This window comes from Shewanella ulleungensis (assembly GCF_014648315.1).
In the GTDB taxonomy this organism is placed as follows: domain Bacteria; phylum Pseudomonadota; class Gammaproteobacteria; order Enterobacterales; family Shewanellaceae; genus Shewanella; species Shewanella ulleungensis.
This window is the reverse complement of record NZ_BMQW01000001.1, coordinates 1-57671: the sequence shown is the minus strand read 5'-3', so window position 1 is coordinate 57671 and position 57671 is coordinate 1. Positions and strand designations below refer to the sequence as shown.

Sequence of the window (57671 nt, the reverse complement as noted above, 5' to 3'; positions counted from 1 at the left end):
GGTATGATCCGCTAAACTAAAATCGGCAATCAATTGGCTTGCTGGAAATGCATCCGATAATACCGTTAAACCGCCCACATGGTCGTTATCATCATGGCTAACAATAATGTAATCAATGTCAGTGATGCCTCTAGAAACTAAAAAAGGCAAAATCGCCCTTTTAGCATAACTAAACTCGCCAAATGCAGCGCCAGTATCGTAAATAATCCCATGATTGCTTTGTTGCACTACAATCGCCATTCCTTGAGCGACATCTAACACATGCATTTGCCACACATCGTTATATTGGTGATTGGGCTCATCACTCCGTTGTATCGCTCCTAATAAGTGAGCCCCGACGGGCAGACACAATATGACTAAGCAATAACGGATAATGCGTTTATCTACAGCCAAATGAGGCCGAAGATAAACTAATATCAGCGCAATCAACACAAACAACACAGCGGCAAGCGACGGTTCAGTAATAGGTAATAACGCCCAAGGCAAGTGATCACTTACATGTAATAGTTCAACAAAGGGCACTAAACTAACATCAGCCAAGGTGAGTATTGTTGTACCAATATTTTCAATTACCTGTTGTTCAATACCGATAATACTTAACAATGTTGAACTCAATAACCACAAACAAAAGCTCAACATGGTTAATGGGATAACTACCACACTAAACCAAGGTACAAACAATAAATTCAACCAAATACTGTGTGGCGTCAGCGTCCCAAACAAAATGGCCTGAAGTCCACCTAATCCCAGCGCCAAACGCCATTGAATAGACCAAAGCGTGTTAACAGCATTCAATAAGTAAGATGCCATTTCTCGACCCTTTATCAATAGCCGCTGCCTGATGTTGCTTACAGCAACCTCAGTATGCATTGAAGCTGATGGCGGTGTGAACGATTGTGGCTTTACGGCGAGTAAAATGATAGCGAGCGCTAAAAACGATAACCACAGACCAGCACTTAATATGGCAATAGGGTCAAGCAGTAACACAAAAAATAGCGCATACAATAGTCGATCCCAGCTGTGGCTAAATTGCTTAACTACACTAAATATAACTAACAATAGCATCATCAATAATGCACGTTGAGTCGCGATCCCAAATCCAGACAAATAGCCATAACCCAAGGTGATAAGCGCAGCTACAAGCATAATGACTTGTGCTTTTCGGCCATGTTGTTGCGCCGAAAATATACGTGAACATAACATCAGCACGCCATAAAACAGGCCAAATACTACAGACAAATGTAAGCCCGATATCGCCACCAAATGCCCAGCCCCTGTTTGCCTAAGCTGCTGCCATCGAGCGTCATCAAGCTCACGTTTATCACCAAATATTAATGCTTGTAAAATGTCACCTTGGGGTAAGCGATGTAAAATAGGCAACGTTCTATCCATAATATATTTTCTAACTGAGGTATTACTGCTGATTAATTCAGCCTGTTTAACCCGTCCCTTTGCCACAATATGCTGACTAATAAAGTACTTTTGTTGGTTAAACCCACCTTGATTTTGAATACTGCTAATCCCTTTCATCCGAGCACTAAATTGCCAAATTTGCCCAGATTCAATTTTCGCTGGCTTTTGCCAAGTTAATCGGTAATATCGCTGCACATTAGAGAGTGCTATGGCTTCAAATAACGATCGGTCTTGTCGCGGTGGCATAACCCGCACATCGAAACTTATCCAGTCGCTGTTTTGGCTTACAAGTGTTACTATCTGCGCCGTAAATTGAATTTGTTGGGGTTTTTCAGCATTTTGGGGCAAATAAAGACATTGAAAAAACGCACTGAGCCACAGAATCGCAAAAAAGCCCCCCGCTAAAAAGGGCGTTTTTTTAAGGCAGAACAACACCAATAAGCACAAGATAGGCAAACACCATATGGGTGCCAGCGATGGCCATAACATTGCTGATAAAGAACAGGCACAAAAGCCATAGATAAATCGATTCATAGTGAATGAGTTAAGACATTAATCGACGAATATGCCAAAAAAATTAATCCAAAGATTTATGCCAAAACCAGAAACACTCCGTGAACACAAGTATTTACGGATGTTTGGCACATTATTACACAAGCCAAATTTATGGGCTCTTAACCGAAAATCCGCCCCTGGCGCTTTTGCTGTAGGCTTATTTGTGGCCTGGATCCCCATGCCATTTCAAATGGTAGTGGCTGCGGGTTTTGCAATTTTATTTAACGTTAACTTGCCAGTCGCGGTGGCACTTGTGTGGATCACTAACCCATTCACTATGCCCATTATGTTTTATGGCGCTTATTTGTTAGGGACTAAAATCCTTGGTCATAAAGCACAAGCATTTCAATTTGAAGCCACTTGGGCGTGGATTGAAGCCTCAGTGTCGACTATCGGCCCACCTTTTTTGGTTGGCTGCTTAGCTTTAGCCATTATTTCTGCGCTGATCGGTTTTGTGGTGATAAAAAGTATGTGGCGTTATTCGATTTTGTTTAAATGGCAAAAACGTAAAGGCGAGTAATACTAATCTGTGACACAAGCTCAGTAGATCAAAAAAGGCCACAATGAATATTGTGGCCTTTTGTTTTCTATATTGATGAAGCGTGGTTGCAAAGCATTCAGTCTTGATGATTTAAATTATGCGCCATTTGTTTCGCTAACCGCACAAAATCAGCAATTTCTTGATCGGTAAGACCGCTCTTCATTATTTCGTTAACGCGCTCCTCGGCTACCGTTAACCGTTTAACCACTTCGATTCCACTTGGGCTTATGCCTAAGAAATAACTGCGTTTATCCGTCGGATTGTCTAGCTTAAACACATAATCTAAATTAATTAATTCTTTAATCAGCCGAGCCAATTGAGCTTTGTCGATTAAGGTTTTTTGAACAATATCGTTTGCTGTCACCTGCTTATCTTTAAACGATATTATTTTAAGAACCCGCATGTGCAGCATAGTAATGCCTAAATCATCACTATCCATCGCCTGGCGTAACGACCTTTTCATGCTGTGTAATAAATTAAACAGCGGCTCTTTTATATTCTCAGACACAAGACTTCCTCAGTGTTATCTTACTCATACAATGATAGAGAAAGGGTTATTCATTAATAGTAAAGTGGGCGAGTATTGTTAAAAATAATGATTCTCTTACTCATTGGCATTAATACGGCGATAAAGCCAAACCAATAAATGCAAAATCAACAACCCACTAAAACTAATGGCAAAAAACAATAATGCAATGGACTCAACCACTTTAGGGGTTGCTGCAAAGTAATACCACCAGATAGGCCAAGTCAGTAAACTCAATATCGTTAGTTGCAGCATACAACGCTTACAACGGCCAATTTTCTGTTTGAATATTGAGTCACTACATTGATTACAAGCCATATTGCTAGCCTAAGATACACTGAAAACAGTGCAAAACCTTAAAGAACATTAATCAAACTAAAATGATTCGAATAACTCTAATCGCACTATTTTACCTTATTCATAATCATCTACCCGCTAATGCCGTAGCAGGAGCTATTTGGGTGGCTTTCCACGCCGGATAAATCGTGGCGAGTAAACTCATCACCAACCCCATTACAATGACAACAACCACATCTTGGCTATGTAATTCAGACGGTAAAAAATCAATAAAATAGATATCGGACGCTAAAAGTTGAAAGCTAAAAAGCTGCTCTAGTCCCTGAGCAATAGCACTTAAGTTATACGCAAAAATAACCCCTAAAATCCCACCAATAGTACAACCCATGACACCATTTAATGCACCTTGAAGAATAAAAATTGTCATTATTGCACCACGGCTAATCCCCATGGTCATTAAAATTGCAATTTCAGAGGCCTTGTCGCGCACAGCCATTACCAGTGTCGAGACAATATTAAAACACGCCACCGCAATTACCAGCGCTAAAACGAGATACATTACCAAGCGCACCAATTGAATATCTTGATACACATGCCCTTGCGAACGAGACCAATCATTTATGTATAAGTATTGCTCTTGAGCAAAGCCTAAATCACGTGTGACCGAAGCAGCATTGAGCACGTTAGCGACCTGTATACGCACACCGCTTACACCTTGACCTAATCCTAAAACATCGGCTAAATATTCAATAGGCACATAGGCTTGGGTTGATTCAATTTCGCCGCCCACATTGTAAACACCTGATACCACAAAACGGTGACTTTTGGCCGACGTCAATTGACTATTATTGGCATCTGGGGTGAACATTGCGACGGTATCGCCTACTTTAAGCTGCAGCTTATCGATTAGACTACGACCTAAAACGATATTATTTTGATTCCCTTGCAAAGATTGCCACGCTGTAGCAGACATATATTGGTTAATAGTCGACACATCTGCTTCGTGATTAATATCAATCCCGCTAACCACAAGCCCTTGAAAGCCGCCCGGCTTTTGCACTAATCCTTGCAAGCGAATAAACGGTGCCACACCGGTAATTTGTTCTGAATGTTGAGCACTGTTTGCAATCACTTTCCAATCGGCTATCGGCTCATTAACACCGACGAGTTCACCATGAGATACCACGCCCAATAACCGCTGTTGTAACTCTTTTTCAAAGCCATTCATCGTTGACAGCAACAAAATCAACACGCCTACACCTAATGCGATACCCGCCGTTGAGGCAAACGAAATAAACCCAATAAAGCTATTGGATTGTTTAGCACGAAAAAAGCGCCAACCTATTGTTAACGGTAACCACTTACTCATTCGGCTTGTCCTACTGTGTTAGCCACGGTTTGTAACACGCCATCTTTCATGGTTAATTGACGGTCCATTTTAGCAGCGAGTTTATGGTCGTGTGTTACCACAACAAATGCAGTATCAAACTGATGAGCGAGTTCACGGATCATTGTATAAACATTATCTGCACTGCTAGCATCAAGGTTACCCGTAGGCTCATCTGCCAGTACCAATTTAGGTTTATTAATCAAAGCACGTGCAATTGCCACCCGTTGACGTTCTCCACCAGATAATTGCGCCGGAATATGATTTAAGCGGTGCCCGAGTCCGACTCGGTCCAGCAATTTCTGTGCATCAGCTAAGGTTTGTTTTTTATCTCTACCTTGAATAAATGCAGGCATTGCGACGTTTTCTAATGCGGTAAACTCTGGAAGTAAATGATGGAATTGGTAAATAAACCCTAAATCTTGATTACGCACCTGAGCTTGGCGCACGGCAGACATACCATAGAGATCTTCACCATCAAGTAATACTGAACCAGATGTCGGTGTGTCTAAGGTGCCCATTATGTGCAACAAGGTACTTTTACCTGAGCCAGAGCTACCAACAATGGCTAATTGCTCGCCTTTATAAACCGTTAAATCAACGCCAGACAATACATGAGTAGTGACTTCGCCATCATGATATTGCTTACTAACTTGGTTAACCTGTAATAACGCGGTTTGTGTTTGACTCATTATTCGTATCTCAAAGCAGAAGCGGGTTGAACCCTTGCAGCCGACAGCGCAGGGTAAAGAGTGGCAAGTAAAGTGATTAATAGCGAGCCAACAACGATAAAACTCAACTGGGTGATCGACAAGGCAACCGGTAAGGTTTGCCCTACCCCTAAAATAGCAATGCCAAGCGTCGATAATATACTGTTCAAATTCAAGGTTAAGCCAATGCCGACAATGGTACCCAGGACTAAGCCAAGTAACGCATTTAACAACCCTTGGACAATAAAGATGGCCATCACAGATGACGTGGTAACGCCCTGGGTTTTAAGCACTGCCACGTCAGTTGTTTTATCTACCACCATCATGACAAGTGCCGATACCATGTTAAATGCAGCAACAGCCACAATTAAACTCAACATCAACGACATCATGTTCTTTTCCATTTTAACAGCAGAAAATAGATGACCATAGTCTTGACGCCAATCACTGGTTTCAATTTCTACCCCTTGCATAGCAAAGGCATTAACCATTTTTGACGCTATTTGCGGTGCAGTAAATGGATCAGATAAATACACCCGTAACTCATTTATCTCTTGGCTGTTTTGACGCATCAACTTGCGGGCATCTTGGTAATGAACATAAGCAACACTGCCATCAACTTGAGAACCCATCTCAAATACACCCGCCACGGTAAATTTACGTTGGCTCGGCACAGGTCCCATTGGGGAATACACCACGCCATCGCCACTGAGCAATCGAATTCTATCGCCAGTATTGACATCGAGCTTGCGCGCTAACTCGCTGCCAAGGACGATATTGTAATCACCTGCAGTAAGTTGCTCAAAGGCGTTTGAATAGGTATGCGAGGCAATACTCGACAACATTTGCTCAAGTTGTGGATACACGCCATAGACTTGTACGGCACTGATATTTTTACTCGACTGGATCATCGCCTGAGTGGTTGTACTTGGCACCATTCCACGAACACTAGTTCCTAATCCACCCTCGGCTAACACACGCTGGCTAAGTGGTTGCCAATCAGTAAAGCCTTGCTCACTGATTAACGTTAATTGCGGCACTGCGCCCAAGATACGGTTTTTTAGCTGGCCTTCAAGGCCATTCATTACCGAACTGACCACAATTAATGCCGCGACCCCTAAAAATATACCTGAAACAGCAAAAAAGGTAATAAATGAGGCAAAAGCATTGGCTTTTCGGGCGCGCCAGTAACGGTAGCCGATAAAAAACGAAAATCCGTAATTCATAAAAAAATACTAATCCTATGCGCTAATCACAGCGTATTAGTCTGACAATCAAGCTAATTTTGAAGATGAAAACAACAAGCCATTGTGTATGACTTGCTAAATCATTAAGTTGGGCACGATAATAGGGCTATTAGTGCGATAAATAAAGAGGCAAACCTTGATACCTGACAGCAATTCTTATTTTAGTGTGCCTCATAACTTTAACGCTTACTTGTCGCCGTGGGATGCAAGCCAGGGTTTACCGAGTGAAGATGAGCTAAAAGACATGCAATCTGTGGGCTTAAGGTTATTGACTGAAGTCAAAAATCTCGAGGCCAGCTGTCTATTACAATTGCGTAATCTAGATAATGACGCCAAAGCGGTTGTGGATTTTTTAAAATTACAATCTCGCAAAGTCGATTTAGTATTACAACATGTACTCGAAAAAGAAGTTCAAGAAGGTCAGCAAGTTAAAGGCAATCAATTCGGCGGTAGCGGCATCAGCATTACCAGTACGTTTGCACTAAATGTCGGGGATTATCATAAAACCCATATTTATTTGCACACCGAAGTCGTCGCTTTATTGTGTCTTTGCCAGGTCACTCAATGCACGCCCATTGATAATGATGATCCTGACAGCGAACCGCAATGGCATTGTGAACTTGAGTTTAGCCAAATTCTTGAAGATGATATTGAACAACTTGTAAAAGCCAGTTTAGGCGTACAACAAAAAATGCTTAAAAAGCGTAAACAGAATATTGATAAGCAACGACGCTAACAACCGCGTAAACATAATGGCGTTTCAATACAAATTGACTGCAAACGGAACTGAAAAAGATTTTAATGAAACAATTTAGTGTACTCACGCCGCCGAGTGTAAAAAAAGGCCAACAAATACAAACTTTGGCAACTTTAGGTGGGGTATCTCAAGCCATCACCTTAGCCAAGTTAATTCAGCAACAACCTGGTACTAGCATTATTGTGACTCACGACACGCCAAGTGCATTGTCGCTTGAAGTCGAGATCAGTTATTTATTGCACAACAGCAATATAAACGTGTGCTTATTTCCAGACCGCGAAACCTTGCCTTATGACAATTTCTCTCCGCATCAGGATTTGATATCACAGCGACTCGAAACGCTCGCCAATATCAGTCAAAGTCAGCATAACGTTGTCATTGTGCCAGTGAACACCTTAATGGTACGTCTGCCACCTAAATCATTTATGACCGCCAATGTCATGGTGCTCAATAAAGGCGACATTTATAGCTTACAACAAGCAAGACAGCACCTTACCGACACGGGTTATCACTTAGTTGAACAAGTTTATGAGCATGGTGAGTTTGCCATTCGCGGTTCAATTATCGATATTTTCCCTACAGGCTCGCGCCAACCACTGCGTATTGAGCTGTTTGATGATGAAGTCGAATCGATCCGCTTTTTTGATGTCGACACACAACGTTCAGGCATGGCACGTGATGCCATCCGCATGTTACCAGCAAAAGAGTTTCCTACCGACAGCAATGCTATTGAAGGCTTTAGACAGCGCTACCGTCGCCGCTTTGAAGTAATATCAAAAGAGGCTGAATCAGTTTATCAATTAGTTAGCCGTAATTTGATGCCGGCTGGCATTGAAAACTACTTACCGCTGTTTTTTGATGAAACCGCTACACTATTTGACTATCTACCTAACGATAGCCAATTAATTACCCTTGGCGATATCGACAAGGCCAGTAAAAATCATTTACATGAAGTGGCAGTGCGTTATGAAGACAGGCGCATTGATCCATTAAGGCCGCTACTGGCACCGCAAGAATTGTATTTGTTGCATGACGAATTATTTGCCGCTTTTAAGCCGCTAACCCGCACACAAATAATTCAACAACATCATGTCAACGACACCGACAACGCTGGGCAGCCGTTAGCCCAAATTGAGTTACCCACTCATGCACTCGTCGCCAACGTTGAAAAACTGCCCGACATTAATGCCAATCACAAGCTCAAGCAGCCACTGATAGCCCTGCAAGAATACAGCGCTCAACACACACAATTATTGTTTAGTGCCGAATCAGAAGGTCGCCGTGAAGCCTTGCTTGAACTGTTTGCCAAAATAGGGATTAAACCTAAACAATTTGATCACTTAAATGACTATCTCGCAGCCAAAGATGCCATAGGCTTAATGGTGTCGCCGCTTAGCCGTGGTTGTGTCTTAACCGACACGCCAAAGGGTGTAGTGAGCATTATTTGTGAAACGGAACTATTTGGTCAGCGAATTTCACAGCAACGTCGTCGTGAAAAACAAAAACAAGTCAGTTCAGATGTATTGGTTAAAAACTTAGCTGAGTTAAAAGTTGGCCAACCTATTGTGCATTTAGAGCACGGTGTAGCACTTTATCAGGGGCTAGAAACACTTGATACCGGAGGCTTAGTTGCCGAATACTTAAAGCTAGAATATTCAGGTGGCGATAAACTCTATGTGCCAGTGTCTTCGCTGCACTTGATTAGCCGCTTTAATGCCAGTGGCGATGGTGACGCTCACCTTAATAAACTCGGCAATGAAACCTGGGCCAAAGCGAAGCGCAAAGCGATTGAACGTATTCGAGACGTTGCGGCAGAGTTATTAGATGTCTACGCCCGCCGTCAAGCTCGCCCAGGCGAAGCCATGACCATTGATGAGCAAGAATATGCTCAATTCAGCCAAGGCTTTCCATTTGAAGAAACCGTCGACCAAGAAACAGCAATTCATGCCGTATTAGAAGACTTGCAAGCCCCGCGGGCAATGGATCGTTTAGTGTGTGGAGACGTTGGTTTTGGTAAGACAGAAGTCGCCATGCGAGCGGCTTTTGTTGCCGTAAATTCTGGTAAGCAAGTTATCGTATTGGTGCCGACTACCCTACTTGCTCAACAACACTACGAAAACTTTAAAGACCGTTTTGCCGACTGGCCAATTGTCATTGAAGTGATGTCTCGCTTTAGAACCACCAAAGAGCAAAAAAGCGTCGTTGAACAACTGTCTGAAGGTAAAGTCGATATTGTTATTGGCACTCATAAGTTATTATCAGCAGAGGCCGACTTTAACAATTTAGGCTTATTGATTATCGATGAAGAGCATCGTTTTGGTGTACGTCAAAAAGAAAAGATTAAAGCATTGCGTGCCAATGTGGATATTTTAACCTTAACGGCCACGCCGATTCCGCGAACACTCAACATGGCCATGTCTGGCATGCGTGATTTATCGATTATCGCCACACCACCCGCTAAACGTTTAGCAGTAAAAACCTTTGTGCGCGAATACGACAAAGCCACAGTGCGCGAAGCCATCTTGCGTGAAATTCTCCGTGGTGGCCAAGTGTACTACCTACACAACAATGTCGAAACCATCGAAAAAACCGCACAAAATATTCGAGATTTATTACCTGAAGCTCGCGTTGTTACTGCTCACGGTCAAATGCGCGAACGCGATCTTGAAAAAGTCATGTCGGACTTTTATCACCAACGTTTTAACGTGTTGGTATGTACTACCATCATCGAAACCGGTATCGACGTACCAAGTGCTAACACCATTATTATCGACCGTGCCGATATGTTTGGTTTAGCCCAGTTACACCAGTTACGTGGCCGTGTTGGCCGCTCGCATCATCAAGCATATGCTTACATGATGACACCGCATCCAAAGAGAATGACACCCGATGCGCGTAAACGCCTTGAAGCTATTGATGCATTAGAAGATCTTGGCGCGGGCTTTATGCTCGCCACCCAAGATTTAGAAATTCGCGGCGCAGGTGAATTACTCGGTGATGAGCAAAGCGGTCATATTTCTAAAATTGGTTTTAGCTTGTACATGGAAATGCTCGAGTCTGCGGTAAAAGCCTTAAAAGAAGGTAAAGAGCCATCTCTTGCCTATATGATGAGTGCCAAAGCGGAAATTGATCTACGCATACCCGCATTGCTGCCTGAAGATTATGTTAGTGACGTCAATATGCGCTTGTCACTTTATAAACGTATCGCCAATTGCGAAAACGACAATATGCTTGATGAACTTAAAGTCGAATTTATTGACCGTTTTGGCATGTTACCAGACCCAACACGTAATTTAATGGCCATTACCTTGTTTAAACATCAAGCAACCTCGCTTGGAATCGTGAAAATTGAAATGCATGCTAAAGGCGGTAGCGTTGAATTTGGCCAGGAAAACTGCGTCGATCCGATGTTTATTATTGGTTTGTTGCAAAACCAGCCACAAATCTATCGAATGGACGGGCCAAATAAGTTAAAGTTCATCATTCCTGCTGAAACAAGCAAAGAGCGTCTTGAATTAGTCAACACCTTGCTTGAACAGTTCGCCAAACATCAAACTGGAGACAAATAGTGCTTCGTAAATTTGCGATATCTATCGCCGCTATCACAGCGCTATCCCACAGCTTTTCAGCCCATGCAGAATCATGGTTTGAAGTTGAAGTATTTGTATTTGAACGCCAACATCCGTCAGTTGAAAAATGGCTCGATGCATCACCCCCAAAATTAGCCAATAACACAGTCGATATTATCACTCCGGTGATCAGTACCGACATTACAGGGGTTGCAGTGGGGCTCAATGGCTGTTCATCTACAGACTGGGCCAGTGACACCAGCAACTGTAACGACCCAAAAGTCAGTAATAATATTGCGACTCATCCAAGCCAGGTTCCCTTTAATATTGGTGCAAACAGTCCGCAATCGGCTTACCTAGGTCAAGGACCGCTACTACTCGCGCAAAGCCAAGGACAATTTAGCGATATTATCCGCACCATTAGCCGCGAGCCCTATGTTAAAGGCTTAGTGCACTTAACATGGCAGCAAAATATGCAGTCCCGTCGTGCAGCAAAACCTGTGCGTATTTTTGGTGGCAAAGATTTCTCTAAAACCTTTGATTACCATGGGTTAAGCGTTAATAAACCTGCTGATACCAGTAATAGTGTACCTGTGGGAGAATACAGTGCATTAGGTGGGTTTTATGATGCACCGAAAATTAGCCCAGTATGGGAACTCGATGGCTCAATTAATATCTACTTAAGCCATTACTTGTATATCGAAAATAATTTGGCGTTGCGTAAACCAACCCAAAAAATGATTGAATCAACCCCAGCTGCATTTAATGAATACGCAGCATTAGATATTGATGGAAAAAAACAATTAGCCCCTTATCTGCAAAGTATTCCATTGATCCAAAACCGCCGAGTAAAAAGTGGCGAGTTACATTACTTTGACCACCCTCAATTGGGTATCGTGATGCAAATTCGTAAAATGGCGCAACCAACTAACGTGAAACCAATTGATTTAACAGGTTATAAACCACAAGCAGAGCCAATGCCTTACGCGGGTTAATATATTCAGTAATGACACACAAAAAAACCGGATCACTGAATCCGGTTTTTTATTGCATACTCGCTCTTTACTGCACGCTAATAAACGCAAACCCCTTAACCGTTAATGTGACTCACTAATTGCTGCGCGGCTTCAATGCGGGCTTGTTGCTCTAAAGCTTGGCACACTTGTTCAGATTTACCTTTGAGCGCTAATGCGGTGTGCAATGGCTCATCTGCTGGCCAAACAAAATCGCTCAATAATGAGTTAACGCCTGTTGGGTCGTTACATACTAAAATCATGTCACAACCTGCATCTAAAGCCGCTTTTGCTCGGCCAAGATAATCGCCTGCAAAACTGGCGCCCTTCATGCCTAAATCGTCAGAAAATATGACCCCATCAAACGCCAATTGCTGACGTAATACCGTTTGTAACCAGTATGCAGAAAACCCAGCAGGATTAGGGTCAATTGCCGAATACACTACGTGCGCGGGCATCACACCTTGCAACTGTTTTTGGCCAATGAGTTGCTTAAATGGCACCATATCAAATGCATCAACCACGTCTTTAGTGCGAGGGTCTACCGGCATTGCGATGTGCGAATCAGCAGCAACACTGCCGTGTCCAGGGAAATGCTTACCCACTGCCGCCATACCCGCTTCGTTCATGCCGATAATAAACTGCTCGGCTAATGCACTGACTTGTGCGGGATCAGGACTAAAACTGCGCTTACCAATCACTTCACTTATACCATTTACATCTAAAACAGGTGCAAAGCTTAAATCAATATCGCAGGCCAGCAGCTCAATAGCCATTAAAAATCCGCACTCTTTCGCCCATTGTTTTGCTAATGTTAAGTCCATGTTCGCAGCAGGTAAAATATCACCCATTGCAGGAATTAAACTAAAACCATCGCGAAAACGTTGTACCCTGCCACCTTCATGGTCAACGGCAATTAATAATTCTGGCCGAATACGGCGAACCTGCTTAACCAACTCAATTAACTGGTTTTTATTTTCAAAATTACGTGTAAATAAAATTATCCCACCTACTTTTGGGTGTTGTAACTGCTCAGTTTCCAGATTTGATACTGTTAAACCGGCTAAATCCATCATTAAATAGCTCAAACTGTTCCCCTAATCCCATCGTTAGCATCGAAAAATTGCGATTATTGTGCATGATAAGACAAGCTAATGTGAAAATTATGCATAAAAAAATCTAATGAACTGTCATTCATCAAACTGTGGGATACTCTGCCAACAAAAGAGATAAACCGCCAAGATGATATAAGGCGATTATACTCATTAATAATGAAAACAATAAACGACTCAGCAAGGGTTACACAAAATGATTAGCGTATTTGACATGTTCAAAATTGGTATTGGTCCTTCAAGCTCACATACCGTGGGCCCAATGAAGGCTGGTAAAATTTTTATTCAACATGTTGCAGACAATAATTTATTGGATCAAACCGATGAATTACAAGCAGAATTATTTGGTTCATTAGGCCAAACAGGAAAAGGTCATGGTACCGGTAAAGCGGTCATTTTAGGTTTAATGGGTGAAGACCCAGAAACCGTTGACACCGATGGGATTGACGCCATTTTAGACGTGGTTTCAACCACTCAAAAATTAACTCTCGCCGATGGCCGTTTAGTTAAATTTACTCGTGATGATGGTATTACTTACCACAGACGTAAAACCTTACCTGCACATGCCAATGCCATGACGTTATACGCACTGTCAAAAGGCGAATGCATTTATAAGCGCACTTATTATTCTGTGGGCGGCGGTTTTATTCTTGATGAAGACGAAATTACCCAACGAAATGCATCACCAGCCACCCCAATTGAACAAGCCCCCTACGACTTCAATAGTGCATTACAGTTATTACAACTGTGTTGTGATAACGGTTTAAGCATTTCATCGTTAATGATGTCTAACGAATTGAGCATCGCCAGCGAAGAAGATATTAAACAAGGCTTGTGGAAAATTTGGCAAACCATGAAAAACTGCGTAGAGCGCGGTTATCAAAAAGAAGGTATTTTGCCTGGCGGCTTAAAGCTTCGTCGCCGTGCGCCGGCACTTTATCGCCGCTTAAAAGCCGAAGGCCGTAATAACACCGATCCGTTAACCGCAATGGATTGGGTCGATTTATTTGCCTTGTCTGTTAACGAGCAAAATGCTGCGGGCGATCGCGTCGTCACAGCACCAACAAACGGTGCTGCAGGGATTATTCCTGCCGTATTGTGTTACTACGATATGTTTGTCCAAGAAGTCGACATAGATGTATGCAGCCGTTACTTACTCACCGCTGCAGCGATTGGTATTTTATATAAGAAAAATGCTTCTATCTCGGGTGCCGAAGTCGGTTGTCAGGGTGAAGTTGGCGTAGCTTGTTCAATGGCGGCTGGAGCATTAACCGAAATTATGGGCGGCACAGTTGAACACGTTGAAAACGCAGCTGAAATTGGCATGGAACATAACCTTGGATTAACCTGCGATCCGGTTGGCGGCCTCGTACAGGTTCCGTGTATTGAACGTAATGCGATGGGCGCGGTGAAAGCCATTAATGCTTCACGCATGGCACTTCGTGGAGATGGAAACCACAAGGTGTCGTTAGACAAGGTCATCAAAACCATGATGGACACTGGCAAAGACATGCGCAGCAAATACAAGGAAACCGCCAAAGGTGGTTTGGCCGTTAATATCGTTGAATGTTAATACCAAGTCATCGATATTAATCCAATAAAAAATGCCTGTTAGTGATAACAGGCATTTTTGTTTTAGGTATGCAAATTAATCCGTTTTAAATTGAGCAATTTGTCCCCGTAATTGCTGTGACAATCCATCAACTTGTATGCTGGCACTGTAAGATTGCTGCGCGTTCAATGCCGTTAATCCAGCTTCGTCACTGATATTGACAATATTACGATTAATCTCATCGGTCACAGCGGTTTGTTCTTCTGCAGCTGTTGCAATTTGAGTTGCCATATTCGATATTGTGGCAACCGATTGAGTGATTTTACTGAGCGCCTCACCCGCTTGTGCAGCTTGTTCTGTGCTTTTAAATGCTTGCTGGCGACTTGCGTCCATAACCGTCACAGCATCTTTAACACCATTTTGTAATTGGCCAATCATTTGTTGAATTTGATTAGTCGAATCTTGAGTACGCTTGGATAACGTTCGAACCTCATCCGCCACAACCGCAAAGCCGCGACCATGTTCACCCGCGCGGGCAGCTTCTATTGCTGCGTTTAGAGCTAATAAATTTGTTTGGTCAGAAATACTGCGGATTACCTCTAATATAGTGCCAATATTATCGGTATCTTTTTCAAGCTGATGCAATGCCGTTGCAGCGTGCTCAACACCCTTGGCTAACTCCTCAATTGAGGTAATGGTAAGCTGGACCACTTTATCGCCCTGCACCGCTTGAGTATCTGAGTCTTTAGCCGCTTGCGCCGCTAATTCAGCATTGTTAGCCACTTCAATCACTGTGGCTTGCATTTGATTCATTGCTGTAGCCACTTGTTCTGTTTCACTTTGTAGACGCTGCATTCCGCCTAAGGTTTCATTGCTTGACGAGGTTAATTGCACACTCGCAGCGCCTAATTGCTGGCTGTTATCATTAAAATCAATAATTAACTCGCGTATTTGGCGTACAAACAAGTTAAAGCTACGCGCGACTTTAGCAATTTCAGTATTACCAAAATCATCAAGTTTGACCGTTAAATCTTTCGCACCCGAGGCGATATTACGCATCGAATCATCTAATATTCTCAATGGATTAACAATCTTGCGGTAGAGCATCAATAAAATAATGGTCAGAAACACACCTAGGCCGATATTTCCCCACAATTGTACGCTCGCGGCAGATTCTGTTGCTAACAAGGTCTCTTCAACTGCGGCATCAAACTTGCCATCAATTTCAGCTGCTAGTAAATCTAAATCATCAGCAAGGTTAGATGACACTTCATCAAAACCACCCGCACCTTTCATAAGGTGATTACCGGCCTCAGTACCTTGAGTCAAATAAGCATCAGCCATGTTAACGCCAGAGGCATGCAAATCATTTACTTTGCGTTTAATCTCTTGCGCTCTTTGACCGACATCTGGCGCAACAGCAATCAATAAATCAAGGTTTTCTAGCGCACTATTTAGGCTGTCTAATGCTTCAGCTTTGGCTTCGTCGCTTTTGGTAGCGCCAACATCGGTTAAAAACTGTTGAATTTGCACTACAAAATAACGCGTGTCTTTAAGTGCGAAAATAGCATTAACCTGTGCTTCTTCGTTCTTTACGCCTTCATAAATATGGGATTGTTGAATATTACTGACCGAAATCAAAATCACTAAAGCCAATAAGGACAGAGTAATTGTAATTTGGAGCATTTTTTTTATCGATAAATCAAACATCGTTTAGGCACCATTATAAGTAAGATTCTTTTTATAGAATAACGCTCGGTATCTTAACTGTCATTGAGCACGATCCATTTATATGCGCTATATCTTATTTGCAAAAATAATGAATCGAAAAGACAGTCAAAAATCCTTAAAACTTATAATCCCTCACAAATTTATAACATCATCATACTTTAGCCTGATCAACATAGAAATGGGATTTGAGTAATTTGTGTTATTTTTAGATTGAAATACTCTTTGAATTTTTCGTGAATACGATTAAGGAGGCTGACTCTGATGAAATATGTAATCTGACGAAAATTAGTTTAGGCTGCAAGACTACAAGACAAACCTCAAAGGCATTAGCACAATACAGTTTGGAGATAACATAACCACAATATTGTTTTTTATTTCATCGAACATCCTCCACTTGCAACAAATATATACTTATTTTAACGCCTTTATTTTTTGTATTTAATCGTTGTTTTCTGCATTGAATTAGCATTAGATGTAAGCAGGTTGTATTTGAAGGAAGAAATGAAACAATGAAAAATATTATATGTGACATCGATGGTGTATTACTGCACGACAATAAGTTGATTCCAGGTAGTGATAAATTTATTCACCGCATCTTAGAGCAAGGTAATCCGCTGGTTATTCTCACCAATTATCCTGTACAAACTGGTAAAGATTTACAAAACCGTCTGGGCGCGGCGGGCATTAATGTGCCAGAAACCTGTTTTTATACTTCGGCCATGGCAACGGCTGATTTTCTTAAGCACCAAACCGGCACCAAAGCCTATGTGATTGGTGAAGGCGCCCTCACCCACGAGCTATACAATGCAGGGTTTACAATTACCGACATTAATCCAGACTTTGTGATTGTGGGCGAAACTCGTTCATATAATTGGGATATGATCCATAAAGCATCACGCTTTGTTGCCGGAGGTGCCCGCTTTATTGCCACCAACCCTGATACCCACGGCCCAGCATTTAGCCCAGCATGTGGTGCATTATGTGCTGCCATCGAACGAATTACAGGCAAAATGCCATTTTACGTGGGTAAACCAAGTTCATGGATTATTCGCTCTGCACTTAACCACATTCAAGGCCATTCTGAAAACACCATAATTATTGGTGACAATATGCGCACCGATATTTTAGCGGGCTTTCAAGCCGGTCTTGAAACCATTTTAGTCACCAGTGGCGTCAGCCAAATGAGCGACATAGATAAAGAGCCATTTAGACCAAACCATGTGTTCGCTTGTGCCGGTGACATTGACGTGGTGTAAGGCCACACATTTAACGATTACATTTACATTAGGTAACACATTATCAAGCCAGAGCCCTTGTCATAGCGCGCTGGCTTGATTCATTATGCTGCTCCGAAAATATAAAAATGATAATCAGGATAGAGCATGAAACGATTGTTTCCTTTTTGCGCTGTAGCGCTGCTCAGTGCATGTAATGGTGGTGAGTCAACCACAGCACCACAAGATACTTCCACAAAAATAACTCAAATGAGCTTTGACGAGCAACGTTTTAGAACCGATATAAAAACCTTATCATCAGACAAATTTGAAGGCCGCGCACCCACCACCCTCGGCGAAAAACTCACTCTCGACTATCTGTCTGCCGCGTTTACCGACATGGGCCTTATCGGCGCGAATAATGGCAGCTATTTACAACCTGTGCCTATGGTCAGCTACACGCCCAGCGAGCAACAACAGGTTAATTTAGCGGGTATTGAGATGCAATATCGCCAAAATATTGTGCTGGGGAGTCGCCACGATAATCAACAAGTGAGTATTAAGGATGCACCATTGGTGTTTGTTGGTTACGGCATCAACGCACCTGAATATGATTGGAACGATTATCAAGACATCGATATGCAAGGTAAAATAGCCATTATCTTGGTTAATGATCCAGGCTTTGCACACCCTAATGATAAGAAGTTTAATGGCAATGCCATGACGTATTACGGTCGCTGGAGCTATAAATTTGAAGAAGCTAGCCGCCAAGGTGCGCTCGGCGCGATTATTATTCACGACACCAAACCGGCATCTTACCCTTGGTCTGTGGTTGAAAACAGCTGGACTGGTGCGCAACAAGATTTAGTGCTTAACAAAGCAGAACAAGACAAACGAGTACAAGTTGAAGGCTGGATAACCTTAGACAGTGCCCAGCAGTTATTTAATAAAGCGGGTTTGTCGTTAAGCTCATTAATGGACCGCGCAGCAGACAGTGCATTAAACGTCGATTTAGCCCAAAACGCCTCCATCGAATTTACTAATAAAGCCGAATATGCCGACAGCTATAATGTCGTGGCCACGTTACCTGGTACAAGCCAAGTGAATGAACATATCTTATTTACCGCACATTGGGATCATATTGGTACCGATGACAGTAAAGAGGGCGACAAAATCTACAATGGCGCCCTAGATAATGCCTCGGGCACCGCTGGGATATTAGAAATAGCGCGTCAATTTTCCCAGCAAGCTAAAGCGGGTAATGGCCTTAAACGATCGTTAACTTTTATTGCCACAACAGGTGAAGAGCAAGGCTTACTCGGTTCACGCTACTACGCGGCCAATCCACTTTATCCAATCGATAAAACAGTCGCTGTATTCAATCTCGACAGCACCAATGTGTATGGAAAAACTAAAGATTACACTATTGTTGGCAAAGGCCAATCTGAATTGGAAGAGTATCTAGATAAGGCTGCTGCGAGTCAACATCGTGTTACAACAGGCGAGAGTAACCCTGCTTCTGGCGGCTTTTTTCGTTCAGATCATTTCAGCTTTGCCAGGTTAGGTGTCCCTGCCGTATTTGCCGGTGGCGGCGCGCAGCCACTTGATGAAGCGACAGCGCAGTACAAAGCCGCAATGAGCGAACAAATGAAAGGGTGTTATCACAACGTATGCGATCATTACCGTGCAGATTGGGATTTATCTGGTGCATTGCAAGATCTGGGCGTGTATTACCAAGCGGCTCATGCATTAGGGAACAATCAAGATTGGCCAGGCTATTATACTGGCTCTGAGTTTCATCTACTTCGCCCGGCAGACTAACACTACCGCGGTATCCTTATTCCTTCCCACCCAAGGATTTGCCCATTAATTTTTGATGGGCTTTTTTCAATTATATAGCCTTACTTAACTAGAACCCTGTATTAGAAATATATTGATAATTTTTAAAATCAATATGTTAACTTCAATACACTTTCAAGCTTGTAATTGGTTTTACTAACAAAGCGAATTAACGCGCCAATAGTAGCCTATTGCAGTTAATTCAATGCTGTTAGAAAGACAAAGGGCTGTATGGAAAGCTTATGTTATCCAAAGTTAAGTTTGCTTACCTTATGCCCTAATGTGTTAAATGAGCGCACAAAATAAGTGCATCGTTAGTTTAACGCTTAGCAATTTCTACTTCTCGAGCCCCTAAAATGGCCTGATTGCTCAAATAAACAACAAACGCACTTGTTCAGTGCAACTAAGCATTAATTGAGTTTGAATTGATAAATCATGAATATTTTGACGATATTTGCAATATAATTACAGATCTAACAACGAAAACCAGCTTTTATTAAATAACACACAATTAAAACTCAATCATAAAGAGATAAAATCATTAAAAACACCATATTTATGATGTTATCTCAAAAAACTTACTTGGCTATTAACAAAAATGCTGGCAAAGTAGCAAACAGATAAAGATTAGCCAACGCTGCTGGAGCCGTATTATGTGTTCAATATTTTCAATTTTAGATATCAAAACTGATGCAAGCCAACTACGTCAAGTTGCTTTAGAAATGTCAAAATTACTGCGTCATCGCGGTCCAGACTGGTCTGGTATTTATGCTGACGACAAAGCAATTTTAGCCCATGAACGTCTTGCCATTGTTGACGTAGACCACGGCGCACAGCCACTCATCAGCCTCGACGGCAACCTTGTATTAGCGGTTAACGGAGAAATCTACAACCATAAGCAGCTTAAAGCGCAGTTAGGTGACAAATACCAATATCAAACTAACTCAGATTGCGAAGTGATCTTATCGCTTTATCAAGAGTACGGCTGTGACTTTTTAGACAAACTCAACGGCATCTTTGCCTTTGTGTTATACGACAAAGCTAAAGGCACTTACCTAATTGGCCGTGATCATATTGGTATTATCCCGCTATACACAGGTTTTGACTCATCAGGTAACTTTTATGTTGCCTCAGAAATGAAAGCACTGATGCCAGTGTGTAAAACCGTAGCAGAGTTTTTACCTGGTCAGTACCTCTACTCAGCAGATGGTAAACCAACTCACTACTACCAGCGCGATTGGAAAGACTTTGACGCAGTTAAAGACAACCCAGCCAGTGTAGAAGAATTACGTGATGCACTTGAAGCCGCAGTTAAACGTCAGCTAATGTCAGATGTACCTTACGGCGTATTATTGTCTGGCGGATTAGACTCATCTGTGGTGTCAGCTATTACCCAAACATTTGCTAAACACCGCATCGAAAACGATGGCGAAACGGGCGCATGGTGGCCACAACTTCACTCATTTGCAGTGGGTTTAGCTGAATCACCAGATTTAGTTGCCGCACAAAAAGTAGCTGATGCCATTGGCACCATTCATCACCCGATTGTGTACACCTTCCAAGAAGGCTTAGATGCGATTAAAGAAGTGATTTATCACTTAGAAACTTATGATGTCACCACCATTCGTGCTGCTACGCCAATGTATTTAATGGCTCGTAAAATTAAAGCTATGGGCATTAAAATGGTGTTATCTGGCGAGGGTGCAGACGAACTATTTGGCGGTTACTTGTACTTCCATAAGGCTCCAAACGCTCAAGCATTCCACGAAGAACTGGTGCGTAAACTAGACAAACTACATTTATTTGACTGCTTACGTGCTAACAAAGCCATGGCAGCATGGGGACTTGAAGCCCGCGTACCTTTCTTAGATAAAGAGTTTATTGACGTGGCAATGCGTGTAAACCCAGAAGCTAAGATGTCAAAAGATGGACGTATCGAAAAACACATTTTACGCCAGGCATTTGAACATAAATTACCGAAAGAAGTGGTATGGCGTCAAAAAGAGCAATTCAGTGATGGTGTGGGTTACTCATGGATTGATGGCTTAAAAGCTCACGCAGCTGCCAACGTAGATGACGTGCAGTTTGCTAACGCTAAATTCCGTTTCCCATATAACACACCAGAGTCAAAAGAAGCCTACTTCTACCGCAGCTTCTTTGAAGAGTTCTTCCCACTAACCAGTGCAGCTGAAACCGTACCAGGTGGCAAAACAGTGGCCTGCTCTACTCCAGAAGCGCTATTGTGGGATGCAAGCTTACAAGGCATTAACGACCCATCGGGCCGTGCCGTTAAAAACGTACATGCCAGCGCGTATTAATTGCTACTGATTTGAAATAACAAAAACTGCTACAATCATCATCAAGATAATCTGTAGCAGTTTTTAACTCTATGCGTGTTTATCGTTCGTGATCAAATAATCGACAAAGATAAATACGCTCTAAACAAACACTTCAATAAAGAAAATAACTAAAATCAATCAACCTCTTTATCGTTCATCTTTTTATTCAATATGATAGTGCCTGAATCTTTACTCTTTTTAAGTTTGATATTAATAAGCTCAACAACGAGTGAAAAGGCCATTGCAAAATAAATGTACCCTTTAGGCACATGAAAATCTAAGCCCTCTGCAACCAGTGTAAAACCAATCATCAATAAAAAAGATAAGGCAAGCATTTTGATGGTTGGATTACTGTCAACAAAATCACTGATAGGTTTAGATGCAAATAACATCACAATCACCGAAATAATGATTGCGATAATCATGATAGAAATATTACTCACTAACCCTACCGCAGTAATCACAGAGTCCAAAGAAAACACAATATCGAGTACAGCAATTTGGATCAGCACAGAGTAAAACCCAACAGAGACAATATCTCGCTGGCTATCTTCAGGAACTTCAAAACTACTGTGGATTTCATGAGTTGACTTAGCCAGCAAAAATAGACCGCCAAAAATCAAAATCAAATCTCTTCCAGAAATAGCTTGCTCTAAGATTGTAAAAATAGGTTCAACCAACCCCATTATCCAGTATAAGCTCAATAGCAATGCCAATCTTGCAAACATGGCTAAGCCTATACCAATTTTTCTCGCTTTATCTCTTTCAGAAACAGGTAATTTTGATACCACTATCGAGATAAAAATAATGTTATCGATACCTAATACAATCTCTAATCCTATGAGGGTGATTAACGCAACCCATGCTTGTGGATCTGCAATCCATTCGAACATATAAACCTCAATAAAAATGGCCAGTTAAAGACGCGAAGACTTTATCCTAACCCATGAAATCTCACAATAGAGCAAGATTGATTTATTTTTCAGTCCAAAACGAATACTTGCGTTGTGGATTAGATTAATATTTACCAAAATAGTTAAAGACACCTGTAGCACCAATCAAAAATATAACGTAATAATCACTATTATTCATTAACACTCAATGGCTATAAAACTCAATGAAAAACATAAGCATATTTAATTTAGAAATGACGTCACCAACACAGTTAATGCCTAAAAATACACATCAACGCTTGTCACTCGTCAAGGTTAATATAAAACAATTCCAATTTAACCGTTTTCTATACCAGTTTGTGGGCGCTGCATGGCAATGGACCGACAAATTGAGCTGGTCAGACAGCCAATGGCAAGCCTACAGCGAAGCAGACAATTTACATTTGTATGTGGCTTATTTAGAGGGGGCTCCAGCTGGCTATTTTGAATTACAACAGCAAGAGGGCGGTAACGTTGAGATAATGTATTTTGGCCTTGGTGAGCGTTTTATTGGTCAAGGCTTTGGCGGCTATTTATTAACTCAAGCCATCGAACAAGCATGGGCATTGCCTAACACTTGCCGCGTTTGGGTGCATACTTGCTCGCTAGATCACCCAAGTGCACTTCACAATTATCAAGCTCGTGGGTTTACTCTGTTTAGAACCGATGTTGAACCGCAAGCAGATTAAGCAATACAAGAGTGAAGCAATAAATTAACGATTTTTACCTGTAATAGCGCGTTGCTGCATGATCTCTAGCAACGCGCTTTTTTGTTGATCGTTCATAGAATGCCATCCTAAGATTTCATCTAACGACCGATGGCAACCTAAGCACACATCATTATTGTCTAGGCAGCAATGCCGAACACATGGCATTTCAACTGTTGAGCGATTATTCTGACCATACGGCATATTCATTACCATTTATGTCGGTGAAGTGAAAACGCTTACCACCCGGGAAACTAAAAATATCACGGCTGATAGCACCGCCGGCTTGCGTAATTGCAGTTTGTGTGGCCAGTAAATCTTGACTGTAGAGCACAATTAATGGGCAGCCTGTTGCTAAAGTAAACTGACTAGGAGACTGATAAAAACCGCCGTCTATGCCCACTTGTAAAAAGCAACTGTAATCAGGACCGTAGTCCTGAAACTGCCATCCAAATACTTGCGAAAAAAACACTTTAGTCGCCAACAGATCTTTTACAGGTATTTCTAAATAATTAATCTTGTTGTGCTGACTCATATTTGCCTCTGATATTGGTATTAAACACTATGGCTACTAGATGGTAAGCATAAAGCGAGTCGATAAATGGGTAGAGTCAATGCTTTATGGTTCGTCTTATTGCATAAATGCAGCTACTGCACCAATAATGCCACCAAACACGCCGCCCCACACCACCAACCAACCTAGGTGCGTTTTTATCATATCCTGTACAATCTGCTTAACTAATTCTGGAGTTAACTCGTTTAAGCGTTGCTCTACAATATTAGCGACCTTAGCTTGCATATCGGCCATGACACTCGGTTGCTCAAGCTCATTAACTAAAATAGCGTTAAATTGATCACTTTGCGCTAATTCGACTAAAGATTGTTTCATTTTCTCAATAAAAGGCTCTTTTAATGGGATAAGCGCTTCAGTGCCGCCAAACATGGCTAGCATGCCACCAAATGAGGACTTCTCAATCGTATCAACCAGCGCATCAAAAGACGGTGCTAAATCAATTTTTTCAATAACGGGAGTTAAATCAATATTACTGGCACTGCTGCTCGTTAAAAAACGATCGATGTTTTCTTGGGTAAAAAATTGTTGCATCATTAAATGTTGAATACCGGCTTTAAACTCCTCAAAACGTGATGGCACGACTCCTGAGCCATATAACCCTGGAACTTTTTCAAACAGCATATGGATCGCTAACCAGTTAGTGATTGCACCAGATAAAGCAAATAAGCCTATGGTTAATAGGATTTGCTGATCTAAGCCATAACCGACCAATACAAAAATGGCGGCTATTAAATTTGTCGCTACGCTCTTGTTCAATCTCTGTTCCTTAACATTATCTCGTCCAAGTTATTGGCATGCACCTTAAGTGTAAAACCAAAAAGAGGACACAAAAAAACCTCGGTCATTTTATCAGAAAATGGAACCGAGGTTTATAGCTTGTTGTCAGTGTCAGTTAATAAACTGCAAGGTAATAACGCTTAGGCAGTACATTGCAGTTTTTCAGAACGTTGCTCATCACGATTTATCAATAACACTCCAGTGCTCTGCGCCAACTGTTCAGCCTTTAAATACATGAGTTCAATGACATCTTGTTGTTGATATTCCGCTAACACAAACACGTCTTCTAAATACCAAACGGGTGCTAGTAATAAAGATGAAAATGATGGATATAACTGCGTAAATCCCACCATGTTATCGTCTTTGATGCACACAAAAATCATGGTGTCGTTTTCAGCAAGGCGATGCTTTAAAAAGGCATGACAAGCTGCATAATCCTTGGGTTGGTTTAATTTTTGTCTATACAAATCAAATAAGGTGCTCAGTGGTTCTAAATCGATGCTCGAAGCAAGACGAATTTGCATTTTTCATCCTTGAAAGTAGTCATCACAGCGGGATTAATCGCTATTGATTAAGTGAATGAGTCACTGTGCTACGCGCCGTTAACAACCTGCTGGTTTATGCGCAAACAGACAATGAATTTTATTATGAACAAAGCACTGGTTTACTTAGCGAACAAAATATCGCCGCAACATGAATATAAAATCTATTAATTACATAAACTTAATTTATATACTTAACAATTTAGCATCAATAAAGATCAAAGTAAATTAATCTGTTTCTACTGTAAAATAATCCCTAGTAAGGAATTTTATTTGTTACTATGATTAACTGTGACCCTGCATTTATCAAGAAATCTCCTATGACATCCTTTTTTGCTCAACTCCGCACAGGTTTTAAACGCCGCCCTCGCTATCAAAAATGGCTATTTTGGCTCGTAAGCTTGTATCTATTCTTTTGTGCCATTTTAGGCGGGTTAATCCCTGCGGTCGCTAAACAACAACTGCCACAGCAATTAAGCGACATATTAGGCCGTCAGGTGACATTACAAAATATTGAAATCAATCCGTTTACTACAGAGTTAAAGGTCACAGGTTTTGCTATTAACGAACAAAAACAAGACTCTCAGTTTGTTAGTTTTGAGCGTTTATATGCCAACTTACAAGTGTGGCAATCTATTCGGTTAATGGGATTGGTACTCGAAGATGTAGTGCTTGAGCAACCTAAAATCCAAGTGAGCCGCAGTCAAAACAGCCAACAACATGATGTGTTTAACTTTACCGACATTATTGAACGTATTGCCAGTAATAGCAGCACGCAACAAGCAGAGCAACAACCTCAATCAGCAGAAATGTTGTCGATGCGTATGGCTAACATTCAACTTATTGACGGAACATTCACACTAAACGACAAAGTTACCGACACAAAAATAAGCTACCCGAATATCCAGCTAAAACTAAGCCACTTTGACAGCATCATGGCTGCTATTGATGATCAACAAAACCTGGTTAATCAATTTAATATCGCCATTGAAGATCAATTCAAAGGAGCATTAAGCCTGCAAGGACAATTGCAACTCACACCGCTCATGCTCCAAGGAAATATTAACGTCGCCAAAATCGATTTATCGCGTTACTGGTCTTTTATCGACCAACTGTTTGCCATCAATTTAGCCCAAGGCCAACTCAGCGTAAATGGACACTTTCGTGTTGCACTTCAAAATGCCGAACTCGAGCCAATAAGCGACATTAACATTACTAAAGCACGTGTGGTAATTGAAAACGTAAAAGCGGTGCACCAACAAGATGAAAAAATCTCGATTGGTGTTCTTGCATTAAATAACATCAGTGTTGATACGCCAAAACAACAGGTCACCATAGATGAATTTTACAGTGAAAAGGGTAAAATCAACCTCAATATTACTCCAACAGGTGCAGACTTAGTTGCCTTATTGCTTCCTAAAAATTCCGCGTTAGCTGTGAGTAATAACGATACAACCTCTGCGACTAACCCCGCAGAGATTGAAGCTACAGCTATTGCAACCGCAACGACTGAAACCACAAATACAGTTACGACTATTGAATCTACCGATACTGCGGCTCAAAGCCAACCATGGCTCGTCACACTCAACAAATTCAAGCTAGAGCAATTTCAAGTTACATTAGGCGAAGGCATCGCTAGCGACAACATCATCATTTGGCAACTGGGTCCAATTAATGTCAGTACAGGCAAAGTCATATCAGACTTCTCCAGTCCTATAGATTATCAATTCTCAACTGTGATTAACGAGCAGAGCCAGTTGAGCTCCAATGGTCAAATCGATGTATTGGCACAAAGTATTCTTGCTGACATCGATTTTAGCAACATGATGTTGACACGCTTGCAGCCTTACATCGCTCCTTATATTAATGTCACGTTAGAAGATGGAGTATTTTCAACTCAAGGAACACTGACTGCAGACGCTAAGGACACCTTAACTTATCAAGGTAGTGCCAAAATTGAACAGCTCGACATTAAAGATAATGTGCTTAAACAGCCTTTATTAAATTGGGACACCATGGCGATAAATCAGCTGTCTTATGATCGTAAACAAGCCAAAATTGATATAGATGAGATTAACTTCGATGCCCTTTTCGCGCGTTTAATTATTTCTGCTGACCGCAGCACTAACATTAGCCAACTGATGTATAACAATGACTCAGCCCCAGCTGACTCGACAGTAAACAAGACATCGACTGAACCTGAGTTAATTGCTAATAACTTAAGTGACAGCGTCGCGGATCCCTCTTTAGTTACCGCAACCAACACGCCTGAAATGCAACTAAACATTAATAAAATTGGCGTTAAAGACAGCTCTGCCTTTTTTGCGGATAACTCGTTAACCCCTAATTTTGCATCGGGCATCGAAATGCTAAATGGCGAAATCACTAATTTATCATCTAACCCGCAAACAACAGCATCAGTCGATTTAGCCGGTAAAATTGATAAATATGCACCAGTGACGTTAAAAGGAGATGTCAATCCTCTTCTAGAACAACCGTATTTGGACTTAAACCTCAACTTCAAAAAAGTAGAGCTCACATCAGTTAATCCGTACTCGGGCACTTATGCAGGTTATTACATAGACAAAGGTCAACTGTCGCTTGATTTAAACTATAAACTCAAAAACAACGTGCTTGTTGGCAGCAATCATTTGGTTATAGACCAGCTCAAACTGGGTAAACGCAGTAATAGCGACTTAGCAACCAGCTTACCGATTAGCTTGGCAGTAGCATTGCTGCAAGACCGTCACGGAGTAATTGATTTAGGGGTCGATGTGTCTGGCGACATTAACTCACCCAGCTTTAGCTTTGGCAGCATTATTATTAATGCCATAGGTAACCTAATCACCAAAGCGGTGACTTCACCATTCTCATTCATTGCAGGACTGGTTGGCAATGAAGAAGCCATAGATAAAGTCGGCTTTGATTATGGTGTCAGCACCGTTGAGCACCAACAACAAATCACTCTAGACAAACTCGCAAGCGCCTTAATAGAAAGACCGTTATTAAATCTTAATATTAAGGGGAGTGTTGATGTTGCGAACGATAAACCGGCACTGGCAGAACTCAAACTTCATAAAAAATTGGCCAAAACGGCTGCCATCAAACTGCGTGCGCTGCCTAAGCATTTATCGGCAAGTCAGTTCCCAGTATCAGGCCCGCTAACGGATGCACTTTATGCACTAGTAGAAAAGGACTTAGGACAACTGCCAGACGACATCAAACAAACATTGCTAGCAGAAGCCCCAGAGCTTAGCTCACAAGAACTTACTACCCGCTGGCATATTGCACTTTATAATATGTTAAAAAACAATCAAGAAGTCAGCATGGATGATTTAGGTTTGCTCGCTCAAGCACGCGCAAGAGCTGTTAAAGCTTATTTAGTTGAACAAGGCCAAATCGATGCGGGTAAGGTATTTGTACTCGAAAGCCGTATAAACACCAACCAGACTGCTTCAATGGCGTTATTAGAACTACAAGCTAAATAAGCTGAGCTTGTTATCTGCGCTTAAGTTGGAGTAGACTGCGGATAATTTAATTAAGGCCACGCCACAACAAAGAGGTGGTCTTCACATAATGATACTTGAGGATAGATATGTTTATTGTTCGCTGGATTTTAGGTCGAATTATTTTATTATTAAATTTTGTATTTTCACCTAAAAAACGTCAACGCCCGCAAGAGCAACAAGCCATTATCGACCAACAAACTCAGTCATTGGCGCTTTATCAATATGCTGCTTGCCCATTTTGTGTGAAAGTACGCCGCGAAATGCGTCGTCAAAATTTAAACATCAACATTGTTGATGCTAAGCAAGAACAAAACAAAGCCTTGCTCACCGCAGAAGGTGGGAAGTTGCAAGTTCCTTGTTTACGTATTGAACAAGACGGGCAAACACAATGGTTGTACGAATCTAAAGCCATTACGAGCTATTTAAACGAACGCTTTGCTTAGTTCCATTACGCATTGATAATAAGCCGCACTTGTTGCGGCTTATTTATTGCTACTCAAAAGTGTAAACAATATCTTTAAGTTAATTTACCTTGCTGTGGGCTATCATCCGTCCAACCGCTTAGGTTATGATTTACACCATTATTTTGCTTTAGGGGTTTATCTGTGTTTAAAAATAGTCTGCTGATATGTAGCGTGGTGTTATTGAGTGCATGCAGTTCGAGCCCACCTGACCCAATGGATTTTGCCGGACAATTTCGCGACACTTTTAGTACCCAAATAAAAGGTGACGGTATTAAGCTATTCACCTATAAAGCGAAACTGGCCACGGTTACAGATCGCCCATTGCCTAATGATCAGCCTCATGACCAACGCATAAACCGTCGTAAACAGGACATTCAAAGTTATTTAATTGAACAACGCAATGCAGAAGCACGACTCGAACTGTGGCATCAACAAGTTGATTTGGGCCTACAAAAAACCATCGAAATGAGCGGTTACTGCAAAGCGAGCTTTGTAGAACTCAGTCGTTATGTGGAACCCGATCGTGCAGAAGTTCGCGGTGAGTGTAACGACGGTGCAACCGAAGAAGACATTAAAAAGTTCGGCCGTTAATGTCTGAGCAGCTGTTCACTTGAACGGCTCTTTGTTCTGCTTGTTATAAACTACTGTATCCAGCGCGGCAATTGAGCTAGAATTAGCCTCCAATTTTCTCGTGAAGTCGCCGACGGCCGTTAGACCAGCGTCTCCACGTATTGATAAGCCATTTATCTTCTGAAATGATATGAATAGTTTGTCGTTTACACAGTAAGAAGTCAGATGAATAGAAAGCAAGAGATGATCAAAAAGTTGGCCAAACGCGCTAAAGCGCGTGCAAACAAAGTTGTGCCATCGAATCCAAGTAACAAGCCTGTTGACCGTTACATTTCTAAAGCCGAACGTGAAAAAATCGCGTTAGCAGAAGCGGCGGAACAAGTCGCAGCCACGAGTGAAACAACTGAGTCAACCGTTGTTGACACTACAGCAGAAGAACCTGACAACAAATAACTCATTAGCAGCGTAAATGCTAAAGACTAAAAAGCCCTTATTAAATGCAATAAGGGCTTTTTTAATGGTTAATAAACTAGATTATCTCATTCCTTATACCGAAGAGATCATTGTAGGCTATTGGTCATGGCCCAATAATCACATCAAGGTAGTGGGGCTTCGAATAGGAAATCATTGAGCCTGCAGCTTAATTCCATTCCAAACTGATGTGTTTTATGGATGCAAAAAATTGTCAGAAATTGACGCTGCTATCAGTTCATATTTTTAGCGAAATAGTATTATCACTTGCGGGTCTCTTGCTCAGCTAATTGTTTGCATAAAGGTTCTTCGTCTAACTGAGCCATCTGAGTTCGTCCTGGCATAGGTGAAGGTGCGGCAACCATATCAATGTTGATTGCATCATCTTCCAATAGCTGCTTATTGGCCCCCGCTGACACTAAACCTTGTTGACTGATTTTATCAACTAATCGATAAGCACATACAATACCGATAATGCCAAATATAATCGCGCCAATCACCTGCCCAATTAAGACGCCATACACCCCGCCCCATTGCGCACCGAAATACACAAAAGGAATGGTACCAATCGTAGCCTTTCCAACATTAAATAACGTTGAATACTTGGCTTTACCTAAGTTATTAAATGAGGCGTTGGCGATAAATAATATCCCCGAAAAGATAAAGAATACAGCAATATACTGACAGAAAAACACAATCAATTCAGCAGCATCCCCTTTCATGTCAAAACTACTTACAATCACATCTTTTAGTAAAAATAATAACAACGACATCGCCAATACATACACTACACAAAATTGGATGGCCTTGGTTAAACTTAACCTCACTCGCTCAAACTCATTTGCACCGAAGTTTTGCCCCACAATAGGCCCTACTGCACCCGATAAAGCAAAAATCATCCCAAAGCTAACCGGAATCAATCGGCCAACCACAGCCCAGCCAGCAACATAACTGTCACCAAAATCCGCAATAGCTCGAGTAACCACGGCATTACCGATAGGCGTTGCCACATTCGTTAACATTGCTGGTGCAGCAATAGCAAAAATAACGCCTAAGTCTTGTTTAAATTCAAGCAATGAGAATCGACCAAGCAATTTATGTTTAACCACAACACCACGGGCTGAAATAATAAATACCGCAATACGCGCCAATACCGATGCAGCGGCAGCTCCTTCTATACCCATAGACAATGTAAAAATAAAGATAGGATCGAGAACCGCATTTACGCCACCACCTGCGAGTGTCGACATCATCGATAATTTAGCATCGCCCACGGCACGTAACGCACCGCCTAACGCCATGGCCAAACAAATAAATGGTAACGAAGGTACCAAAATTGTTAAATAGCTTTCAGCCAGTTCAGCGGTTCGTCCTGTTGCACCCACTAATGCCAGTAACTCTGGAATAAAAATGTACACAACAATGGCCACCAGCACACTGGTGATTAACGTTACTATTGCACTGTTTAAAAACAGCCTTTTAGCTAATTCAATGTTTTTTGCGCCCACCGCTTTAGACACCAATGCCCCTAGTGCAATCGATAATCCAATCCCAATAGAGGTGGTGAAGAATGAGATAGTACTGGCATAGCCCGCTGCAGCTGCAAGTTCTATTTCGCCTAATAAGCTTAAAAAGAAAATATCAAGTAAATCAACAACGAATAACGCCGAAATGCCGACCGCCGCGGTTGAACTCATCACCAATATGTGACGTAAAATAGGTCCTTCGACAAACTTAGCAGTGGTCATGCGTATCCTTGAATAAACTCACCTAGATACACTCAGCTAGGTGATATAAAGCGGTTAATCGTTAACTAACATTAGAGTTTTTCTAACTCGCTACCACAGTGGTTACAATAATCAGCATCATTATCATGACCTTTTTTGCCACAATTACTGCACTTGCGTAAATCACGGGTCCTCACCATCTCATGAGAAATTTCTGCGGTTAAAATTCCGGTTGGTATCGCAATAATCGAATAACCTATCAACATCGTTAATGCCGCTATGCCCTGGCCTAACGGAGTTTGAGGTGTAATGTCGCCATACCCTACAGTGGTAATCGTCACTACGGTCCAGTACATGGATTTAGGGATCGAGGTAAAACCATTATTCGGCCCTTCGACCACATACATAATCACACTGAGCACCATGATGATTAGGCTAACCGAAAAGAAAAACATAAACACTTTACGGCTCGACTGCACCATGGCTTTTAATAACAGGTGACCATCACTTAAATAGCGCAATAGTTTTAGCACTCTAAATACCCGGAATAAACGCAATACTCGTAGCGCTAAGGCCACGTTTGCCCCCGGGAAAATCAAGCCTAAATAACTGGGTAAAATTGACACTAAATCGACTACGCCAAAAAAACTTCGAGCGTAATGCAATCGATTAAGTGAACAGTATAATCGTAATATGTACTCAACGGTAAACAATACCGTAAAGCTCCATTCAGCGATACTAATTAGCTGACCATATTGCTCATTAATGTGCTCAATAGTGTCAATAAAGATCAACACCACACTCAGCACAATGCATATCATCAAAATGATATCGAAGCGTTTACCCTCTGGTGTTTCTGTACCAAAAATAATATTTCGGAGTTTTTGTTTTAGCGGACTGTCGGACTTTTCTTCGGCATTCATTTCAGGTTTCGCTATATTAGGCAATCTTTTAGACGAACTTGCAAAAAACTTGCAAATAAACTCGGTTAACTAATATCAATTAACCCTTGATGTCGTTAAAATCTAACATTGACTGCCGAGTTTTAACATTCGGAATTAGTCATTTTACAATAAAAATTAAAATGGTCATTGGTTTACGGAGATTTCATGCGCGCGCTGTCTATATTATTCATGGTTATACTTTTTTGCCCACTGTTGGCAAATGCTTCCTCGTCTCAGTCTTTAAAAGCCAAAGTCGACCTCGTTGTGGTGAACAAGTCAGAATCACGTATGTCAGTAATGCGTGACGGTAAAGTCGTTAAAAGTTACCTCATTGCCATGGGCGATGTACCACAAGGTCACAAACTAAAAGAAGGCGATCAGCGTACTCCACAAGGACGTTACACCTTAGATTATAAAAAATCAGACAGTGCTTTTTACAAGTCGATTCATATTTCTTATCCAAATGAAGAAGATAAATTACGTGCAGATGCATTAGGGATTCGTGCAGGTGGAATGATTATGATCCACGGAGAAAATCCACGCTCGCCTTTACCGCCAGAAGAAGCTCAAAAATACAATTGGACCAACGGTTGTATTGCTGTGACTAACAAAGAAATGGACGAGCTTTGGCAAATGATTGATGCTGGCACTCCAATTGAGATTTGGCCATAAACCGACATCGTTTTACGTATGAGTGAGCACATGAATTACCAACATCTACAACAAACTTGGGCAGACTTTGGCGTGCGGATAACCGCCTTTATTGAACAGTTAGGGTTAGCCAGTTTATCTTTACATGCCGACCATGCAGCATTAAGAGTCAATCAAAACCAAACGGCACAATTACTTGCTGAAGAGTTTAGCCAATATGGTGAAATTATTTCAAACAACATGATTAATGGTAGACCAATTTTAATCATCAAATTAACTGAGCCATTAGTTATAGGTGAAATGCAAATTAACTGTGTTGAACTGCCATTCCCATCAGATAAAACCTATCCAGTAGAGGGTTGGGAACACATTGAATTGGTGTTTCCATCGCAAGCACAAACCTGTGAAGCACTTGTTGCGGAGCTAATTGAACAAGCGCCACAATTAGCAAACATTATAGATAAAGCACAAACCGGTGGCGGTGAGATTAAGGTAAAACAGAGTTCACCTAAAGGCGATAACGAACGTTTAGCCAATCCAACTATCGCATTTAAAGCTAATGGGATATGTGTAAAAGTGCATCCCCATGATATTCAGACAATTATTGCCAGCGAACAGTAAATAAAGCAGCTTGTTGATGGAGTATTATTAACTCAACCTGCGCTACCGAATAAATAATTCAACGTCTATTTTTATGTCTAATTAAAAATCGTAGCGCAACATAATGCAATATAGGTAATGCGATATACGCGAGTAATATTGAATCAAAAAAGAATATCCATTTGACGATTAGCCATTTCTCTATTCCGTTACACAGGCTATGGCCTAAAAATGAAATACACTCATCTTCAGGTGTCATCAATATAATAATGGCAATAGCAAAAATAATCACGAAGATGGATAAACGTTTAGCTATTTCTACAATAAGCGCTTTAGTCGGCTTTACCTTAATCAAAACTCAACGTCACTCAATCAATCGTGTCATAAACAAACTATTAGGATCAGCCTGGTAATCCGCAAATGGTCCGCAGTATTCAAAACCATGTCGTTGATACAAACGTCTTGCGGGTGCAAAAAATTCCATTGAGCCTGTTTCTAAACTCAATTGCCGATATCCTCGACGTTTTGCCTCATTGAGTAAATGTAACAGCAACGCTGTCGCCACCCCCTGGTTTCTCGCCTCTGCGGATGTGCGCATGGATTTAATTTCACCACATGCTTTATTATGTTCTTTTATCGCGACACAACCTAACACCTCACCTTGACGCTTTGCACACCAAAACGTAATGCTAGGATGGCTTAACGCGTCGATATCTAATGCATGTACACTTTCTGCTGGGGATGTTGCATACATATCTGCTAAATGAGCTTGTAATAATTCAATCACACCTGCATCTTGTAAATCATCAACCAAAATATCCATCGACTAAAATTCCTTTTCCGTTGAGATTATTAATTAAGTGTTTACCAATCGATAAAATCCTGTATATCATTTGCATTGAATTTCAGCCTTTAGCCAGGGATGATCAATAGAAGTCACCCCTCCTAAAAAGATCCCGCCATCCATTTTACCTTTGTTTTCATCTACGACATCATAACCATTAGGGCATCATTCAACGGCTCGAGTGTTCCAAAACATATTAAGCATTTCAATTGAGGTCGTTCCATTACCATAATATTCTACAAGGTAATGATTTTTACCTAATGCTTTATCTTTATATCCACCAGACCAAGTGTAAGCTTGGTAACCTGTCGCACATCCGCTTAGTAATATACATCCTGTAATTAATGCTAAAAACTTCATATATTTCCCTCCCATGCGTGACATAAATGCTTATGAAATATACAAGATAATTTAACTTATTATTTTTCTTTAACCTATAGCTAAATACACTGAATACTCATTTAAGGGATAACCATTATTAGCCAATGGCACATGGTTTCCTGTATCAATAATCTGATTCTACACTGCGCGGCTATCAAGCCTTAGCAAACCCATTAAGAATACGGTTCCAAGCATCACAATACCGGCAGACAGATATAAACCAGTGTCATAGTTGCCAAAAAACTCAGCGAGGTACCCTGTTGGCACAGGAGCAATAATTTGCGCAGCGCCATAGGCTAATGTCATGGTACCCATAAATTTAGCGGGATTACTGGGGTAAAACTTCCCCGCCATGGTAAGCACTAAGCTGACGCACGCGATAAAGGTGCCGCCAAATAACAATGCACTAATAATGACTGCACTTAAGCTGTCGTTAAGCACAGGCAAAATAATCCCCATGGCCTGCAAACAATACGCGGCTAACAGTGCCTTAAGGAAACCTGTTTTCCGCGCGATCTTATCCCATATTAATGCGGCTGGGGTCGCTGCGAGTCCAATCAATAGAAAGGTCAATCCACCTTGACCTTGAAGCCCTTCTGTTCGCTCAACAATATCGACAATAAACGTTGAACTCACTACGTAACCATAGCCCGCACAGAAATAAGCTGACATCATCAATAACTTAAATGAATTAGTCGGTGGATTGTCCTGTGCAACCTCCCCTTGTTGCTCACCTGCTGAGGGATGCGGCATCCATAACCAAGCAGGAATAGAAACAATAAGCGCCAACACTGCAAGCGCTAACCATTGTTGCTGCCAATCAGCAGATAACCCAAGCATCAGCTCGAACAAGAGTGAAGTGATAATAATACTCAGGCCTGCTCCCGCAAAATGAATACCTAGTTCTGCGCGATGATTGTGTCTTACCAACCATTTTAAGATAAGGCCTGAAGCAATAATAAAACCGCCAGAGGCACAAATACCTGCAATAAATCGTAATATTGCCCAAGCAATAATGTCAGTCGTCATCACCATGGCAACTGAAGTCAGCACACTTAAGAGCAAGTAAGCACGCTGTAAATAGTATTTTAAGTGTAAATTATGCAAACTAGCAGCAAGCAAAACACCACTCATATACCCCATAAAATTAGCGGTTGCCAACCAACCTCCTCCCGACTCGGTTAAGCCAGCACTGTCCTGCATTACCGGTAATAGTAAACTGTAGGAAAACCGCGCTACGCCAACGGTTACGATTAAACTGCAGATCCCTGCAAAATATACCCGAAATTTTGTCAGTTCTATTAACATTTACTGTTGCCTAATCGAAAAATGATTCACTGACAATACGTCAACCTGCTAATCTAAAAAATTGAATTATTGAGAACTTAAACTTCTTATATAGAGAACCTATGGAAATATTAACGCTTAAAACTTTCAAAGCGGTAGTGGACGAACAAGGTATTAAAGGCGCAGCCGATAAACTCAATACCGTTCAGTCAAATATTACCAATAGAATTAAAAAGCTTGAAACCGAATTAGACACCAAACTGTTTACTCTAACAGGTAGAAAACTGCAGCTAACGCCCAGCGGACAACAGCTTTATGAATATGCAGAACAAATTTTACAGCTTGAGTACCAAGCTATTTCAGCCATGTCACGTAATAAAAACACCTATGAGCTTCGTGTTGGGATGCCAGAAACATTTGCCGCAGTACATATGCCATTAGCGCTTAAACAACTCAAACTCAACCATGCTGAAATTCGCACTAAAATCCACACTGATACCAGCGAACGCCTAGTATTTTCAGTGTTAAATAATAAAGTCGATTGCGCTGCAATTGGTAATGCTCCTAAGCATGAAAATCTAGTGGTGATCCCAATCGTTAAAGAAGAATTGATAATGGTGACGCCGCGAGACAGTGAGTATGATCCAGTATTATTGGTTAGAGATGAAGGTTGTGGTTATCGACAACATGCCATGCTTTGGCGACAACAAGCAGGTCGAGGCAGTGATGAGCTCATGGTAATGAGTAGTGCCGATGGCGTGTTAGGTTGTATCGCTGCGGGATTAGGTTACACCATTATTGGCAAAAATATGGTCGCTGGCAGTCGTTATGAAAAATCACTACTCATGAAACCTGTCAGCCACGGACCTAAACATGTGCAACTGTCTATCGTTTACCGTAAAGGCTGCCCATTAGAATCTGGTATCTTAACCTTAGCAACCTTGCTTACAAAATAACTCAAACTTATCTTTATCAGCTAAGTGACCTGCCCTCAACACTGTCAATATGACTTAGTTAATGTCATTTGAACAACCGAAAAGATTGTCTAAATGACAAATTTATTTTTAACAAAAACCCAATAGATTGATATATAACAACTTTCAACCTTGGCACAACATCTGCAGTTACAAAGTTAATATTAAGATTTTTATTACTTAGTTTTTAACTTTTAAATTAATACAGGTGTATATATGACAATTCACATTAAAAACAACATCAACTGGGTTGGCCAACGCGACTGGGAAATATTGGACTTTCATGGTACTGAATACAAAACGACTAAAGGCACAAGCTACAACAGTTACCTTATTCGTGAACAAAAAAATGTTTTAATCGATACCGTTGACCATCGCTTTAGTCTGCAATTTATTCAAAACCTTGAGATGGAAATTGATCTAGATAAAATTGATTACATTGTCATTAATCATGCTGAAGAAGATCACTCAGGCGCCTTAGCCGCGCTAATGGCAAAAATCCCTAATACGCCAATTTATTGTACCGAAAATGCCATCGACTCTATTACCGGGTTACATCACCATCCTGAATGGAACTTCAATATTGTCAAAACAGGCGACAGTTTAGATATCGGTAACGGCAAACAATTAGTGTTTATTGAAACTCCAATGTTACATTGGCCAGACAGTATGATGACTTATTTAACCGAAGATGCTGTGCTATTTAGTAACGATGCATTTGGTCAGCATTATTGCGATGAACGCTTGTTTAATGATGAAGTTGACCAGATTGAATTAATGGATCAATGCTTACGCTATTACTCCAATATTTTAACCCCATTTAGCTCATTAGTGATCGCTAAAATTCACGAGGTTTTGAGCTTTAACCTGCCTGTTGATATGATTGCTACAGCTCACGGTGTGGTGTGGCGAGATAACCCAACCCAGATTATTCATCAGTATTTGCAATGGGCAGACAATTACCAAGAAGACCGCATCACAATCTTCTACGACTCCATGTCTAACAACACCCGTTTGATGGCCGATGCCATTGCTCAAGGTATTCATGATGTAGATCCTGGCGTCTCAGTTAAAGTGTTTAATGTGGCTCGTCACGACAAAAATGACATTCTTGCCAATGTATTTCGCTCTAAAGGGATTTTAGTCGGTTCATCAACAATGAATAACGTCATGATGCCTAAAATTGCTGGCATGCTAGAAGAAATAACTGGTTTACGTTTTAAAAACAAAAAAGCAGGTGCTTTTGGTAGCTATGGTTGGAATGGTGGCGCTGTTGACCGTATTCATACCCGTCTTACTGACGCTGGATTTGAAACCACTGTCGGCCTAAAAACAAAATGGAAACCCGATGGTAAAGCAATGCGTGAATGCCGTGAGCATGGTCGCCAAATAGCGAAAAGTTGGGCGTTACATGATCTCAGTAATGTTGATTCAATTTCATCTACCCTTACCCAATACAAACCCGTAAAAGTTGCAGAAGTGAAAACACCTACAACTCAAGCGTCGTGCGCATCAACCACCAGCAGTGACGATAAACAAGACATGTTATGCACGGTATGTAACTGGGTTTATCAGCCAGTATTGGGTGAGCCAAATCAAGATGTGCAACCGGGAACGCCTTGGTGTGAGGTACCCGATTTTTTCCTTTGCCCTGATTGTGGTTTAGGTAAAGAGGTATTTGTGCCTATTGCAGCGAGGAAAGCATCATGAATACACCCATCATCATTATCGGTAGTGGTTTTGGCTCATATCAATTAATCAAGACCATTAGGCGCACAGACAAACACATACCAATAATGGTTTTTACTCTTGATGAGGGTCATGATTACAATAAGCCAGATTTAAGCCATGCATTTAGTCATCAGCAAACCTGCACCGATTTAATTCGTCAAACGGCTCAAGAGTTTGCTTCAGAGTACAATATTACTTTGCATGCCCTCACTCGAGTTGAAAGTATTGATAGTCAACAGCAAAGCGTATTAGTAAACGGAATCGCCTATCCATATTCACAATTAGTGTTAGCGACAGGAGCAAGAACATTTGTGCCACCGATGCAAGGTAACGCAACCAGTAATGTAATTACTTTAAACAGCTTACAAGAGTTTGAAAGTGCACAGGCGCAAATACACGAAGCAAAGAGAGTATTAATAATTGGCGCTGGATTAATAGGCACAGAAATAGCCATGGATCTTAGTCACTGCGGTAAACAAGTTGTAGTGGTAGAGCCCAGTAAAGGCTTAATGGCCAACATGTTGCCTGAACTCGTCGCTACTGCACTGCAACAAAAGCTGATTGAGGCTAGCGTCGAGTTTGAGTTTGGTCAAACAATTATCTCATTAGATCACAAAGATTCGGCAATTTGTGCCACGCTCAGTTCAGGTAAAGCAGTCGATATTGATTGCGTCATTTCTGCCGCAGGATTAAAAGCTAATGTTGGTTTAGCTAGTCAATCAGGGTGTAAAGTGAATAACGGATTAGTGGTTAATAACCAACTCCAAACCTCGGTAAATAATATTTATGCCTTGGGAGATTGCGCCGAAATCAACGGTAAGGTGATGTCCTATTTACAGCCTATTTTGTTAAGTGCCAATGCCCTAGCAAAAACCTTACTCGGTCAACCAACAGATTTGAAGCTACCTGCGATGTTAGTCAAAGTGAAAACCCCACACATGCCGATCCAATTGGGCGGCAGCACAGTAAAGGATGTGGCTTCCTGGCAAATTGATATTGACTCAAGTGGCTGCTCAGTAAAAGCCTACAACGAACAAAAACAAATTATCGGCTTTGTGGTAACCCAAGGCCATATGAACAATACCTTCCCATTACTTAGAGCATTACCTGCAAATCTCTAACATGTATTCGGCTAGGCTTACAGATAAAGCCTACTCATTAATCTATTTAGGAGAACATTATGTCTCATCAACGCATACCAGCAAACTGGACAATTCAGCGATCTACCCCATTTTTTACCAAAGACAATGTACCTAATGCATTGTTGAATCATCATAATACTGCCGAGGGAGTTTTTGGTCAGCTTTGTGTCATGGAGGGCGTGGTCACTTATTATGGTTTTGCCCACAGCGAGGCTGCCGAACCCGAAGTAAAAGTGGTCATCAATGCGGGGCAGTTTGCCACCAGCCCACCTGAATACTGGCACAGAATAGAATTAAGTCCTGATGCTCAATTCAACATTAATTTTTGGTCTGAGAAAGATAAAACAGGTCAAGCCATGTTTAATAAGAAATAATGTACCCAATGAGGATGGGTATTATCAGCGTAAGCGAGAACAATCATCGGGGCATATAAAATTGATATTGCCCCGATAATGCTGTTTGAAATAGCATTTTGAAACAGACCATTGAGCACTGCACAACAAATCACTTTAAAACAATAATTTATAAATTAAACCAATAAAGCAACGGTCTATAAATCGCTAAAGATTACGTCGCCATAATAAGATTCTGCATCACGGCCACAATTATCGGTATCTGTCATAATCGCTATAATATCAATGTATTGATAGGCTTTTCGGTTTGCTTTATCACTTCCCTTATCACCAAAAGTAGCAATAAGGTCGTCGTACACATTACGTTTTTCTTGGTACCACACGCCACTTTGTGAATCTATCCCTCTTACTGCCAACATTTTAACACTTGAGCCAGCAAAGGCGTTGTCCCAAACTGCATCTTTGGCTTGATTACTTGACCACACATAATTAAGTGATCTGGTATTCCAAATGAAAAAGCCACCATCGATAACGACATAAATACGCGCAATAAAATCATCACCATTTTTAGTGATTTCATCTAAGTTTGATAACTTTTTCTCAACTAACCAACCCCAACTTAAATAGGGCGTATTAAGTAAATCGATCTTCTTTTCTAATACGAGACCAGATGCCGAATTTTGACTAATCGCTTTAAGTGCCATTTGGCCTTTGTATTCGCCAACGGTATAAATTGATTTACCCGAGAACTCTTTTGCTTGCCATTGCCCAATCCCATGCTCATTCAATGTGGTCAAATTGGTGACAGCGAGTGAACTAGCACATAGCGTAAAACTCAATAACACGAATATCCATTTACGCATGTTATCCTCCACTCATTATTGGAAATGATGCAATTGAACACAGGCAATGTGTACTGAAATAATAGACACATGCTTCATAAAGTCAGATTAATCTTTATTGCACACATTATTGCCTAAACTCTGCTAACGCAGTGAGGGCTAATTGAGCTTTATCTGTTGGTACAAAAATATGGTCATGGTAATACGCAGCAATCACATTGGCACTGATGTTATTGCTTGTCAGTTTAGTCGCTACCGCGGCCGTTAGTCCTACAGCTTCTAGGCTTGAGTGCACAGATAATGTAATTTGCTTAAAGCTGGCTTCAAACGACAATCCTGCATTAATTGCATCATTTTTATCTATAACCAAGGTTAAGCCTTCACTCTCACGAAATGTCGCCAGCGGAGTTAATCGTGCATATTGTTCATAATCTCCCTGTACTGTACAAAACACAAATTCTCCGTCGATTAATTTGGGATTCATCGACGTTAACAATTTGTCTAAATCTGTCATGCCGCTCATGCTAAACGATTCCTTGTGTCAGCTTTAATGATGAGTTAAGACGCAATTACATAACCACAGTACGTGTTATCGCAGGTGGTGCTGAATAACACGCCCATTTAACAATAAAATAACTGACATTACTTTTTGGCTTTTTGCGCCGCGATGAACTTATCCATTGGTGGCACGATTGACACCGGGTCTAAACGCATTTGAAACCAATTTAAACGCCAGTCTAAATGCGGACCAGTAACACGACCCGTCGCGCCTATTTCTGCCACATTATCCCCCTGGACAACTTTGTCGCCCACTTTTAAATATAATTTACTTAAGTGTAAAAATGTTGAGCTAACGCCGTAACCGTGATCAATAATCACAGTGCCACCTGAATAAAACATATCTGGTTCTGCAAGGGTAATCACACCATCTGCAGGTGCGACAACAACAGTGCCCGTTGGACGCGCAACATCAACACCAAAGTGTGGGTTGCCTGGTACATCGTTATAAACACGTTGGCTACCATAAACACCAGAAATTCTACCTGTTACTGGCCAGATGAATGATTGCATAAAAGCATACTGTTCACTGAAGATGTCTCGCGCTGCACGAGTTTGTTTAGCATCTTTTGCTGCCCTAGCCTGTGCTACAGGGTCTGGCTTCATGATTTTTTGGCTAATGCCAGTAACACGGTCTATTTTGTATTGTCTGGTTGCAATTTTCAGCGGCTTGATTTCAGTGAGTCCGTCTGGATAAGTCACTTTAAAAACTTGATCAACCGCTGCGTCACGATCAAAACCGATAGCAAATTGGCCACTCGGGCTAACTTTAACCGCTTCACCATTAAGTAATATTTTACTGCCTACAGGAACGGAGCCTCGAACTAATGCTCCTTGCTCAAATTGGCCTTGAAATGTCACGGCTGCAGCAAAGGTGTTAAAACACAATAAGCTCGCCGTCAATATGGCAGCGACGAAAATCACTTTACTAGGAGATTTTTTTAATAACATTAAACCGTATTCCTTGTGAAATAGATAAAAAAAGGGCCACCTTTTGGCAGCCCGTTTATATTACTCGATTAACCTTTTACCGCAATGGCCCCTTTGCCAATACCTTCATACGCAATCACTTTAAAATGACTTTCCGGTACTTTATTAGCCAGTGTGTTTGCCATGTAATCTGCAAGTAATTCAACAGTGGTATCGTGTGGGATCAAATCACAACATTGTTTTGGCATAGCAAGTTGAAAATCACCTTGTGGTGCCATGTAGTGAAAACCAAAATGGGTTTCATCATTAATAGTGGTTTGTTTAGACAATGCTAAGGTGTTAACGGGTACAAGATCTTCTTCTGTACCTAAATACACATCTTGCCAGCGCTCAGCCCAATATTGGTCCCATTTAGGTTCGGCAATACCGTTTTCAAATACAGTAACAGGGCTTCGATGCCCGTGTGCAATTCGCTGACAGTTGCCATCGTGTTTACGTAAACCATGACTGTAATGGTAAAACGGTGTATTGAGCACTTCGCTACGTAACGTTATGCTAATGCCTTGAACATTTTCAGGTAGTGCTTCACGCAAGGCTTTTTTCAGAAAGTCATTCACACTTTCGTAATCAATAATTTCAGTTGGAATAAGTGCAAATGCTTGCGATGGGCACGCTAAGTGAATGTCACCTTTTTGGCTTGAAAAATCCATCCATACCCGATCACCTTTTTGTTGCCAACGAACTTCACTGCATGCTGTGGGGATAAGTAAGCGATGATCGGCAACATCGTCAATAGTATTTTTAATGATGCGTTTTACTTTAGCAAAATCCAGCACCATATTTTGGTCATCTAAACCACCATCTAACAAGATATCGACAATCCAGCTTTCTCCTACCATTCCGCGAATTGGGCAAAGATATGAAAAATCGATAACGGTTAAATCTTTTACAAACAGTTGCATTAATGCTCCTAGGCAGAAAAACAGTCCACCTCAGTTTAAATGTATTCCGAATGGCGCTTGCCAATGGAAAAGGTATCTTATGACGTCTTTATACGGTGGGCTATCACTCCTTGGTCTAATATCAAGACGAAAAAATAATCCAACATATAAATTAATGCCAATAACACTTACATTCTAAACAAAAGCCAGCCATGGAGCGAGTAAACATAAGCGATTAGTTAAAAAAACTCATTAATGTTTCACTGGTTATTTACGCGATTGATATGAAAATACTGTGAGGCAAAAGATCCTGTGAGCTATGGGTAGCGCTAAAATAAACGCCGTTAACTGGGGTCTTTTGAATTTGAATTTGAATTTGAATTTAGATCTGCGTTAAAAAAGACTACCAGTAAGCTAATAATAATCAAACACTGGCAACACAATAGTAAATAAATCATCAATGAAGACATGCGGTTATCCCTACGAAATCCTTTTCAGTAAAATAACAAATAAATGTGTAGAAAAAGTGCAGACTTTGAGGATTTAATGTAAAAGCACAGTTGTTCTAGCGATAAATTACTCGACCTTATAACCAACCCCGTAAATAGAATGTAATACTTCTTTCTGTTTTGTCACCTGAGCCAGTTTATGACGTAAGTTTTTTACGTGACTGTCTATCGTACGAGAGCTCACAATACGATCATCGACATAACACACTTGCATTAAGCTGTCGCGAGAGTGCACGACGCCAGGACGTTTGAGCATAGTTTGTAACAACCTAAATTCAACCGGTGTTAACTCGACTTCTTGCTTATCAACATGGCATTTAAATCGTTCAATATTTAAGTCGATATGCTTGTAGCGAATAATTTGTTCATTTTGGCTGCCTTGGGTATTTTCAACCCGTCTTAAAATGGTTTTTACCCTCGCGACGACTTCTCTCGCAGAAAAGGGTTTGCATACATAATCGTCAGCTCCGAGCTCAAGCCCCATTAACCTATCTATTTCATCTACTCTGGCAGTAAGCATTAATATCGGCATCATACAAAATTGACGAATTTCGCGGCAAATGGTTAAACCATCTTTATAAGGCAACATTAAATCTAAAATCACAAAGTCAATTGACTGCGTTTTAATGGTTTCAATGACATCTCTACCGTCGTACTGTACTTGGGTGTTAAACCCTTCTAATTGTAAAAAATCCACCAAAATTTGGGCTATTTTAGGTTCGTCTTCTACAACGAGTACGGTCATCGGCTGCTGATGAGCAAATCCACTCATAATCACTTCCTTAACAAAGGTAATTGGATTTTAATGCATAATCCACCCATTAACGATGGGGTTGCGGTAATGCTACCGTTATGCGCTTCTACAATATTTTTACAGATAGTAAGTCCTAAGCCAGCACCACTGCCTCTGCGAGTTCTTGCAGTATCTTGGCGATACAGAGGCTCAAACAAATGTTCACATTCTGCTTCTGTCGCACTAGGCTTGGTATCGTTTATGGTTAAATAAACCGTACTTGCTTGGGAGGTTAACTGTACGTCGATGTTGCCAGGGCTGTCGGTATACGCCATGGAGTTCATCAATAAATTTATAAATAATTGCTCTAAGCGCCTTACATCAGCAGAAACAAATAACATTGGTGCTATCTGCTTGCTTAATGTTAAGCCTTTTTCATGCATAGATGAGCCAATACTGACTAAGGTGCTGTCTAGCGACTCGCTAATATTAACAGTCGTTAAGTGATAACGAAGCCCACCCACATCTGACAATGACAATTCATACAAATCGTCCACTAGATGTTTCATTCTTAATACTTCTTGTTCAATCGATATTAACTGCTTTGAGTCAAAAGCTCTGATACCCGCTTTAATGGAATCTATCTCACCGCATAAAATACTTAATGGTGTTCGTAACTCATGGGAAATATCCGCCAGCCAACGATTTTTAGCACTGCGGTTTTTTGATAACGTCATCGCTAAATGATCAATATTAGCCATTAGCTGCCCTAACTCGTCAGAGCGATGAGTTTCCATGACTCTTTGGTCATAATCGCCTTTAGACAAATACGATACACCTAACATAACTTGTTTTACTGGCACTAATAAAAAACGCGAGAGCCACCATGCTAAGGCACTGGCTAACAGTAAACACAATAGGCCAATGCCTACGCTCGTCCATCGTTGTTGTTGGGCAAATGCCGTTGCCGATGACGAGACTATTTCTCGCATGGGATTACTGTATAAGTAACCAACCAGTTGTTGGTTATAAACTAGGGGATAACTAATCGTGTCAACTTTTTTATCTATTACAGTACCTGCAATATATTGATCATCAGCCGAATATAGCCCTGTAGGAGGTCCACCGCGATGTTCAGACGTTCCTGGTCGCATGTGTGGTGGAGGTAAGCGAGGGCCTTGGCGTGATGGGTCACTCAACCTGCCAGTTTGACGAGGTGGTTTATTAAAACCATTAACATTATTATCTCGCGAAATACGCGGCAGAGGGGAGTAAGCTAAGATGGCCTGGTTTAATGAGTTTTGATTAAGCTCATGCCAATTGAGAATCGACTCACCATCTTCGACTGTTACTGTAGGTAAACTGGCAGCATAGAGAGTCAGTATATCCTGAGATAAACTAGCTAAGCGGTCCTGCTCTAAGCTATTGATATAATCTAAAAAACCTTGGTCAAAGCTCCACCTCGCTAACGACAACGTAGCGATAAGGACAATACTGGTTAAGCCAACAAAGGCTAAAAATAACTTTTGAGATATTTGCATAAAACACAGTATAACCAGCAATATAACGCCGCACTAGTGACGCATAAAAACTGATCAAAATCTCCTTAAATACTGCACATTTTCTCCACATTATTGGTTTATATTACTACAAATAGCCAATCTAGGAGCGTTAGCATGACCCTTAACCCAATCAATATCACTTTACTTACATTGAGTTTAGTTGCATCAGCAGCTGTGTTTGCGAATCCACCTGGTGGCAAACCACCACAAGAGGCGATTGATGCCTGCGCAAGTAGTTCAGAAAACACTCAAGTCAGCTTTGAAACTCGACGTGGTGATACTCTTGAAGCGACTTGTAAAATGATAGATGGTGAATTAGTCGCAGTGCCGGACAATGCACCAGATGACTCAAATCAACCACCGAAAAAACGTAGTTAACTTATATCTTTAAGGAGTGAACATGCAAGTGACTAGCGGCAGTACGTCGATACAAATGACATCGACTGAGAGTACTCAACGTCCACCTCGTCCTGAAGGTCCGCCACCGCCAAAGGGTGGAGTACCACCAGGATTAGACACGGCAGTGTCGACATTAACAGATGAAGAACAAGAATCAACAACAGAGATGTTGGCATCGTTAACTGAAGAGCAACAAATTGAATTAAAGTCAGTTTTAGATGAGTTAAAGCCAATGACTGAAGGATTATCTGACGAAGATATCGGCAGTATTTTTTATGAGGCTTTAAGCAGTATTTACAATGGTGGCGAGACACAAACCGCTAGCAGTTCATCTACAGTGAATGTAGACGTATACGCATAACACTCCAGCACAAATAAAAAAGCCAGCACATTAAGTTGCTGGCTTTTTCGTTTATCCCAATTGTTAGGATTTATCCCCGCCAACAAGTGGTAAAAAGTCGTCTAATGCATCTGGCAATCTTGGTTTACTGTATAAAAAACCTTGAGCAAAGTCACAACCATTTGTACGTAAAAAATCGGCTTGGGCTTGCGTTTCGACCCCTTCAGCAATAATTTGTAAATTCAATGCATGACCTAATGCAATCACCGCTTTGGCAATCGCTGTGTTATTAGGTTCGTCTGGAATATCACGCACAAAAGACTGATCGATTTTAAGCTTATCAATAGGTAATTTTTTCAAGTAATTTAATGATGAATACCCAGTACCAAAATCATCAATGCTTAATGCAATGCCCATTGCGCCAAACAGTTTTAAATCACGGATAATGGCATCTGGATCATTCATCATACAAGATTCAGTGACTTCTAACTCTAAGTGTTTAGCCGGCAAACCCGTTTCCAATAAGATTAGCCGAACTTTGTCAACAAAGTCACTGCGTTGCAGTTGCAGGCTAGCAACGTTGACCGAGATACGCTCAAAAGATTTACCTTGAGTCAACCAAGCAACACCTTGTAAACAAGCCGCTCTTAATACCCATAAGCCGATATCCCAAATTAACCCTATTTTTTCGGCAATAGGAATAAACTCACCAGGAGAAATATTGCCTAACACAGGGTCGTGCCAACGTATTAACGCTTCAAATCCACACGTTGATAAATCATTTAAAGCCAGTTTAGGTTGATAAACTAAATAAAAGTCTTCATTGATAAGAGCCTGATGTAACGCCGTTTGTAGTTTTATTTGCACAATGGCTTGCTTGGTCATCGACTCTGTATAAAACGCATAGTTATTGCGACCGTATTGTTTTGCTCGGTGCATTGCAGCGTCCGCATTACGCAGCAAGCTGTCATGATCATCACCATCACTAGGGTAAATACTGATCCCCATACTTGCAGTAAGGCGCACAGACTGAGCATTATCGAGTATAAATGGTAATTCAAACACACTACGAATGCGGTCAAGGGCAGATGTAACATAATCAGTGCCCATAATACTGGGCAGCATCACAACAAACTCATCACCGCTTAAGCGGGCGAGGACATCAAATTCAGATAATGCATAAGACAAGCGCTTAGCTAATTCAACTAATATCTCGTCTCCCATAACATGGCCAAGACTGTCATTAATGTGTTTAAAAAAATCGATATCAAGAAAAACAACCGCGAGTTGTTTTTTGGCTCTATGAGAGTGATTAACTTCTTGTTCTAACAAAGACATAAATTGCATACGATTGGGCAACTGTGTCAATGGGTCAAAATAAGCTAAATTCTTCAGTTTTTCCTCGTTTTGCTTTTGCGCCGAAATATCGGCAAACACAGCAACGTAATACTGAATGATATTCTGTTTATCAAATACCGCACTAATAGTAATAGCTTGAGGAAAAATAGCACCTTGCTTACGGCGATTCCATATCTCACCATGCCATTTACCCTGCACTAATAATGTGTTCCATAGCTTATCAAAAAAGCTTTTTGGATGACGACCGGATCTTAGCATTCGAGGATTTTGCCCTAAGACCTCTGCGCGACTGTATCCGGTAATATCAGTAAATGCTTGGTTAACTTCAGTGATATTGCCTTCGCTATCTGTAATGACTACTCCCTCAACAGCATTTTGGAAGACATTAGCAGCAAGGATAAGTTGGTCTTGCGCTTCTTTGTGTTTAGCAATGTTGCGGGTCATACCAATAATACCCGTCAGTTCACCTTGGGCATTAAACACTGGCGCTTTAATTGTTTCTAGCCAAACTTTATTAAAATTAACATCAACTTCTTCACATTCAGACACCACCACCGTAGAGCCTATATCGACAGCCAATTTATCACTTTCGATAAATTGCTCAGCTGTTCGTTGGTCAAATAAATCAAAGTCTGTTTTACCTACAATTTGTTCTTTAGATTTTCGCCACGCACGTTCGACACTTTTATTGCATGCAATGTAGATACCTTGAGGGTTTTTGATCCATACATGTTCATCGAAGGCATCAATAAAAGCTTGTACATCAACATCATGTGTCACTCGTTGATCGTGTTTGATATTGAGATCTAAATTTTGCACATAAACACGAATTGCACTGCTTAACATATCTGCAATCCGTGTTTGAATCGCTGTTAGCTCTTGGAATAATTCAGGTTTATCAAGATTGTGATTAATTGAGCTAAAGCTGAGTGCGGCTAACACATACCCTTGTTGGTCTCGTATTATCTGATGGTACACTTTTGCATTTTGACTATCTGATGTGGTAACCGCAGGAATAAGACAAAGATGTTGTAACAAGCTTATTTGATGCTGCTTATGGGTTCGCTCATCAGCGCCTTGGCTAATGCAAATATCCTGAACTCTATGATCAGTAATGTTTATTTGACTAAAGGTAACGGTGAGACGAAACTCGGCAGAAATATCATTTATTTCTTGCTGCCATTCTCTGAGTTGAACTTGAGAAATAGCTTTTGCTAGCATAACACCTTCCTAAATCAACATATTAATAATCGCGACCCACTTATCACCAGCATAACCACTGATTATTTATTAAGCATACAACAGGCAGCAGAACAAAAACATTGCAGCCTACCCTAATCCCATCATAAACAACATAACAACGGTTAACTATAAGCCATAAATAATAATAGCACTCTATATATAAACAAATTAATTACAATAAATGAACATCAGTTAGCCATTTAAAACAAATAAGGAGCCCTAAGGCTCCTTATTTACTTTTACCATCTAACAGTCTGTAAATGCTAGTGATTAACTATTTTTTAATGCGGCAATACGTTTCTCTAACGGTGGGTGGCTCATCATTAGCTCAGCCATTGAACGTTTACCGTTAATACCAAATGCTGACATTTGTGCAGGCATAGCACCTGACTCAGGGCCTTGGCGTAAACGCTCTAGCGCAGCAATCATTTTACCTTTACCCGCTAAACGAGCTGCACCTTCGTCGGCTTTAAACTCGCGAATACGTGAGAAGTAAGCGACGATCATAGATGCTAAAATACCAAACAACATGTCTAATACAAAGACCACTGCCATGTAAGCAAACATTCCTAAACCTTCGCCTTCTTCATCGTTGCTAGAAACAACATTATTAATAATGCCAGCAACTACACGAGCAGCAAAAATAACAAAGGTATTCACCACACCTTGAATCAAGGTCAGTGTCACCATGTCACCGTTAGCAACGTGGCTCACTTCATGAGCAAGCACACCCTCGATTTCGTCCTGAGTCATGCCGTAAAGTAAACCCGAGCTCACCGCAACAAGTGCGTTGTTTTTACTTGGACCTGTGGCAAATGCGTTCATCTCTGGCGATTGATAAATTGCCACTTCAGGCATTTTAATGCCTGATTTTTCAGCTTGACGAGCCACGGTCTCAACTAACCAGCGCTCTGTATTGTCACGTGGATGGGTAATGACTTCACAACCCATTGTCTTTTTAGCCATCCATTTTGAAATGGCTAAACTGATAAACGAGCCACCAAAACCGAAAATGGCAGCAAATACTAACAGTCCACCCATAGATTGGGTATTAACCCCTAGAATAGACATGACAATTGAGGCAACCAGTAATATGGCAAGGTTGGTTGCGATCAACAAAAATATACGCTTCATTTAAGCTCCTGTATGGCAAAATGCCGATTTACGATTGTTACTACAGACATAATATGTCCATAATTTTAGAATTCAAGCTTAGTTATATTAAAAAAGATTTATGAGTCTTTTTACATCGATAAAACCCTACTTAAAAATCCAGCGAGCAGAGTCTAGGGAGATATTATTAATTGAAACTGAAAAACATCAATCGATGATAAACTCAGTGTATGCAATGGTTAATCTTTGATAAACTATCGAAAATAAAAACAAAAAAGGAATTTTTATGAGCATTAATGCATTAATGTTAAGCGCCTCGCGCGTCGGTGATTCAGCCTATTTAACTCACACGATTGAGCTTATCCGCCCACTAACTCAACCAGGGCAACAATGGCTATTTATTCCTTATGCAGGCGTGAGTGTCAGTTATGATGAATATTTAACAAAAGTGCAAACGGCACTAGACCCTCTGCCCATCACCATTAGCAGTATTCATCAATTTGCCGACCCTAAACAAGCCATTCAAGATGCTGCGGGGATTTTGGTTGGTGGTGGCAATACATTCCAACTATTAAATGAACTGTATCGCTACGATTTGGTGCATTTAATCCGCGAGAGAGTACAAAATGGCATGCCATATGTGGGCTGGAGTGCAGGTTCAAACATTACCGGAACCAGTATTCGTACCACTAACGATATGCCAATCGTTGAACCGCCTTCATTTACCGCATTAGGTATTCTGCCATTTCAGTTAAATCCACACTATACCAACTACCAAATGCCAGGACACAATGGCGAGACTCGCGCACAACGGTTATTAGAATTCACTATTGTCGACCCCTTAACTCCGGTGATTGGTATCCAAGAAGGCAGCGCGTTATGGCGTAAAGGGGATAAATTGACATTAATTGGTGATCAAACTGCCTATTTATTTCATGGTAAGCAGCAAGAAGTCGAGATTACCGCAAACAGTGACCTATCTGTTTTCCTCAAATAACACAGTCTCAAAATAGAAAACCGCCATTGGGCTTCTGACACAAAGCCATAAGCCCAATGTTTATATCATTAATCGTATTGATTTCTCTCAGTTGGAATATCAGTCAAATACTCAACAAACTCAATTTCAAAACCGTTAGGGTCAATAAAATAACGACTCTTATAAGCCTCATTAATCGCTCCCATAATAGCAACCTTATAACCTACGTTTGCAAGCCTTGTCACTAATGCTTCGACGTTATCCACTACATAAGCAAAATGTGCTAAACCAATAGCATTACTTTTAAGGTCACGCGCTGCTCCGGTACCGGAATCATTTAACGATAAATAATGATGATCGTCACCAAAGTGAAGCCATTTACGAGGTGTACCATGCCAAATAGACTCACCACCGCCACGCACTCGCCAATGGGGAAATACCGCCTTATAAAAAACTAATGATTCATTTAAGTCATTAACTACTAAATTCAAATGTTCTAATCGCATCACTTATCTCCTTATTATTAATGCAACACAGCGTAATACCTCAAGTTAACTTGAGGTAAAGCATTATTTTTGCCAAAATGATAAAAAATTTGGAGGCTTAATGTCAGTGAATACAGAATTAAGTGTTGGGCAAGTGGCAAAGCGTTGTGGAATTAATGTTTCGGCGATTCACTTTTACGAACAAAAAGGCCTAATAAAGAGTTGGCGAAATCAAGGTAATCAGCGGCGCTATCCACGAGAAGTTATCAGGCGAATTTCACTGATCAAAGCCGCTCAACAATTAGGGATCTCACTCGATGAAATACTCCTCGCCTTTAGCAGCCTGCCAAATAGCAGAACAGCCACAAAGCAAGATTGGACGGCATTATCTATCGCTTGGAAGCAAACATTGACCCAGCGGATAGGACAAATGCAAAAATTAAAAGACTCCTTAGAAGGGTGCATTGGCTGTGGCTGTTTATCGATGAATCATTGCCCCTTGTATAACCCAGGTGACATGCTCGAACCGCTCGGGCCAGGCCCAGTACTGTTAAACAAAAAAGCCTAGTCTCAAATTGACACTAGGCTTAGCAATAAGCTAAATCGGAGAGTGATAAACAATAGGATGAAGATAAACAATAAAGTGGTAGCGTTAAGTTTTAAGCCACCACTTTACCTGCCCATATGCTGGGCTACACTGGGTTAACCGAGTGTGTTTGTGCTGACAATATCGATTTTTCGGGGTTTCATTGCCTCAGGAATTTCACGTACTAAATCAATATTTAATAAGCCGTGCTCTAATTCAGCCCCTACCACTCGTACATAATCAGCGAGTTGGAAAGTTCGCTCAAAACCGCGCTCTGCTATGCCTTGATGCAAATATTTACGATCGTCAGTTTTTGTCGCTTTATTACCTTTAACTAATAGTTTTTCGCCTTCGCTCATAATATCTAACTCAGACATTGCAAAGCCAGCTACTGCCATAGTGATCCGATAACGGTTTTCACCTAAAAGCTCAATATTATATGGGGGATAACCACTATTAGCATTATTGGCAGCAGCATGTTCTGCCAGTTGGGCTAAACGATCAAAACCAATCGCACTACGGTAAAGTGGTGTTAAGTCAGGAGTAAGATTAAAATTTCGCATGTTCATATCCTTGTCTAAAGCAATATGTAAAATTATCCACCTTGTATAAGTGGCATTGTGAGTAACAGCCCTTACGGCACTGTCGTAGCGAGCGTAAAACGAAAAGTTATACCTAGAGCATTAAAACCTCATTCGAGCATTTTGCAGACTCTCTCGGCTACAAATTAGATATATGGACTCAACTTATAATATCAAGGTGATCGAAATTAATAATGTAAAAAATGACATATGCTTTAAATAAAGAATATAAAATCAATTACTTAAAACAAAAATCTTTTGTTGAATAGTCTCGTGATATTGTTTTAATGACTTTTGTCACTGGTAATTAAAATTGAAAAGGTCACAATAACAAACAACAAAAACTCGAATAAGGATATATTATGAACCCAGCGACAATGGCACTATTAATCCCAATCATCGCTATTATCGGCAGCTTCATTGTGAGTATCATGAAGTTAAAAGAACGCCAAAATCTAGCGACAAACGAACAGGTCAATAGTAATAAATCACTCCATGATGAAATAAACGCATTACGTCAGCGTATTGAAATATTAGAAAGTCTTGTAACAGACGACTCTTATGACTTAAAACAAAAAATTAATAATGCATAAGCAATTTTGAGCCTACAAGTAATTTTTAATTCCGCATTGACTGATCATAAAAATAGATATTAGATACCGATAAGCCCATTGCCCTAGCTATGGGCTTATCGCTCTCTTTTCAGAGAAATTAGGTGTCTGTCATGGCCAGCTACGAGCAAGCTCTTCGCGTTCGTTAATTTGCATAAAGCGTCGCTTTATAAACACAAAAAACTCACCCTACGACCCACAAGGATGTGGGAAGTGCCTTAAATTGTTGGGAACAATTTTAGTCTATCACATGGTATGGCAGCATGCTACGCATGTACTCTCTATGTCCCATCCATTCAAAACTCAAATTCCAGATGCAAAAAAGCCCGCTATTGAATAGCGGGCTGTTTCACGACTCTTTCGTAACCGTCTAGCGAACCACACCTCGCATCGTTAATCTGCCTATTTGAAAATACCTGCTCAATGATAATTTGGAGTAGGTGATGAAAACATACAGAACTGCGGCACAGTGGCTAGTGTTACTTCAGCAGCGTAGCAATTTCAAAGGCACTAATGTTGAATTCTGCCAACATCATAATGTCTCGATTACCACTTATTATAAACAACGTGCTTTACAGGCTGAGAACCAGCAAAAAATAACCTTACCAACGCGCGCTACATCATCACGCTTTATTCAACTAAAACAAACCACCACTGACGTCTGCGAGCACACTCATCAAAATACACTGCAGTTTGATACCCGCACCGGCCAACTCACCCTACCTGCAGATTTAGCAACGACCGATATCGTTGCCATTATTAAAGGGCTAATGGCATGAAGATGTTTGTTGATGTGCCCACCGTTTATTTATGTGCCGATGTGGTCGATTTTCGAAAATCGATTAATGGGTTAGCCGCCTTAGTGGAAGCAGAGCTTGAACTCCCAGTGCTCAGTGGTGCGCTATTTGTCTTTTGTAATAAAGGCCGCGACAAGCTCAAATTGCTTTACTGGGATAACACCGGCTTTGCGCTGTGGTATAAGCGATTAGATAAACATAAGTTCAAATGGCCCAAACTCATGTCACCCTCCATGACATTAACCGAGCAACAATTACACTGGTTATTGTCAGGTTATGATGTCATTGGTCACAGCAAAATTGATGTCGCAGGTAAGCAACTACTTTAATATTTACGATCGATTGATGATCATCAAAGGATGTTCATTTAGCACTGGAAACCCGCTGGTGACGCCTTAAAATAGGCGTCATGAAAAATGTACTCGCCCTTCAACAGCGCATCGCTGAACTGGAAAAACTGCTCGAAAATGAGCGGCAATTATCTTTACAAAAAGATGCGCAAATCGCTGCGCTAGAAGAACGCTGGCGTCTGGCCCAACAAAAACAATTTGGCAAAAGTGCTGAAGGCTTTGTAGGGCAAGGCGAGTTATTCAATGAAGTAGAAGAGATTGTTGAAGCCGTTGAGGCCGAGCAACAATCCATTAGGTATACCCGCAAAAAACCGGTGCGTAAGCCACTGCCAAAAGACTTACCCCGTGAGCAAGTTATCCACGACATTGAAGATAAAACCTGTGATTGCTGTGGCGGTGAGCTACATAAAATGGGTGAAGATAAGTCAGAAAAGCTTGAGTTTATCCCAGCGCAAATAAAAGTCATTGAGCACATTCGGCCTAAATACGCGTGCCGTCACTGTGATAAATCCTCGACGAATACGCCAATAAAACAAGCACCAATGCCTGCGATGCCGATTAATAAAGGTATCGCGACAAGCAGTTTGCTCAGTCAGCTTATCACCAGTAAATACCAATATGGGTTACCGCTTTATCGCCAGGAAGCGATGTTCAGGCAATATGGTATTGAGCTCAGTCGCCAGACCATGAGCAGCTGGATAGACAAATCCGCCACACTTTTTGCACCACTGGTGGAACGGCTTAAAGCCGAGCTGTTAAAGCAGCCCACGTTGTTTGCCAATGAAACGCCACTGAAAGTGGTGAAATCCGATAAGGTGAACAGCTACATGTGGGTGTATTGCTCAGGTCGAGATTCACCTGAGCCAAACCATCCTACCCCCAATATCGTGCTTTACGATTTTCACAATAGTCGGGCGGCCGCCTGCGTGGTCAATTATCTTGATGGATATCAAGGGTACTTGCACGTAGATGGTTATCAAGCTTATGAAAAAACACAGGCAACCTTAACTGGCTGCTGGGCGCATGCGCGTCGTAAATTTATCGACGCCAAAAAGCTGCAAGGTAAAAATAAAACCGGCAAAGCGGATGTGGTATTGAGCCTTATCCAAAAACTGTACGGCGTTGAGTCACGCGTTAAAGATAAAAGTGCGGATGATAAATACACGACAAGACAAGCAGTCAGTGTGCCTATACTGGACAAGCTAAAAGCATGGCTTGAGCAAAACCAACCGAATTTAGTAGGTAATACCAAACTGATAGAGGCGGCTAATTACCTGGCTAATCAATGGCACAAACTCATTCGTTATGTTGATGATGGCAGACTGAGTATTGATAATAATCGTGCAGAGCGAGCGGTAAAACCGTTTGTGATAGGCCGCAAAAATTGGTTATTCAGTCAGACAGCTAATGGGGCTCATGCCAGTGCCACGCTTTACAGCATTGTAGAAACCGCAAAGGTTAATGGCTTAGTCCCATTTGATTACATCATGGCTTGTCTTAATGAACTGTGCCAACCTGCACCGGATATCGACAGCCTGTTACCCTGGAGTGTTAAAAGGTAGGTGTAGTTGCCCGGACGCTTACACTCTTTCAAGTCAATTAGGCGTCTGGAAATGACCTACTCTCGCATGGGCATATCGACCACACTGTTATCATGCCCATTCAAAACTCAAATTTCAGACGTAAAAAAGCCCGTTGCGTTAGCAACGGGCTTATCACTCTCTTTTCAGAGAAATTAGGCGCCTGGAAATGAAGCTCTATGGTTTCCAGACAAA

General features: G+C 41.1%; 56 protein-coding genes (1 of these 56 running past the window's edge). 27 read left to right on the top strand and 29 right to left on the bottom strand.

Going from position 1 to position 57671, the window contains the following annotated elements:
* Window positions 1-1902: the 5' portion of a DNA internalization-related competence protein ComEC/Rec2 gene (locus IEY40_RS00280; protein WP_229776995.1), read on the bottom strand. 513 nt of this gene lie to the left of the window's left edge; the window shows 1902 of its 2415 coding nt (coding positions 1-1902); the start codon lies at window positions 1900-1902; its stop codon lies off the left edge, out of view.
* A gap of 76 nt (window positions 1903-1978) precedes the next feature.
* Between IEY40_RS00280 and IEY40_RS00275 the strand changes: the two genes are divergently transcribed.
* Window positions 1979-2488, top strand: a complete 510-nt coding sequence (locus IEY40_RS00275; protein ID WP_188952254.1) for a DUF2062 domain-containing protein — start codon at window positions 1979-1981, stop codon at window positions 2486-2488.
* 97 nt (window positions 2489-2585) lie between these two features.
* Here the strand turns inward: IEY40_RS00275 and IEY40_RS00270 are convergent, their stop codons facing one another.
* The 5 genes from IEY40_RS00270 to IEY40_RS00250 form a co-directional block, all read right to left on the bottom strand.
* Window positions 2586-3017 (bottom strand): MarR family winged helix-turn-helix transcriptional regulator, encoded by a 432-nt coding sequence (locus tag IEY40_RS00270; protein ID WP_188952252.1) that lies wholly within the window; start codon window positions 3015-3017, stop codon window positions 2586-2588.
* 96 nt (window positions 3018-3113) lie between these two features.
* Window positions 3114-3353: a DUF3624 domain-containing protein gene (locus IEY40_RS00265; RefSeq protein ID WP_188952250.1), complete on the bottom strand. Its 240-nt coding sequence runs from the start codon at window positions 3351-3353 to the stop codon at window positions 3114-3116.
* Window positions 3354-3459: 106 nt separating this feature from the next.
* Complete coding sequence (gene lolE / locus IEY40_RS00260; RefSeq protein WP_188952248.1) at window positions 3460-4701, bottom strand: lipoprotein-releasing ABC transporter permease subunit LolE; 1242 nt, start codon at window positions 4699-4701, stop codon at window positions 3460-3462.
* Window positions 4698-5411: a lipoprotein-releasing ABC transporter ATP-binding protein LolD gene (gene lolD, locus IEY40_RS00255; protein WP_188952247.1), complete on the bottom strand. Its 714-nt coding sequence runs from the start codon at window positions 5409-5411 to the stop codon at window positions 4698-4700. The genes lolE and lolD overlap by 4 nt, the downstream gene beginning before the upstream one ends.
* Window positions 5411-6655, bottom strand: coding sequence for a lipoprotein-releasing ABC transporter permease subunit (locus IEY40_RS00250; protein ID WP_188952246.1), 1245 nt, complete (start codon window positions 6653-6655; stop codon window positions 5411-5413). Before IEY40_RS00250 ends, lolD begins: the two co-directional genes overlap by 1 nt.
* Before the next feature lie 157 nt (window positions 6656-6812).
* Between IEY40_RS00250 and IEY40_RS00245 the strand changes: the two genes are divergently transcribed.
* The 3 genes from IEY40_RS00245 to IEY40_RS00235 all read left to right on the top strand — a co-directional run bounded on the left by IEY40_RS00245 (window position 6813) and on the right by IEY40_RS00235 (window position 11997).
* Window positions 6813-7412 carry a hypothetical protein gene (locus IEY40_RS00245; protein WP_188952245.1) on the top strand — a complete coding sequence of 200 codons (600 nt, stop codon included), beginning with the start codon at window positions 6813-6815 and terminating at the stop codon, window positions 7410-7412.
* A gap of 65 nt (window positions 7413-7477) precedes the next feature.
* Window positions 7478-11002, top strand: a complete 3525-nt coding sequence (mfd, locus tag IEY40_RS00240; RefSeq protein WP_188952244.1) for a transcription-repair coupling factor — start codon at window positions 7478-7480, stop codon at window positions 11000-11002.
* Window positions 11002-11997, top strand: coding sequence for a peptidoglycan binding protein CsiV (locus tag IEY40_RS00235; RefSeq protein WP_188952243.1), 996 nt, complete (start codon window positions 11002-11004; stop codon window positions 11995-11997). Before mfd ends, IEY40_RS00235 begins: the two co-directional genes overlap by 1 nt.
* A gap of 95 nt (window positions 11998-12092) precedes the next feature.
* Here IEY40_RS00235 and nagZ read toward each other — a convergent pair whose 3' ends face one another.
* Window positions 12093-13103: a beta-N-acetylhexosaminidase gene (nagZ, locus tag IEY40_RS00230; protein ID WP_188952242.1), complete on the bottom strand. Its 1011-nt coding sequence runs from the start codon at window positions 13101-13103 to the stop codon at window positions 12093-12095.
* A 220-nt stretch (window positions 13104-13323) separates the two neighbouring features.
* Between nagZ and IEY40_RS00225 the strand changes: the two genes are divergently transcribed.
* Window positions 13324-14700, top strand: a complete 1377-nt coding sequence (locus IEY40_RS00225) for an L-serine ammonia-lyase (RefSeq protein WP_188952240.1) — start codon at window positions 13324-13326, stop codon at window positions 14698-14700.
* A gap of 75 nt (window positions 14701-14775) precedes the next feature.
* Here the strand turns inward: IEY40_RS00225 and IEY40_RS00220 are convergent, their stop codons facing one another.
* Entirely contained in the window at window positions 14776-16365 is a 1590-nt protein-coding gene (locus IEY40_RS00220; protein ID WP_188952238.1) for a methyl-accepting chemotaxis protein, read from the bottom strand.
* A 554-nt stretch (window positions 16366-16919) separates the two neighbouring features.
* Here IEY40_RS00220 and IEY40_RS00215 point away from each other — a divergent pair.
* The 3 genes from IEY40_RS00215 to asnB all read left to right on the top strand — a co-directional run bounded on the left by IEY40_RS00215 (window position 16920) and on the right by asnB (window position 21781).
* On the top strand, window positions 16920-17666 hold the full coding sequence (locus IEY40_RS00215) for an HAD-IIA family hydrolase (protein WP_188952236.1): 747 nt from the start codon (window positions 16920-16922) through the stop codon (window positions 17664-17666).
* Between the two features lie 126 nt (window positions 17667-17792).
* Complete coding sequence (locus IEY40_RS00210) at window positions 17793-19445, top strand: M28 family metallopeptidase (RefSeq protein ID WP_188952234.1); 1653 nt, start codon at window positions 17793-17795, stop codon at window positions 19443-19445.
* 671 nt (window positions 19446-20116) lie between these two features.
* A complete protein-coding gene (gene asnB / locus IEY40_RS00205; protein ID WP_188952233.1) occupies window positions 20117-21781 on the top strand; it encodes an asparagine synthase B in 1665 nt (554 codons plus the stop codon).
* Window positions 21782-21936: 155 nt separating this feature from the next.
* Here the strand turns inward: asnB and IEY40_RS00200 are convergent, their stop codons facing one another.
* Entirely contained in the window at window positions 21937-22695 is a 759-nt protein-coding gene (locus tag IEY40_RS00200) for a TerC family protein (protein WP_188740810.1), read from the bottom strand.
* A 224-nt stretch (window positions 22696-22919) separates the two neighbouring features.
* Here IEY40_RS00200 and IEY40_RS00195 point away from each other — a divergent pair, with 224 nt between their 5' ends.
* Window positions 22920-23423, top strand: a complete 504-nt coding sequence (locus IEY40_RS00195; RefSeq protein ID WP_188952231.1) for a GNAT family N-acetyltransferase — start codon at window positions 22920-22922, stop codon at window positions 23421-23423.
* A gap of 24 nt (window positions 23424-23447) precedes the next feature.
* Here the strand turns inward: IEY40_RS00195 and IEY40_RS00190 are convergent, their stop codons facing one another.
* From IEY40_RS00190 to IEY40_RS00175, 4 genes are all read right to left on the bottom strand, one after another.
* Window positions 23448-23651, bottom strand: a complete 204-nt coding sequence (locus tag IEY40_RS00190) for a DUF1289 domain-containing protein (protein ID WP_428848131.1) — start codon at window positions 23649-23651, stop codon at window positions 23448-23450.
* Window positions 23626-23976, bottom strand: coding sequence for a VOC family protein (locus IEY40_RS00185; protein WP_188952227.1), 351 nt, complete (start codon window positions 23974-23976; stop codon window positions 23626-23628). Before IEY40_RS00185 ends, IEY40_RS00190 begins: the two co-directional genes overlap by 26 nt.
* 96 nt (window positions 23977-24072) lie before the next feature.
* Entirely contained in the window at window positions 24073-24771 is a 699-nt protein-coding gene (locus tag IEY40_RS00180; RefSeq protein WP_188952225.1) for a DUF445 domain-containing protein, read from the bottom strand.
* Window positions 24772-24932: 161 nt separating this feature from the next.
* Complete coding sequence (locus IEY40_RS00175; protein WP_188952223.1) at window positions 24933-25316, bottom strand: GNAT family N-acetyltransferase; 384 nt, start codon at window positions 25314-25316, stop codon at window positions 24933-24935.
* A gap of 338 nt (window positions 25317-25654) precedes the next feature.
* On the opposite strand from IEY40_RS00175, the gene IEY40_RS00170 reads away from it, so the two are divergent.
* The 4 genes from IEY40_RS00170 to IEY40_RS00155 all read left to right on the top strand — a co-directional run bounded on the left by IEY40_RS00170 (window position 25655) and on the right by IEY40_RS00155 (window position 30330).
* A complete protein-coding gene (locus IEY40_RS00170) occupies window positions 25655-28822 on the top strand; it encodes a DUF748 domain-containing protein (RefSeq protein WP_188952221.1) in 3168 nt (1055 codons plus the stop codon).
* A 107-nt stretch (window positions 28823-28929) separates the two neighbouring features.
* A complete protein-coding gene (locus IEY40_RS00165) occupies window positions 28930-29286 on the top strand; it encodes a glutaredoxin family protein (RefSeq protein ID WP_188952219.1) in 357 nt (118 codons plus the stop codon).
* A 162-nt stretch (window positions 29287-29448) separates the two neighbouring features.
* Complete coding sequence (locus tag IEY40_RS00160; protein WP_188952217.1) at window positions 29449-29898, top strand: hypothetical protein; 450 nt, start codon at window positions 29449-29451, stop codon at window positions 29896-29898.
* A 204-nt stretch (window positions 29899-30102) separates the two neighbouring features.
* On the top strand, window positions 30103-30330 hold the full coding sequence (locus IEY40_RS00155; RefSeq protein ID WP_188952215.1) for a DUF2986 domain-containing protein: 228 nt from the start codon (window positions 30103-30105) through the stop codon (window positions 30328-30330).
* A 281-nt stretch (window positions 30331-30611) separates the two neighbouring features.
* Here IEY40_RS00155 and IEY40_RS00150 read toward each other — a convergent pair whose 3' ends face one another.
* Together IEY40_RS00150 and IEY40_RS00145 are read right to left on the bottom strand one after the other, a co-directional pair.
* Window positions 30612-32096 (bottom strand): MATE family efflux transporter, encoded by a 1485-nt coding sequence (locus IEY40_RS00150; RefSeq protein WP_188952213.1) that lies wholly within the window; start codon window positions 32094-32096, stop codon window positions 30612-30614.
* A gap of 71 nt (window positions 32097-32167) precedes the next feature.
* Window positions 32168-32998 carry an ion transporter gene (locus IEY40_RS00145; protein ID WP_188952211.1) on the bottom strand — a complete coding sequence of 277 codons (831 nt, stop codon included), beginning with the start codon at window positions 32996-32998 and terminating at the stop codon, window positions 32168-32170.
* Window positions 32999-33208: 210 nt separating this feature from the next.
* Here IEY40_RS00145 and IEY40_RS00140 point away from each other — a divergent pair, with 210 nt between their 5' ends.
* Together IEY40_RS00140 and IEY40_RS00135 are read left to right on the top strand one after the other, a co-directional pair.
* Complete coding sequence (locus tag IEY40_RS00140; protein WP_229776994.1) at window positions 33209-33691, top strand: L,D-transpeptidase family protein; 483 nt, start codon at window positions 33209-33211, stop codon at window positions 33689-33691.
* 30 nt (window positions 33692-33721) lie between these two features.
* Entirely contained in the window at window positions 33722-34291 is a 570-nt protein-coding gene (locus IEY40_RS00135; RefSeq protein ID WP_188952207.1) for a VOC family protein, read from the top strand.
* Between the two features lie 58 nt (window positions 34292-34349).
* Here IEY40_RS00135 and IEY40_RS00130 read toward each other — a convergent pair whose 3' ends face one another.
* The 4 genes from IEY40_RS00130 to IEY40_RS00115 form a co-directional block, all read right to left on the bottom strand.
* Window positions 34350-34625 (bottom strand): hypothetical protein, encoded by a 276-nt coding sequence (locus tag IEY40_RS00130; RefSeq protein WP_188952205.1) that lies wholly within the window; start codon window positions 34623-34625, stop codon window positions 34350-34352.
* A 9-nt stretch (window positions 34626-34634) separates the two neighbouring features.
* Window positions 34635-35093 (bottom strand): GNAT family N-acetyltransferase, encoded by a 459-nt coding sequence (locus IEY40_RS00125; protein ID WP_188952203.1) that lies wholly within the window; start codon window positions 35091-35093, stop codon window positions 34635-34637.
* 186 nt (window positions 35094-35279) lie between these two features.
* Window positions 35280-35474: a hypothetical protein gene (locus IEY40_RS00120; RefSeq protein WP_188952202.1), complete on the bottom strand. Its 195-nt coding sequence runs from the start codon at window positions 35472-35474 to the stop codon at window positions 35280-35282.
* Window positions 35475-35633: 159 nt separating this feature from the next.
* Entirely contained in the window at window positions 35634-36803 is a 1170-nt protein-coding gene (locus IEY40_RS00115; RefSeq protein WP_188952200.1) for a YbfB/YjiJ family MFS transporter, read from the bottom strand.
* A gap of 101 nt (window positions 36804-36904) precedes the next feature.
* Here IEY40_RS00115 and IEY40_RS00110 point away from each other — a divergent pair, with 101 nt between their 5' ends.
* From IEY40_RS00110 to IEY40_RS00095, 4 genes are all read left to right on the top strand, one after another.
* Complete coding sequence (locus IEY40_RS00110; protein ID WP_188952198.1) at window positions 36905-37738, top strand: LysR family transcriptional regulator; 834 nt, start codon at window positions 36905-36907, stop codon at window positions 37736-37738.
* A gap of 234 nt (window positions 37739-37972) precedes the next feature.
* On the top strand, window positions 37973-39466 hold the full coding sequence (norV, locus tag IEY40_RS00105; protein WP_188952197.1) for an anaerobic nitric oxide reductase flavorubredoxin: 1494 nt from the start codon (window positions 37973-37975) through the stop codon (window positions 39464-39466).
* Window positions 39463-40608, top strand: coding sequence for an NADH:flavorubredoxin reductase NorW (norW, locus tag IEY40_RS00100; protein ID WP_188952196.1), 1146 nt, complete (start codon window positions 39463-39465; stop codon window positions 40606-40608). The genes norV and norW overlap by 4 nt, the downstream gene beginning before the upstream one ends.
* 59 nt (window positions 40609-40667) lie before the next feature.
* Entirely contained in the window at window positions 40668-41003 is a 336-nt protein-coding gene (locus tag IEY40_RS00095; protein WP_188952195.1) for a TehB family protein, read from the top strand.
* Between the two features lie 176 nt (window positions 41004-41179).
* Here IEY40_RS00095 and IEY40_RS00090 read toward each other — a convergent pair whose 3' ends face one another.
* From IEY40_RS00090 to IEY40_RS00065, 6 genes are all read right to left on the bottom strand, one after another.
* The gene (locus IEY40_RS00090) at window positions 41180-41845 is read right to left on the bottom strand and encodes a DUF3047 domain-containing protein (protein ID WP_188952194.1); all 666 of its coding nucleotides are present in this window, start codon (window positions 41843-41845) and stop codon (window positions 41180-41182) included.
* A 106-nt stretch (window positions 41846-41951) separates the two neighbouring features.
* Window positions 41952-42347, bottom strand: a complete 396-nt coding sequence (locus tag IEY40_RS00085; protein ID WP_188952193.1) for an ACT domain-containing protein — start codon at window positions 42345-42347, stop codon at window positions 41952-41954.
* A gap of 119 nt (window positions 42348-42466) precedes the next feature.
* Entirely contained in the window at window positions 42467-43333 is an 867-nt protein-coding gene (locus IEY40_RS00080; protein ID WP_188952191.1) for a M23 family metallopeptidase, read from the bottom strand.
* Window positions 43334-43401: 68 nt separating this feature from the next.
* Complete coding sequence (locus IEY40_RS00075) at window positions 43402-44274, bottom strand: 6-carboxytetrahydropterin synthase (protein WP_188952190.1); 873 nt, start codon at window positions 44272-44274, stop codon at window positions 43402-43404.
* A 555-nt stretch (window positions 44275-44829) separates the two neighbouring features.
* A complete protein-coding gene (locus IEY40_RS00070) occupies window positions 44830-45534 on the bottom strand; it encodes a response regulator (protein WP_188952189.1) in 705 nt (234 codons plus the stop codon).
* Between the two features lie 2 nt (window positions 45535-45536).
* Window positions 45537-47036: an ATP-binding protein gene (locus IEY40_RS00065; RefSeq protein WP_188952188.1), complete on the bottom strand. Its 1500-nt coding sequence runs from the start codon at window positions 47034-47036 to the stop codon at window positions 45537-45539.
* A gap of 135 nt (window positions 47037-47171) precedes the next feature.
* Between IEY40_RS00065 and IEY40_RS00060 the strand changes: the two genes are divergently transcribed.
* Both IEY40_RS00060 and IEY40_RS00055 read left to right on the top strand, forming a co-directional pair.
* Window positions 47172-47435: a hypothetical protein gene (locus IEY40_RS00060; RefSeq protein ID WP_188952187.1), complete on the top strand. Its 264-nt coding sequence runs from the start codon at window positions 47172-47174 to the stop codon at window positions 47433-47435.
* Between the two features lie 22 nt (window positions 47436-47457).
* Window positions 47458-47817, top strand: a complete 360-nt coding sequence (locus IEY40_RS00055; protein ID WP_188952185.1) for a hypothetical protein — start codon at window positions 47458-47460, stop codon at window positions 47815-47817.
* Window positions 47818-47880: 63 nt separating this feature from the next.
* On the opposite strand, the gene IEY40_RS00050 is transcribed toward IEY40_RS00055, so the two are convergent.
* The gene (locus tag IEY40_RS00050) at window positions 47881-50376 is read right to left on the bottom strand and encodes a putative bifunctional diguanylate cyclase/phosphodiesterase (protein ID WP_188952183.1); all 2496 of its coding nucleotides are present in this window, start codon (window positions 50374-50376) and stop codon (window positions 47881-47883) included.
* Window positions 50377-50667: 291 nt separating this feature from the next.
* Entirely contained in the window at window positions 50668-51531 is an 864-nt protein-coding gene (htpX, locus tag IEY40_RS00045) for a protease HtpX (protein WP_188952181.1), read from the bottom strand.
* Between the two features lie 265 nt (window positions 51532-51796).
* Between htpX and pepE the strand changes: the two genes are divergently transcribed.
* Complete coding sequence (pepE, locus tag IEY40_RS00040) at window positions 51797-52507, top strand: dipeptidase PepE (RefSeq protein WP_188952179.1); 711 nt, start codon at window positions 51797-51799, stop codon at window positions 52505-52507.
* Window positions 52508-52575: 68 nt separating this feature from the next.
* Here pepE and IEY40_RS00035 read toward each other — a convergent pair whose 3' ends face one another.
* The gene (locus IEY40_RS00035) at window positions 52576-52992 is read right to left on the bottom strand and encodes a VOC family protein (RefSeq protein ID WP_188952177.1); all 417 of its coding nucleotides are present in this window, start codon (window positions 52990-52992) and stop codon (window positions 52576-52578) included.
* Window positions 52993-53092: 100 nt separating this feature from the next.
* Between IEY40_RS00035 and soxR the strand changes: the two genes are divergently transcribed.
* The gene (gene soxR / locus IEY40_RS00030) at window positions 53093-53539 is read left to right on the top strand and encodes a redox-sensitive transcriptional activator SoxR (RefSeq protein ID WP_188952175.1); all 447 of its coding nucleotides are present in this window, start codon (window positions 53093-53095) and stop codon (window positions 53537-53539) included.
* A 134-nt stretch (window positions 53540-53673) separates the two neighbouring features.
* Here the strand turns inward: soxR and IEY40_RS00025 are convergent, their stop codons facing one another.
* Window positions 53674-54120, bottom strand: a complete 447-nt coding sequence (locus IEY40_RS00025) for an Hsp20 family protein (protein ID WP_188952173.1) — start codon at window positions 54118-54120, stop codon at window positions 53674-53676.
* Between the two features lie 380 nt (window positions 54121-54500).
* On the opposite strand from IEY40_RS00025, the gene IEY40_RS00020 reads away from it, so the two are divergent.
* From IEY40_RS00020 to tnpC, 4 genes are all read left to right on the top strand, one after another.
* Window positions 54501-54731: a hypothetical protein gene (locus tag IEY40_RS00020; protein ID WP_188952171.1), complete on the top strand. Its 231-nt coding sequence runs from the start codon at window positions 54501-54503 to the stop codon at window positions 54729-54731.
* Between the two features lie 461 nt (window positions 54732-55192).
* A complete protein-coding gene (locus IEY40_RS00015) occupies window positions 55193-55528 on the top strand; it encodes an IS66 family insertion sequence element accessory protein TnpB (protein ID WP_188952169.1) in 336 nt (111 codons plus the stop codon).
* Window positions 55525-55875 carry an IS66 family insertion sequence element accessory protein TnpB gene (gene tnpB, locus IEY40_RS00010; protein WP_182680735.1) on the top strand — a complete coding sequence of 117 codons (351 nt, stop codon included), beginning with the start codon at window positions 55525-55527 and terminating at the stop codon, window positions 55873-55875. The genes IEY40_RS00015 and tnpB overlap by 4 nt, the downstream gene beginning before the upstream one ends.
* A gap of 80 nt (window positions 55876-55955) precedes the next feature.
* The gene (gene tnpC / locus IEY40_RS00005; RefSeq protein ID WP_188952167.1) at window positions 55956-57458 is read left to right on the top strand and encodes an IS66 family transposase; all 1503 of its coding nucleotides are present in this window, start codon (window positions 55956-55958) and stop codon (window positions 57456-57458) included.
* The last annotated feature ends 213 nt before the right edge of the window (window positions 57459-57671 follow it).

What these genes read in the sequence shown, in the direction of transcription:
- IEY40_RS00275 (WP_188952254.1), top strand. Translation starts at nt 1,979, where the DNA reads ATGCCAAAAAAATTAATCCAAAGATTTATGCCAAAACCAGAAACACTC.
- IEY40_RS00265 (WP_188952250.1), bottom strand. Translation starts at nt 3,353, where the DNA reads ATGGCTTGTAATCAATGTAGTGACTCAATATTCAAACAGAAAATTGGC.
- lolE (WP_188952248.1), bottom strand. Translation starts at nt 4,701, where the DNA reads ATGAGTAAGTGGTTACCGTTAACAATAGGTTGGCGCTTTTTTCGTGCT.
- lolD (WP_188952247.1), bottom strand. Translation starts at nt 5,411, where the DNA reads ATGAGTCAAACACAAACCGCGTTATTACAGGTTAACCAAGTTAGTAAG.
- IEY40_RS00250 (WP_188952246.1), bottom strand. Translation starts at nt 6,655, where the DNA reads ATGAATTACGGATTTTCGTTTTTTATCGGCTACCGTTACTGGCGCGCC.
- mfd (WP_188952244.1), top strand. Translation starts at nt 7,478, where the DNA reads ATGAAACAATTTAGTGTACTCACGCCGCCGAGTGTAAAAAAAGGCCAA.
- IEY40_RS00225 (WP_188952240.1), top strand. Translation starts at nt 13,324, where the DNA reads ATGATTAGCGTATTTGACATGTTCAAAATTGGTATTGGTCCTTCAAGC.
- IEY40_RS00220 (WP_188952238.1), bottom strand. Translation starts at nt 16,365, where the DNA reads ATGCTCCAAATTACAATTACTCTGTCCTTATTGGCTTTAGTGATTTTG.
- IEY40_RS00215 (WP_188952236.1), top strand. Translation starts at nt 16,920, where the DNA reads ATGAAAAATATTATATGTGACATCGATGGTGTATTACTGCACGACAAT.
- IEY40_RS00210 (WP_188952234.1), top strand. Translation starts at nt 17,793, where the DNA reads ATGAAACGATTGTTTCCTTTTTGCGCTGTAGCGCTGCTCAGTGCATGT.
- asnB (WP_188952233.1), top strand. Translation starts at nt 20,117, where the DNA reads ATGTGTTCAATATTTTCAATTTTAGATATCAAAACTGATGCAAGCCAA.
- IEY40_RS00200 (WP_188740810.1), bottom strand. Translation starts at nt 22,695, where the DNA reads ATGTTCGAATGGATTGCAGATCCACAAGCATGGGTTGCGTTAATCACC.
- IEY40_RS00195 (WP_188952231.1), top strand. Translation starts at nt 22,920, where the DNA reads ATGAAAAACATAAGCATATTTAATTTAGAAATGACGTCACCAACACAG.
- IEY40_RS00190 (WP_428848131.1), bottom strand. Translation starts at nt 23,651, where the DNA reads ATGAATATGCCGTATGGTCAGAATAATCGCTCAACAGTTGAAATGCCA.
- IEY40_RS00185 (WP_188952227.1), bottom strand. Translation starts at nt 23,976, where the DNA reads ATGAGTCAGCACAACAAGATTAATTATTTAGAAATACCTGTAAAAGAT.
- IEY40_RS00175 (WP_188952223.1), bottom strand. Translation starts at nt 25,316, where the DNA reads ATGCAAATTCGTCTTGCTTCGAGCATCGATTTAGAACCACTGAGCACC.
- IEY40_RS00170 (WP_188952221.1), top strand. Translation starts at nt 25,655, where the DNA reads ATGACATCCTTTTTTGCTCAACTCCGCACAGGTTTTAAACGCCGCCCT.
- IEY40_RS00165 (WP_188952219.1), top strand. Translation starts at nt 28,930, where the DNA reads ATGTTTATTGTTCGCTGGATTTTAGGTCGAATTATTTTATTATTAAAT.
- IEY40_RS00155 (WP_188952215.1), top strand. Translation starts at nt 30,103, where the DNA reads ATGAATAGAAAGCAAGAGATGATCAAAAAGTTGGCCAAACGCGCTAAA.
- IEY40_RS00150 (WP_188952213.1), bottom strand. Translation starts at nt 32,096, where the DNA reads ATGACCACTGCTAAGTTTGTCGAAGGACCTATTTTACGTCACATATTG.
- IEY40_RS00145 (WP_188952211.1), bottom strand. Translation starts at nt 32,998, where the DNA reads ATGAATGCCGAAGAAAAGTCCGACAGTCCGCTAAAACAAAAACTCCGA.
- IEY40_RS00140 (WP_229776994.1), top strand. Translation starts at nt 33,209, where the DNA reads ATGGTTATACTTTTTTGCCCACTGTTGGCAAATGCTTCCTCGTCTCAG.
- IEY40_RS00135 (WP_188952207.1), top strand. Translation starts at nt 33,722, where the DNA reads ATGAATTACCAACATCTACAACAAACTTGGGCAGACTTTGGCGTGCGG.
- IEY40_RS00125 (WP_188952203.1), bottom strand. Translation starts at nt 35,093, where the DNA reads ATGGATATTTTGGTTGATGATTTACAAGATGCAGGTGTGATTGAATTA.
- IEY40_RS00120 (WP_188952202.1), bottom strand. Translation starts at nt 35,474, where the DNA reads ATGAAGTTTTTAGCATTAATTACAGGATGTATATTACTAAGCGGATGT.
- IEY40_RS00115 (WP_188952200.1), bottom strand. Translation starts at nt 36,803, where the DNA reads ATGTTAATAGAACTGACAAAATTTCGGGTATATTTTGCAGGGATCTGC.
- IEY40_RS00110 (WP_188952198.1), top strand. Translation starts at nt 36,905, where the DNA reads ATGGAAATATTAACGCTTAAAACTTTCAAAGCGGTAGTGGACGAACAA.
- norV (WP_188952197.1), top strand. Translation starts at nt 37,973, where the DNA reads ATGACAATTCACATTAAAAACAACATCAACTGGGTTGGCCAACGCGAC.
- norW (WP_188952196.1), top strand. Translation starts at nt 39,463, where the DNA reads ATGAATACACCCATCATCATTATCGGTAGTGGTTTTGGCTCATATCAA.
- IEY40_RS00095 (WP_188952195.1), top strand. Translation starts at nt 40,668, where the DNA reads ATGTCTCATCAACGCATACCAGCAAACTGGACAATTCAGCGATCTACC.
- IEY40_RS00090 (WP_188952194.1), bottom strand. Translation starts at nt 41,845, where the DNA reads ATGCGTAAATGGATATTCGTGTTATTGAGTTTTACGCTATGTGCTAGT.
- IEY40_RS00085 (WP_188952193.1), bottom strand. Translation starts at nt 42,347, where the DNA reads ATGAGCGGCATGACAGATTTAGACAAATTGTTAACGTCGATGAATCCC.
- IEY40_RS00080 (WP_188952191.1), bottom strand. Translation starts at nt 43,333, where the DNA reads ATGTTATTAAAAAAATCTCCTAGTAAAGTGATTTTCGTCGCTGCCATA.
- IEY40_RS00075 (WP_188952190.1), bottom strand. Translation starts at nt 44,274, where the DNA reads ATGCAACTGTTTGTAAAAGATTTAACCGTTATCGATTTTTCATATCTT.
- IEY40_RS00070 (WP_188952189.1), bottom strand. Translation starts at nt 45,534, where the DNA reads ATGAGTGGATTTGCTCATCAGCAGCCGATGACCGTACTCGTTGTAGAA.
- IEY40_RS00065 (WP_188952188.1), bottom strand. Translation starts at nt 47,036, where the DNA reads ATGCAAATATCTCAAAAGTTATTTTTAGCCTTTGTTGGCTTAACCAGT.
- IEY40_RS00060 (WP_188952187.1), top strand. Translation starts at nt 47,172, where the DNA reads ATGACCCTTAACCCAATCAATATCACTTTACTTACATTGAGTTTAGTT.
- IEY40_RS00055 (WP_188952185.1), top strand. Translation starts at nt 47,458, where the DNA reads ATGCAAGTGACTAGCGGCAGTACGTCGATACAAATGACATCGACTGAG.
- IEY40_RS00050 (WP_188952183.1), bottom strand. Translation starts at nt 50,376, where the DNA reads ATGCTAGCAAAAGCTATTTCTCAAGTTCAACTCAGAGAATGGCAGCAA.
- htpX (WP_188952181.1), bottom strand. Translation starts at nt 51,531, where the DNA reads ATGAAGCGTATATTTTTGTTGATCGCAACCAACCTTGCCATATTACTG.
- pepE (WP_188952179.1), top strand. Translation starts at nt 51,797, where the DNA reads ATGAGCATTAATGCATTAATGTTAAGCGCCTCGCGCGTCGGTGATTCA.
- IEY40_RS00035 (WP_188952177.1), bottom strand. Translation starts at nt 52,992, where the DNA reads ATGCGATTAGAACATTTGAATTTAGTAGTTAATGACTTAAATGAATCA.
- soxR (WP_188952175.1), top strand. Translation starts at nt 53,093, where the DNA reads ATGTCAGTGAATACAGAATTAAGTGTTGGGCAAGTGGCAAAGCGTTGT.
- IEY40_RS00025 (WP_188952173.1), bottom strand. Translation starts at nt 54,120, where the DNA reads ATGCGAAATTTTAATCTTACTCCTGACTTAACACCACTTTACCGTAGT.
- IEY40_RS00020 (WP_188952171.1), top strand. Translation starts at nt 54,501, where the DNA reads ATGAACCCAGCGACAATGGCACTATTAATCCCAATCATCGCTATTATC.
- IEY40_RS00015 (WP_188952169.1), top strand. Translation starts at nt 55,193, where the DNA reads ATGAAAACATACAGAACTGCGGCACAGTGGCTAGTGTTACTTCAGCAG.
- tnpB (WP_182680735.1), top strand. Translation starts at nt 55,525, where the DNA reads ATGAAGATGTTTGTTGATGTGCCCACCGTTTATTTATGTGCCGATGTG.
- tnpC (WP_188952167.1), top strand. Translation starts at nt 55,956, where the DNA reads ATGAAAAATGTACTCGCCCTTCAACAGCGCATCGCTGAACTGGAAAAA.